The sequence below is a fragment of the Amycolatopsis thermalba genome (assembly GCF_003385215.1).
Taxonomy (GTDB): domain Bacteria; phylum Actinomycetota; class Actinomycetes; order Mycobacteriales; family Pseudonocardiaceae; genus Amycolatopsis_E; species Amycolatopsis_E thermalba.
The window spans coordinates 1-53,106 of the sequence record NZ_PQHW01000019.1 but is presented as its reverse complement, the minus strand read 5'-3'; the positions used below and the strand labels follow the sequence as shown (position 1 = coordinate 53,106).

General features: G+C 72.8%; 66 protein-coding genes and 2 pseudogenes (1 of these 68 only partly in view). 34 read left to right on the top strand and 34 right to left on the bottom strand.

Features of this window, described 5'->3' with window-relative positions; genetic code table 11:
• The 3 genes in view from D0D15_RS10995 to D0D15_RS10985 are tightly spaced (at most 54 nt apart) and all read left to right on the top strand, a layout consistent with a single transcriptional unit that may run on beyond the window.
• Positions 1-69 carry the 3' end of a helix-turn-helix transcriptional regulator gene (locus D0D15_RS10995; protein WP_198958104.1) on the top strand. It extends 330 nt beyond the left edge of the window, so the window shows 69 of its 399 coding nt (coding positions 331-399); its start codon lies beyond the left edge, outside the window; the stop codon is at positions 67-69.
• A gap of 10 nt (positions 70-79) precedes the next feature.
• Positions 80-487 carry a VOC family protein gene (locus D0D15_RS10990; protein ID WP_094003130.1) on the top strand — a complete coding sequence of 136 codons (408 nt, stop codon included), beginning with the start codon at positions 80-82 and terminating at the stop codon, positions 485-487.
• Between the two features lie 54 nt (positions 488-541).
• The gene (locus tag D0D15_RS10985; RefSeq protein WP_094002963.1) at positions 542-2,932 is read left to right on the top strand and encodes an ATP-binding cassette domain-containing protein; all 2,391 of its coding nucleotides are present in this window, start codon (positions 542-544) and stop codon (positions 2,930-2,932) included.
• 21 nt (positions 2,933-2,953) lie between these two features.
• Here the strand turns inward: D0D15_RS10985 and D0D15_RS10980 are convergent, their stop codons facing one another.
• Positions 2,954-3,730, bottom strand: coding sequence for a GNAT family N-acetyltransferase (locus D0D15_RS10980; RefSeq protein ID WP_094003131.1), 777 nt, complete (start codon positions 3,728-3,730; stop codon positions 2,954-2,956).
• A 376-nt stretch (positions 3,731-4,106) separates the two neighbouring features.
• Positions 4,107-5,216: an epoxide hydrolase family protein gene (locus D0D15_RS10975; RefSeq protein WP_094002964.1), complete on the bottom strand. Its 1,110-nt coding sequence runs from the start codon at positions 5,214-5,216 to the stop codon at positions 4,107-4,109.
• A 53-nt stretch (positions 5,217-5,269) separates the two neighbouring features.
• Here D0D15_RS10975 and D0D15_RS10970 point away from each other — a divergent pair, with 53 nt between their 5' ends.
• Positions 5,270-5,797, top strand: coding sequence for a CGNR zinc finger domain-containing protein (locus tag D0D15_RS10970; protein WP_233157007.1), 528 nt, complete (start codon positions 5,270-5,272; stop codon positions 5,795-5,797).
• Positions 5,798-6,105: 308 nt separating this feature from the next.
• Positions 6,106-6,285 carry a hypothetical protein gene (locus tag D0D15_RS35900; protein WP_162830543.1) on the top strand — a complete coding sequence of 60 codons (180 nt, stop codon included), beginning with the start codon at positions 6,106-6,108 and terminating at the stop codon, positions 6,283-6,285.
• Between the two features lie 170 nt (positions 6,286-6,455).
• Here the strand turns inward: D0D15_RS35900 and D0D15_RS10955 are convergent, their stop codons facing one another.
• A complete protein-coding gene (locus D0D15_RS10955; RefSeq protein ID WP_115944405.1) occupies positions 6,456-7,196 on the bottom strand; it encodes a DUF6196 family protein in 741 nt (246 codons plus the stop codon).
• A gap of 62 nt (positions 7,197-7,258) precedes the next feature.
• Here D0D15_RS10955 and D0D15_RS10950 point away from each other — a divergent pair, with 62 nt between their 5' ends.
• Both D0D15_RS10950 and D0D15_RS10945 read left to right on the top strand, forming a co-directional pair.
• Complete coding sequence (locus tag D0D15_RS10950; RefSeq protein ID WP_094002967.1) at positions 7,259-7,771, top strand: CGNR zinc finger domain-containing protein; 513 nt, start codon at positions 7,259-7,261, stop codon at positions 7,769-7,771.
• Positions 7,772-7,794: 23 nt separating this feature from the next.
• Entirely contained in the window at positions 7,795-8,370 is a 576-nt protein-coding gene (locus D0D15_RS10945; protein WP_167481491.1) for an AAA family ATPase, read from the top strand.
• Here D0D15_RS10945 and D0D15_RS10940 read toward each other — a convergent pair.
• A complete protein-coding gene (locus tag D0D15_RS10940; RefSeq protein WP_094002969.1) occupies positions 8,336-8,725 on the bottom strand; it encodes a VOC family protein in 390 nt (129 codons plus the stop codon). The two genes, D0D15_RS10945 and D0D15_RS10940, sit on opposite strands and share 35 nt — an antisense overlap.
• A 183-nt stretch (positions 8,726-8,908) precedes the next feature.
• Here D0D15_RS10940 and D0D15_RS10935 point away from each other — a divergent pair, with 183 nt between their 5' ends.
• Positions 8,909-9,241, top strand: coding sequence for a hypothetical protein (locus D0D15_RS10935; RefSeq protein ID WP_094002970.1), 333 nt, complete (start codon positions 8,909-8,911; stop codon positions 9,239-9,241).
• An 86-nt stretch (positions 9,242-9,327) separates the two neighbouring features.
• Positions 9,328-10,008, top strand: coding sequence for a FadR/GntR family transcriptional regulator (locus D0D15_RS10930; RefSeq protein WP_094002971.1), 681 nt, complete (start codon positions 9,328-9,330; stop codon positions 10,006-10,008).
• Here D0D15_RS10930 and D0D15_RS10925 read toward each other — a convergent pair.
• On the bottom strand, positions 9,994-10,779 hold the full coding sequence (locus D0D15_RS10925) for a putative protein N(5)-glutamine methyltransferase (RefSeq protein WP_115944404.1): 786 nt from the start codon (positions 10,777-10,779) through the stop codon (positions 9,994-9,996). The genes D0D15_RS10930 and D0D15_RS10925 overlap by 15 nt on opposite strands.
• 203 nt (positions 10,780-10,982) lie before the next feature.
• Here D0D15_RS10925 and D0D15_RS10920 point away from each other — a divergent pair, with 203 nt between their 5' ends.
• On the top strand, positions 10,983-11,909 hold the full coding sequence (locus D0D15_RS10920; RefSeq protein WP_094002973.1) for a hypothetical protein: 927 nt from the start codon (positions 10,983-10,985) through the stop codon (positions 11,907-11,909).
• A 48-nt stretch (positions 11,910-11,957) separates the two neighbouring features.
• On the opposite strand, the gene D0D15_RS10915 is transcribed toward D0D15_RS10920, so the two are convergent.
• Complete coding sequence (locus D0D15_RS10915) at positions 11,958-12,314, bottom strand: YybH family protein (RefSeq protein ID WP_094002974.1); 357 nt, start codon at positions 12,312-12,314, stop codon at positions 11,958-11,960.
• A gap of 88 nt (positions 12,315-12,402) precedes the next feature.
• Between D0D15_RS10915 and D0D15_RS10910 the strand changes: the two genes are divergently transcribed.
• The 3 genes from D0D15_RS10910 to D0D15_RS10900 are packed head-to-tail and all read left to right on the top strand — an operon-like array spanning position 12,403 to position 14,908.
• Positions 12,403-13,281, top strand: a complete 879-nt coding sequence (locus D0D15_RS10910; protein ID WP_115944403.1) for a LysR family transcriptional regulator — start codon at positions 12,403-12,405, stop codon at positions 13,279-13,281.
• Positions 13,282-13,334: 53 nt separating this feature from the next.
• Positions 13,335-14,045 carry a class I SAM-dependent methyltransferase gene (locus D0D15_RS10905; RefSeq protein WP_094002976.1) on the top strand — a complete coding sequence of 237 codons (711 nt, stop codon included), beginning with the start codon at positions 13,335-13,337 and terminating at the stop codon, positions 14,043-14,045.
• A gap of 11 nt (positions 14,046-14,056) precedes the next feature.
• Positions 14,057-14,908 carry a dihydrodipicolinate synthase family protein gene (locus tag D0D15_RS10900; protein WP_094002977.1) on the top strand — a complete coding sequence of 284 codons (852 nt, stop codon included), beginning with the start codon at positions 14,057-14,059 and terminating at the stop codon, positions 14,906-14,908.
• Here D0D15_RS10900 and D0D15_RS10895 read toward each other — a convergent pair.
• Positions 14,898-15,467 (bottom strand): class I SAM-dependent methyltransferase, encoded by a 570-nt coding sequence (locus D0D15_RS10895; protein WP_094003132.1) that lies wholly within the window; start codon positions 15,465-15,467, stop codon positions 14,898-14,900. The two genes, D0D15_RS10900 and D0D15_RS10895, sit on opposite strands and share 11 nt — an antisense overlap.
• Positions 15,468-15,546: 79 nt before the next feature.
• Here D0D15_RS10895 and D0D15_RS10890 point away from each other — a divergent pair, with 79 nt between their 5' ends.
• The gene (locus tag D0D15_RS10890) at positions 15,547-16,131 is read left to right on the top strand and encodes an XRE family transcriptional regulator (RefSeq protein ID WP_094002978.1); all 585 of its coding nucleotides are present in this window, start codon (positions 15,547-15,549) and stop codon (positions 16,129-16,131) included.
• Here D0D15_RS10890 and D0D15_RS10885 read toward each other — a convergent pair.
• The 4 genes and pseudogenes from D0D15_RS10885 to D0D15_RS37765 all read right to left on the bottom strand — a co-directional run.
• Positions 16,116-16,832 (bottom strand): trimeric intracellular cation channel family protein, encoded by a 717-nt coding sequence (locus D0D15_RS10885; protein WP_094002979.1) that lies wholly within the window; start codon positions 16,830-16,832, stop codon positions 16,116-16,118. The two genes, D0D15_RS10890 and D0D15_RS10885, sit on opposite strands and share 16 nt — an antisense overlap.
• A gap of 32 nt (positions 16,833-16,864) precedes the next feature.
• Positions 16,865-17,095, bottom strand: a complete 231-nt coding sequence (locus D0D15_RS10880) for a hypothetical protein (RefSeq protein WP_094002980.1) — start codon at positions 17,093-17,095, stop codon at positions 16,865-16,867.
• A gap of 74 nt (positions 17,096-17,169) precedes the next feature.
• Positions 17,170-18,120, bottom strand: coding sequence for an MFS transporter (locus D0D15_RS10875; RefSeq protein ID WP_279630555.1), 951 nt, complete (start codon positions 18,118-18,120; stop codon positions 17,170-17,172).
• 103 nt (positions 18,121-18,223) lie between these two features.
• Positions 18,224-18,364 (bottom strand): annotated as a pseudogene (locus D0D15_RS37765) (MFS transporter); the annotation flags it as partial.
• Positions 18,365-18,396: 32 nt separating this feature from the next.
• On the opposite strand from D0D15_RS37765, the gene D0D15_RS10870 reads away from it, so the two are divergent.
• Positions 18,397-18,882 carry a winged helix-turn-helix transcriptional regulator gene (locus D0D15_RS10870; RefSeq protein ID WP_094002981.1) on the top strand — a complete coding sequence of 162 codons (486 nt, stop codon included), beginning with the start codon at positions 18,397-18,399 and terminating at the stop codon, positions 18,880-18,882.
• 19 nt (positions 18,883-18,901) lie between these two features.
• Here D0D15_RS10870 and D0D15_RS10865 read toward each other — a convergent pair whose 3' ends face one another.
• Positions 18,902-19,543, bottom strand: coding sequence for a GntR family transcriptional regulator (locus tag D0D15_RS10865; protein WP_158224376.1), 642 nt, complete (start codon positions 19,541-19,543; stop codon positions 18,902-18,904).
• A 148-nt stretch (positions 19,544-19,691) separates the two neighbouring features.
• Between D0D15_RS10865 and D0D15_RS10860 the strand changes: the two genes are divergently transcribed.
• The 5 genes from D0D15_RS10860 to D0D15_RS10840 all read left to right on the top strand — a co-directional run bounded on the left by D0D15_RS10860 (position 19,692) and on the right by D0D15_RS10840 (position 25,078).
• Positions 19,692-21,209 (top strand): aldehyde dehydrogenase, encoded by a 1,518-nt coding sequence (locus D0D15_RS10860; RefSeq protein ID WP_094002983.1) that lies wholly within the window; start codon positions 19,692-19,694, stop codon positions 21,207-21,209.
• Positions 21,210-21,290: 81 nt separating this feature from the next.
• Positions 21,291-21,680 (top strand): FAD-binding protein, encoded by a 390-nt coding sequence (locus D0D15_RS10855; protein WP_094002984.1) that lies wholly within the window; start codon positions 21,291-21,293, stop codon positions 21,678-21,680.
• A 19-nt stretch (positions 21,681-21,699) separates the two neighbouring features.
• Positions 21,700-22,995, top strand: coding sequence for an MFS transporter (locus D0D15_RS10850; protein ID WP_094002985.1), 1,296 nt, complete (start codon positions 21,700-21,702; stop codon positions 22,993-22,995).
• Complete coding sequence (locus tag D0D15_RS10845) at positions 22,992-24,140, top strand: pyridoxal phosphate-dependent aminotransferase (RefSeq protein ID WP_094002986.1); 1,149 nt, start codon at positions 22,992-22,994, stop codon at positions 24,138-24,140. Before D0D15_RS10850 ends, D0D15_RS10845 begins: the two co-directional genes overlap by 4 nt.
• A 26-nt stretch (positions 24,141-24,166) precedes the next feature.
• Positions 24,167-25,078: an MBL fold metallo-hydrolase gene (locus D0D15_RS10840; protein WP_233157010.1), complete on the top strand. Its 912-nt coding sequence runs from the start codon at positions 24,167-24,169 to the stop codon at positions 25,076-25,078.
• A 339-nt stretch (positions 25,079-25,417) separates the two neighbouring features.
• Here the strand turns inward: D0D15_RS10840 and D0D15_RS10835 are convergent, their stop codons facing one another.
• The gene (locus tag D0D15_RS10835) at positions 25,418-26,551 is read right to left on the bottom strand and encodes a hypothetical protein (protein WP_233157011.1); all 1,134 of its coding nucleotides are present in this window, start codon (positions 26,549-26,551) and stop codon (positions 25,418-25,420) included.
• 280 nt (positions 26,552-26,831) lie between these two features.
• Here D0D15_RS10835 and D0D15_RS10830 point away from each other — a divergent pair, with 280 nt between their 5' ends.
• From D0D15_RS10830 to D0D15_RS10810, 5 genes are all read left to right on the top strand, one after another.
• Positions 26,832-28,241 (top strand): FAD-binding oxidoreductase, encoded by a 1,410-nt coding sequence (locus D0D15_RS10830; protein ID WP_094003134.1) that lies wholly within the window; start codon positions 26,832-26,834, stop codon positions 28,239-28,241.
• Between the two features lie 14 nt (positions 28,242-28,255).
• Positions 28,256-29,356: a tyrosine-type recombinase/integrase gene (locus D0D15_RS10825; RefSeq protein WP_115944402.1), complete on the top strand. Its 1,101-nt coding sequence runs from the start codon at positions 28,256-28,258 to the stop codon at positions 29,354-29,356.
• A gap of 71 nt (positions 29,357-29,427) precedes the next feature.
• Positions 29,428-30,297 (top strand): helix-turn-helix transcriptional regulator, encoded by an 870-nt coding sequence (locus D0D15_RS10820; protein ID WP_094002989.1) that lies wholly within the window; start codon positions 29,428-29,430, stop codon positions 30,295-30,297.
• A gap of 87 nt (positions 30,298-30,384) precedes the next feature.
• On the top strand, positions 30,385-31,239 hold the full coding sequence (locus tag D0D15_RS10815; RefSeq protein WP_094002990.1) for an oxidoreductase: 855 nt from the start codon (positions 30,385-30,387) through the stop codon (positions 31,237-31,239).
• A gap of 47 nt (positions 31,240-31,286) precedes the next feature.
• Complete coding sequence (locus tag D0D15_RS10810) at positions 31,287-32,171, top strand: SMP-30/gluconolactonase/LRE family protein (protein ID WP_094002991.1); 885 nt, start codon at positions 31,287-31,289, stop codon at positions 32,169-32,171.
• Positions 32,172-32,199: 28 nt separating this feature from the next.
• Here the strand turns inward: D0D15_RS10810 and D0D15_RS10805 are convergent, their stop codons facing one another.
• Together D0D15_RS10805 and D0D15_RS10800 are read right to left on the bottom strand one after the other, a co-directional pair.
• Positions 32,200-33,036 (bottom strand): patatin-like phospholipase family protein, encoded by an 837-nt coding sequence (locus D0D15_RS10805; protein ID WP_094002992.1) that lies wholly within the window; start codon positions 33,034-33,036, stop codon positions 32,200-32,202.
• Complete coding sequence (locus D0D15_RS10800) at positions 33,033-33,212, bottom strand: hypothetical protein (RefSeq protein ID WP_094002993.1); 180 nt, start codon at positions 33,210-33,212, stop codon at positions 33,033-33,035. The genes D0D15_RS10805 and D0D15_RS10800 overlap by 4 nt, the downstream gene beginning before the upstream one ends.
• A gap of 25 nt (positions 33,213-33,237) precedes the next feature.
• Between D0D15_RS10800 and D0D15_RS10795 the strand changes: the two genes are divergently transcribed.
• The 5 genes from D0D15_RS10795 (at position 33,238) to D0D15_RS10775 (ending at position 38,145) form a co-directional block, all read left to right on the top strand.
• Positions 33,238-33,750 (top strand): CGNR zinc finger domain-containing protein, encoded by a 513-nt coding sequence (locus tag D0D15_RS10795; RefSeq protein WP_094002994.1) that lies wholly within the window; start codon positions 33,238-33,240, stop codon positions 33,748-33,750.
• Between the two features lie 87 nt (positions 33,751-33,837).
• Positions 33,838-35,010 (top strand): NAD(P)/FAD-dependent oxidoreductase, encoded by a 1,173-nt coding sequence (locus D0D15_RS10790; protein WP_094002995.1) that lies wholly within the window; start codon positions 33,838-33,840, stop codon positions 35,008-35,010.
• Entirely contained in the window at positions 35,007-35,909 is a 903-nt protein-coding gene (locus D0D15_RS10785) for an RNA polymerase sigma-70 factor (RefSeq protein WP_094002996.1), read from the top strand. Before D0D15_RS10790 ends, D0D15_RS10785 begins: the two co-directional genes overlap by 4 nt.
• Before the next feature lie 10 nt (positions 35,910-35,919).
• Positions 35,920-36,678 (top strand): SGNH/GDSL hydrolase family protein, encoded by a 759-nt coding sequence (locus tag D0D15_RS10780; protein WP_094003135.1) that lies wholly within the window; start codon positions 35,920-35,922, stop codon positions 36,676-36,678.
• Between the two features lie 123 nt (positions 36,679-36,801).
• Positions 36,802-38,145 carry an MFS transporter gene (locus D0D15_RS10775; RefSeq protein WP_198958095.1) on the top strand — a complete coding sequence of 448 codons (1,344 nt, stop codon included), beginning with the start codon at positions 36,802-36,804 and terminating at the stop codon, positions 38,143-38,145.
• On the opposite strand, the gene D0D15_RS10770 is transcribed toward D0D15_RS10775, so the two are convergent.
• From D0D15_RS10770 to D0D15_RS10765, 3 genes are read right to left on the bottom strand one after another with little or no spacing between them, the layout of a single operon-like run.
• A complete protein-coding gene (locus tag D0D15_RS10770; RefSeq protein ID WP_094002997.1) occupies positions 38,117-38,329 on the bottom strand; it encodes a hypothetical protein in 213 nt (70 codons plus the stop codon). The genes D0D15_RS10775 and D0D15_RS10770 overlap by 29 nt on opposite strands.
• Positions 38,330-38,366: 37 nt before the next feature.
• A complete protein-coding gene (locus tag D0D15_RS35895; protein ID WP_158224377.1) occupies positions 38,367-38,522 on the bottom strand; it encodes a hypothetical protein in 156 nt (51 codons plus the stop codon).
• Positions 38,519-39,730: an MFS transporter gene (locus tag D0D15_RS10765; RefSeq protein ID WP_115944401.1), complete on the bottom strand. Its 1,212-nt coding sequence runs from the start codon at positions 39,728-39,730 to the stop codon at positions 38,519-38,521. Before D0D15_RS10765 ends, D0D15_RS35895 begins: the two co-directional genes overlap by 4 nt.
• 71 nt (positions 39,731-39,801) lie before the next feature.
• On the opposite strand from D0D15_RS10765, the gene D0D15_RS10760 reads away from it, so the two are divergent.
• A complete protein-coding gene (locus tag D0D15_RS10760) occupies positions 39,802-40,767 on the top strand; it encodes a helix-turn-helix domain-containing protein (protein WP_094002999.1) in 966 nt (321 codons plus the stop codon).
• Between the two features lie 97 nt (positions 40,768-40,864).
• Here the strand turns inward: D0D15_RS10760 and D0D15_RS35890 are convergent, their stop codons facing one another.
• Positions 40,865-41,122, bottom strand: coding sequence for a hypothetical protein (locus D0D15_RS35890; RefSeq protein ID WP_158224378.1), 258 nt, complete (start codon positions 41,120-41,122; stop codon positions 40,865-40,867).
• Positions 41,123-41,160: 38 nt separating this feature from the next.
• Between D0D15_RS35890 and D0D15_RS10750 the strand changes: the two genes are divergently transcribed.
• Entirely contained in the window at positions 41,161-41,727 is a 567-nt protein-coding gene (locus D0D15_RS10750) for a helix-turn-helix domain-containing protein (protein ID WP_233157012.1), read from the top strand.
• On the opposite strand, the gene D0D15_RS10745 is transcribed toward D0D15_RS10750, so the two are convergent.
• The 4 genes from D0D15_RS10745 to D0D15_RS10730 all read right to left on the bottom strand — a co-directional run bounded on the left by D0D15_RS10745 (position 41,661) and on the right by D0D15_RS10730 (position 45,823).
• Positions 41,661-43,034, bottom strand: coding sequence for an SPFH domain-containing protein (locus D0D15_RS10745; RefSeq protein WP_094003001.1), 1,374 nt, complete (start codon positions 43,032-43,034; stop codon positions 41,661-41,663). The two genes, D0D15_RS10750 and D0D15_RS10745, sit on opposite strands and share 67 nt — an antisense overlap.
• A 28-nt stretch (positions 43,035-43,062) precedes the next feature.
• Positions 43,063-43,494, bottom strand: a complete 432-nt coding sequence (locus D0D15_RS10740; protein ID WP_094003002.1) for an NfeD family protein — start codon at positions 43,492-43,494, stop codon at positions 43,063-43,065.
• Between the two features lie 75 nt (positions 43,495-43,569).
• Positions 43,570-44,379 (bottom strand): DUF3097 domain-containing protein, encoded by an 810-nt coding sequence (locus tag D0D15_RS10735; RefSeq protein ID WP_094003003.1) that lies wholly within the window; start codon positions 44,377-44,379, stop codon positions 43,570-43,572.
• Entirely contained in the window at positions 44,360-45,823 is a 1,464-nt protein-coding gene (locus D0D15_RS10730) for a DHA2 family efflux MFS transporter permease subunit (protein WP_094003138.1), read from the bottom strand. The genes D0D15_RS10735 and D0D15_RS10730 overlap by 20 nt, the downstream gene beginning before the upstream one ends.
• 199 nt (positions 45,824-46,022) lie before the next feature.
• On the opposite strand from D0D15_RS10730, the gene D0D15_RS10725 reads away from it, so the two are divergent.
• Positions 46,023-46,403 (top strand): winged helix-turn-helix transcriptional regulator, encoded by a 381-nt coding sequence (locus D0D15_RS10725; RefSeq protein ID WP_094003004.1) that lies wholly within the window; start codon positions 46,023-46,025, stop codon positions 46,401-46,403.
• Here the strand turns inward: D0D15_RS10725 and D0D15_RS10720 are convergent.
• The 11 genes from D0D15_RS10720 to D0D15_RS10675 form a co-directional block, all read right to left on the bottom strand.
• A complete protein-coding gene (locus D0D15_RS10720; protein ID WP_094003005.1) occupies positions 46,400-46,972 on the bottom strand; it encodes an alkaline shock response membrane anchor protein AmaP in 573 nt (190 codons plus the stop codon). The genes D0D15_RS10725 and D0D15_RS10720 overlap by 4 nt on opposite strands.
• On the bottom strand, positions 46,969-47,499 hold the full coding sequence (locus D0D15_RS10715) for a DUF6286 domain-containing protein (protein ID WP_094003006.1): 531 nt from the start codon (positions 47,497-47,499) through the stop codon (positions 46,969-46,971). The genes D0D15_RS10720 and D0D15_RS10715 overlap by 4 nt, the downstream gene beginning before the upstream one ends.
• On the bottom strand, positions 47,496-47,867 hold the full coding sequence (locus tag D0D15_RS10710) for an Asp23/Gls24 family envelope stress response protein (RefSeq protein ID WP_094003007.1): 372 nt from the start codon (positions 47,865-47,867) through the stop codon (positions 47,496-47,498). Before D0D15_RS10710 ends, D0D15_RS10715 begins: the two co-directional genes overlap by 4 nt.
• 4 nt (positions 47,868-47,871) lie before the next feature.
• A complete protein-coding gene (locus D0D15_RS36280) occupies positions 47,872-48,048 on the bottom strand; it encodes a hypothetical protein (RefSeq protein WP_094003008.1) in 177 nt (58 codons plus the stop codon).
• Between the two features lies 1 nt (position 48,049).
• Positions 48,050-48,502, bottom strand: a complete 453-nt coding sequence (locus D0D15_RS10705; protein ID WP_094003009.1) for an Asp23/Gls24 family envelope stress response protein — start codon at positions 48,500-48,502, stop codon at positions 48,050-48,052.
• A 58-nt stretch (positions 48,503-48,560) separates the two neighbouring features.
• Positions 48,561-48,857 carry a hypothetical protein gene (locus D0D15_RS10700; RefSeq protein ID WP_094003010.1) on the bottom strand — a complete coding sequence of 99 codons (297 nt, stop codon included), beginning with the start codon at positions 48,855-48,857 and terminating at the stop codon, positions 48,561-48,563.
• Complete coding sequence (locus tag D0D15_RS10695; RefSeq protein ID WP_094003011.1) at positions 48,854-49,207, bottom strand: Asp23/Gls24 family envelope stress response protein; 354 nt, start codon at positions 49,205-49,207, stop codon at positions 48,854-48,856. The genes D0D15_RS10700 and D0D15_RS10695 overlap by 4 nt, the downstream gene beginning before the upstream one ends.
• Before the next feature lie 12 nt (positions 49,208-49,219).
• A complete protein-coding gene (locus D0D15_RS10690) occupies positions 49,220-49,774 on the bottom strand; it encodes a hypothetical protein (RefSeq protein ID WP_094003012.1) in 555 nt (184 codons plus the stop codon).
• Positions 49,765-50,328, bottom strand: coding sequence for an RNA polymerase sigma factor (locus D0D15_RS10685; protein WP_094003013.1), 564 nt, complete (start codon positions 50,326-50,328; stop codon positions 49,765-49,767). The genes D0D15_RS10690 and D0D15_RS10685 overlap by 10 nt, the downstream gene beginning before the upstream one ends.
• A gap of 132 nt (positions 50,329-50,460) precedes the next feature.
• Positions 50,461-51,264, bottom strand: coding sequence for an SCO1664 family protein (locus D0D15_RS10680; RefSeq protein ID WP_338024585.1), 804 nt, complete (start codon positions 51,262-51,264; stop codon positions 50,461-50,463).
• Between the two features lie 2 nt (positions 51,265-51,266).
• Positions 51,267-51,845, bottom strand: coding sequence for a DUF3090 domain-containing protein (locus tag D0D15_RS10675; protein WP_020417938.1), 579 nt, complete (start codon positions 51,843-51,845; stop codon positions 51,267-51,269).
• Positions 51,846-51,921: 76 nt separating this feature from the next.
• Here D0D15_RS10675 and D0D15_RS10670 point away from each other — a divergent pair.
• Positions 51,922-53,106 (top strand): annotated as a pseudogene (locus D0D15_RS10670) (S9 family peptidase); the annotation flags it as partial.

Genomic DNA, 53,106 nt, shown 5'->3' with positions numbered 1-53,106 from the left:
GCGTGCATCGCCAAGCAGGTCACCAGACCGATCAGGAATCGAGAAGCGCCGCCGGCGGCCCGGAAATAGTGTGGCCGCCATGGACATCAGCATTCACGCCACCTACCTCCCGCACAACGACCGGGACGCCGCCATCGCCTTCTACCGCGACGTCCTCGGCTTCGAGGTCCGCAACGACGTCGGCTTCAACGGCATGCACTGGATCACCGTGGGCCCGCCCGGCCAGGACGTCTCCATCGTGCTGTACCCGCCGGAGGCCACCCCCGGCATCACCGACGACGAGCGCAACGCCATCTCCGAGATGATGGCCAAGGGCACCTTCGCCAGCATCAACCTCGCCACCAAGGACCTCGACGGCGTCTTCGAACGCCTGCAGGCCCGCGACGCCGAGGTCGTCCAGGAGCCGGTCGACCAGCCCTACGGCGTGCGCGACTGCGCCTTCCGCGACCCCGCGGGCAACATGGTCCGCATCCAGCAGCTGAGCTGACCCCACCGCGTGGCCGGCGACCGCCGGCCACGCCCCACCCTCCCAGGAGACCCCATGACCAAGGCCGCCCGGAAGAACACGCAGGGGCCTGCCACGCACGCCGCCGACAGCCACGACCGCATCCGGGTGCACGGCGCGCGCGAGAACAACCTCAAGGACGTCAGCGTCGAGCTGCCCAAGCGCCGGCTGACCGTGTTCACCGGCGTGTCCGGCTCGGGCAAGAGCTCCCTGGTGTTCGGCACGATCGCCGCCGAATCGCAGCGGCTCATCAACGAGACCTACAGCGCCTTCGTGCAGGGCTTCATGCCGACGCTGTCCAGACCCGAGGTCGACGTGCTCGACGGGCTCACCACCGCGATCATCGTCGACCAGGAGCGGATGGGCGCCAACCCGCGCTCCACCGTGGGCACCGCCACCGACGCCAACGCGATGCTGCGCATCCTGTTCAGCCGTCTTGGCAAGCCGCACATCGGCTCGCCCCAGGCGTTCTCCTTCAACGTCGCCTCGATCAGCGGCGCGGGCGCGGTCACCGTGGAACGCGCCGGGCGGACCGTGAAGGAGCGCCGCAGCTTCAACGTCACCGGCGGCATGTGCCTGCGCTGCGAGGGCATGGGCCGGGTCTCCGACATCGACCTCACCCAGCTCTACGACGACAGCAAGTCCCTCAACGAGGGCGCGCTGACCATCCCCGGCTACAGCATGGACGGCTGGTACGGCCGCATCTTCAGCGGCTGCGGTTTCTTCGACCCGGACAAGCCCATCCGCAAGTACACCAAGCGCGAACTCAACGACCTGCTCTACAAGGAACCGACGAAGATCAAGGTCGACGGCATCAACCTCACCTACGAGGGCCTGATCCCGAAGATCCAGAAGTCGATGCTGTCCAAGGACAAAGAAGCGCTGCAGCCGCACATCCGCGCGTTCGTCGAGCGCGCCGTCACCTTCGCCACCTGCCCGGAGTGCGACGGCACCCGCCTGTCCGCGCAGGCGCGGTCGTCGAAGATCGACGGCATCAGCATCGCCGACGCGTGCGCCATGCAGATCAGCGACCTCGCCGAGTGGGTCAAGGGCCTGGACGAGCCGTCCGTGGCGCCCCTGCTGGAATCCCTGCGGCACACGCTGGACTCGTTCGTCGAGATCGGGCTCGGCTACCTCAGCCTCGACCGGCCCTCCGGCACCCTCTCCGGCGGCGAGGCGCAGCGCACCAAGATGATCCGCCACCTCGGGTCCTCGCTCACCGACGTCACCTACGTCTTCGACGAGCCGACCATCGGGCTGCACCCGCACGACATCCAGCGCATGAACAACCTGCTGCTGCAGCTGCGCGACAAGGGCAACACGGTGCTGGTGGTCGAGCACAAGCCGGAGGCGATCGCGATCGCCGACCACGTCGTCGACCTCGGCCCGCGCGCCGGCACCGAGGGCGGGGAAGTGGTGTTCGAAGGCACCGTCGAGGGGCTGCGGGCCAGCGGCACGCTCACCGGGCGGCACCTGGACGACCGGGCCGCGCTCAAGCCGTCGGTGCGTGAGCCGTCCGGCAAGCTGGAGGTCCGCGGCGCGAACAAGCACAACCTGCGCGACGTGGACGTGGACATCCCGCTCGGTGTGCTGGTCGTCGTCACCGGCGTGGCCGGGTCGGGGAAGAGTTCGCTGATCCATGGCTCGGTGTCCGGCCGGGACGGCGTCGTGACGGTCGACCAGGGCGCGATCAAGGGGTCGCGGCGCAGCAACCCGGCCACCTACACCGGGCTGCTGGAGCCGATCCGCAAGGCGTTCGCCAAGGCCAACGGCGTCAAGCCCGCGCTGTTCAGCGCGAACTCCGAGGGCGCGTGCCCGGCCTGCAACGGTGCCGGCGTGATCTACACCGACCTCGCGATGATGGCCGGCGTGGCCACCACCTGCGAGGAGTGCGAGGGCAAGCGGTTCCAGGCCGAGGTGCTGGAGTACAAGCTGGGCGGGCGCGACATCAGCGAAGTGCTCGCGATGCCGGTGGCCGAGGCGCTCCCGTTCTTCGCGGACGGCGAGTCGAAGGTGCCGGCGGCCCACAAGATCCTCACCCACCTGGCCGACGTCGGGCTCGGGTACCTGACGCTGGGGCAACCGCTGACGACGCTGTCCGGTGGGGAGCGGCAGCGGCTCAAGCTGGCCACCCACATGGGGGAGAAGGGCGGCGTGTACGTCCTCGACGAGCCGACGACGGGCCTGCACCTGGCCGACGTCGAGCAGCTGCTGGCCCTGCTGGACCGGCTCGTGGACGCCGGCAAGTCGGTCATCGTGATCGAACACCACCAGGCGGTGATGGCCCACGCGGACTGGATCATCGACCTGGGCCCCGGCGCGGGCCACGACGGCGGCTCGATCGTGTTCGAGGGCACGCCGGCGGAGCTGGTCAGCAAGCGATCCACGCTGACCGGTGAGCACCTGGCCGAGTACGTGGGTTCCTGAGCGCGGGGGAGCCGGTGCCGGTTACGGCTTGTAGACGTACGGGGTCGTGGTGCCCAGAGCGGTAAAGCCGAGCCGGTGGAGGATCGGCCGGCTCTCGTCGGAGGCGTCCACCTGCACATAGCGGTAGCCGTGCTGGGCGGCGACCTCGACGCGGTGTGCAACCAACGCCCGGTAGATCCCGCGGCCGCGCCAGGCGGGTACGGTGCCACCGCCCCAGAGGCTGGCGAACTCAGTGCCCGGGTGCAGTTCCAGCCGCGCCCCGCCGACCGGCACGTCGCCGGCCATCGCGACGACCATGCTGACGGTCCCCGGGCTCTCGGCCAGCATGTCGAGCAGGCTCGGCCGTAGCCAGTCCGCGGTCGTCTCGAACGCTTCCTCGTGCGCGGACAGCATGAGCTCCACGTCGGCTGGCGTGGTCACCGGATGCAGCCGGACACCCTCGGGCAGTCCGCCGCCATCGGGCAAGTCGGCGATCCGGGCAATCATCAGGGCCTCTCCGGACCCAGCCTCGAACCCGGCCGCCAGCAGCAGCTCGCCGAGATTGTCCGGCTGGTCGTGCGAGTAGTGCTTCCACTCGAATTCGCGGCCAAGCTCAGCGAAGAACTGCACCTGCTCGGCGATCGCCGACCGCGCCGTGGCCGCGTCCAGGCCGGACCAGACGACTGCGCTCCAGCCGCCCTTGGCGCCGACCTGCCGCACCACCTTGCCGACCCGCTCGATCCGGGCGCCGGGTGCGTCCGGGAGGGCATCCCGCCGCATCTGACGGTCGAAGAGAGCGAGTACTTCAGAAGCATCCATCGGGCGCATCCCAGCACGGGCGAGAGGGCTCGCCAAGCGGATTACCACCCACTTGGCGGGGAGCCGCCGCCGCAATGGGACATCACGGTCGAGTCCGGCCGCTTTGCTGCCCGACCTCGCCACCGAACCCGAACCTCACCGCGCTGTGCCCCTCTTTCCGACGTTGTCGCGGTCGCCGATAATGCACATTATGTCAAGTAGCTGCATCAGAGGCGGGCGTCGCCCACACTCACCACCCTCAACACGCTGCGGCGCAGGCGGAATTTGAGTGCTCTGGTGAGTGCTCATCGCGGACGAATCTGGGTGGCAGACCTCTGGCCGGCCGCCCACGACATCCGATGGGAAGCACTCCACGGCTACACCGCTGGATCGGGGTTCAGCGCTGAGCGGCCAGCACTGCCGCGAGACCCTCTCGCAGGTCCTTGACGAAATACCCGGGCATCTCCAGCGATGGGAAGTGTCCCCCGGTTTCGGGTGCCCTCCATCGGACGATCTGGCGGAACCGCTGCTGCTGCGCCCAGGGGCGCGGGTACTTCTCGATGTCGCGGGGATACACCGTGATCGCGGACGGGACGTCGACCCGCAGGTCGGGGTCCAGCGAGTTGTGGCTTTCGTAGTAGATGCGCGCCGATGACGCGCCGGACCACGTCAGCCAATACAGGGTGACGTTGTCGAGCACGCGGTCCCGGGAAATCGTTTCGAACGGGCTGTCTTCGGTGTCCGACCATTCGGCGAACTTGTCCAGGATCCAGGCAAGGAGCCCGACCGGTGAGTCGACGAGCGAGTAGCCGATCGTCTGCGGTCGGGTCGCCTGCTGCTTCGCGTACGCCGCGTGGTGGTGCCAGAAATGGTGGGTTTCCTCGGTCCACGCGCGCTCGACCGCCGTCAGCCCGTCGGCTGTCAGCCCGGGCGGCGCCTGCGCGGTCGTGGTGTGGATGCCGAGAACGTGCTCCGGGAACCGGCCACCGAGGATCGTGGTGATCACGCCTCCCCAGTCGCCGCCGTGGGCCAGGAACTCGCGGTAGCCGAGCCGTCCCATCAGCTCCGCCCAGGCGGCCGCGATCTTTTCGGTGCCCCACCCCGTGGTGGCCGGCTTGTCGCTGTAACCGAACCCCGGCAGCGAGGGCACCACGACGTGGAACGCCGGCGCGTCCGCGTCTTCCGGATCCGCCAGCTCGTCCGCCACGTCGATGAACTCGGCAACGCTGCCCGGCCAGCCGTGCGTCACGATCAGCGGAGTGGCATCCGCCCGCGCGGATCGGCGGTGCAGGAAATGGATTCCCACATCGTCGATCGTCGTGCGGAACTGGCCGATCCGGTTGAGCCGCGCTTCGAACGACCGCCAGTCGTACCCGGTGCGCCAGTAGCCCACGAGCTCGGTGAGGTCGGCGAGCGGAACGCCCTGGTCCCACCGCCGCGGATCGGGCGCGGCCCGGTAGACCGTCTCGGCCTCCGGCAGCCGCGCGGCGGCCAGTCGCGCGCGCAGATCGTCGAGGTCGGCGTCGGGTGCGTGGGTTCCCTGACTTCCGCCTCGGCCCCGTGCTGGCGACCACCTTCACGGGAACTCTGTCGGAGCGGCACGGCAAGCCGGTGGAGCGCATTCCCGTCCCGCAACGACTCATCGATTGGCTGGCGGTGAGCGGCCTCGCCGTGGAGTCCTGCACCACAGCCCAGCTCGAACTCGCCCGGGAACTACGGGAATCGATTCACGCCGCCGCGACAGCGGCCGCGCTCCACGACCCTCTCCCCGCGTCCGCTGTCCGAGTCATCAACGACCGCAGCGCTCAGGGCAGGGCCGCGGCTGTCCTGACGCCCGAGGGCAAGCGGCGATGGCAACTCAGCTCGGCAACCCGCGTGGAAGACGCCCTGGGCGTGATCGCCGCCGACGCGATCAGCATCATCGCCGGCGAACGGGACGGCAGGCTGGCCTTGTGCGCATCGGCGACCTGCAGGGCTGCCTTCTTCGACACCAGCCAGAGCCGCACCCGCAAGTGGTGTGACATGAACACGTGCGGGAATCGCCAGAAGAAGGCGCGCTTCAACGCCGCCCATCGCAAAAGCTCCTAGGCGTACCCGGCGGGCGCAAGCGCGGCCGCCCGTTCTGCCCGGTCCAGGATTCCCAGACGACCGGCCCGGGCGGCTCATGCGCCCGGTTTCGCCCGTGATCGGGTCGCCGTGTGCCCGTCCGTTGATCAGGGGAAATCCGTCTGCTCGGTCCCCTCCCCCGGCCAACCTGCTCGACGAGATGGCGCGGCTCCGGGCGCGGGCCCGGGCGGACCGGCACGCCTACGTCCCGCCGCTGATCCTGTTCGCCGTGCTCGTGCTGCTCGCGCCGCTGGGGACCGCCGCCCGCCCGCCGCTGTTCGTCGTCGCGGGTGTGCGGTTCGGCGAACCTCGCAGTCGGCGGAGCCCTGTCGCTCCGCTCGAAGCTCGATAGCCGGACCGCGCGCGGCGTCACCACCGCCGCCGCGATGGTCTTCGGCCTCGTCGCGGGGCTGGTCCTGCTGCTGGGCGGCGCGGTCGCGGCGTGGCACGAGCGGCGGGCGCGCGCGTGAGCGAGCACCCCGCGGCGGGCCTGGACGAGACCGTGCACCAGCGGCACCGGCTCGGCATCCTCACGATCGCCGCCGAGGCCGGGCAGGTGGACTTCGGATACCTGCGCCGGACCCTCGCCAGGTGCCGGGAACCTGTCCCGGCACCTGGCGATCCTCGAGGAGGCCGGGGGCTACTCCTCGAGCCGGTTGGTTCCCCCACCTTCGCGGGTCGCCCAGGTGAAGTGCTCGGTGAGGCGCCACCGTCCGTCGGGCAACCGGGTCACCTCGCCCTCCGAGTGGCCGCTGTCGACGGTCCCGTCGGTCTGGATCTGCAGGTAGTGGAAGCGGGCCCGGGCGCCGTCGAGGGTGCCGGCCAGCCAGCCGTCGGCGATCCCGCCGCCGCCGTAGCGCGCGGTGATCGCCTCGCCGTTCTGGTCGAAGCAGAAGACGGTCCCGGGGCCGAGCGCCGAGCTCTCCGCCGTCGCGACGGTGCGCAGCACGACGCCGTCCAGGAAACCGGTGCCGGACAGGCGGTCGAGCAGGTCCCGGACGGGCCCGGCCGCGGCCTCGGGAACCCCGTAGTAGTCGAAGATCCCGCCGCGCTCGCTGTTCTGCCCGCAGATCACGAACAAGCCGCTCCCGGTCGAGGCCTTGACGCGAGAGGACAGCCAGCCCACGAACCCGCTGTCGTCGGCGCCCTTCGGGAGCACGACGCGGAACACCGCGAACCGCTCACCAGCTCCGGCGGCCGGGCACAGGGCGCTGGGGCGGCCTTCGTCGCGGACGAGCGCGATCGCGTCCGCACGGCGAACGGCATCCGCACCTTCGACGAAGGACCACGCCCCAGGCAGCCAGTCGATCGCGCTCGTACGAAACACCCGGCGCAGCCGGGCTTCGGTCTGGGCGCCCGTTTCCCGGGAGATCGTCACCATGACCAGAGGCTCGCACGAGCCGAACTAATGAGTCAACCCATTAGTTTGGTACGGTGTCGTCGATGACCGAACCCCTGGCACTGGCCTTCGCCAACACCCGGTCCTCGCCCGGGCGGGACCGGATCGCGACCGTCGAGCGGTTCCGGGCGTGGGCCCGGCCCTGGCCCGCCCTGGCCGCGTGCGTGACCGCCACGCCGCCGGGCGCGCTGCCGGAGGTTCTCGCGCGACGGGACGCCACACAGGTCGTTCTGCACCACCTCGCGGCCGGCGAAGCACCGCCGGCCGGAGAACTGGCGTTCGCCACCGCACCCGGGCTCGCCCGCGCGGAGTTCCGCGTGCGGCCCGCGGCCGGCGGTGTCGCGGTGGACGACGCCGGACCGGAGGCCGTCCCGCAGGTGCTCGGCCGCGCGGTGGTGGACTTCCTGCTCGGCCCGCAGATCGCGCACCTGCGGCGATGCCAGGGCGGTGGCTGTCACAAGGTCTTCGTCTCCGCCCGCGCCGACCGCCGCTGGTGCGACAGCAAAGTCTGCGGCAACCGCGCCCGCGTCGCCGCCCACGCACGCCGCAGCCGTTGAGCTGCCCTGTTCCGGAGGTTCTCGTGTCCCTGCCGTCCGAGCCGGCGATCGTCCTGCTCACCGGGATCCAGGCGGCCGGCAAGTCCACCGTCGCGCAGATGCTCGCCGAGCGGCTTCCCCGGTCGGTGCACGTGCGTGGTGACGGGTTCCGCCGGATGATCGTCAACGGGCGCGCCGACATGAGCCCGGACCCCTCCGCCGAAGCGGCGGTCCGGCAGCTCCGCCTGCGTCACCGCCTCACCGCGGCCACCTGCGACGCCTACTTCGACGCCGGGTTCACGGTCGTCGCGCAGGACGTCGTTCTCGGGGAACACCTCGGCGAGATGGTCGAGCTGATCCGGCGGCGGCCCCTGCTGGTGGTCGTGCTCGCGCCGCGGCCCGAAGCCATCGCCGCCCGCGAGGAGGGGCGCGGCAAGACCGCCTACGACGACTGGGCGATCACCCAGCTCGACGCGGTGCTCCGGCGTGACACGCCCCGCCTCGGACTGTGGCTCGACTCCTCGGACCAGTCCCCCGCCGGCGCGGGCGAGGAAATCCTCGCCCGCGCCTGGACCGAGGCGCGCGTCAGCTCTGCGGCAGGTTCTCCCACAGGCCGATGACGTTGCCCTCGGTGTCGGTGAAGTACGCGTAGCACCCCATGCCCGGGATCTCGGTGCGGCCCACCAGTTTGGCGCCGCCGAGCTGCTCGACCTTCCCCAGCGTCTCGTCGATGCTCGCCACGTCGATGGTGATCACCGGGCTCTTCGGGGCCGACTCCTCGCGCGCGAACATGCCGCCGTTGATGAAGCCGGGTTCGCTCGGCATGCCCTGCTCGGAGGTCGGGCCGGTGGCCACGCTGGTGTAGTTCATGTCCGGCATCTCGGTGACGTTCCAGCCGAACGCCTCGCGGTAGAAGCCGCGCGCGCGTTCGCCGTCGTCGAACGGGATTTCGAAGTGGACGATCCTGCCGCTCATCGCCGTCTCCTGCCATGGCTCGATGGGTCACCGACGCTAGGCCCGGCCACGGGGACGCGGCCAGAGGATTTGGTCCCGCTGTCACCCGGTCAGGTCGTTCTGGTGGCCCGGTCGTGTGTCAACGCCGCCGTGGGCTTCGCGGCGGCCGAGCATGGGAGGCCGGAGCGACGAAAGGACCGTGCGATGGCGACCAAGCTGCAGAGCCGCTGGCGGCGGCTCCTCGACCAGCACCCGGCCTGGGAGGACGCGGACGACCTGGACAACCTCGCGTTCGACCCGCCCCGCGAGTCCCTCACCGACCACAGCGACTGCCCCATCGCGCCCACCTGCGACGGCTGCGGCTCGACGGAGGACCTGCGGGTGGCCACGTCGGTGTTCAGCCGCCCCGACGGCTACGACGTGGCCTGCGCGACCGTGTGCGCGCGCTGCGCCGGGCGGCCGTTCCTGTTCCTGCTGACCGAACGGCAACTGCGCTGCGCGTTCGACGCGCACAGCACGCATCTCCCCCGGCCCTGACCTGCCGGATCTGCCGTGGCCGCAGGAGGACCGGGCTGCTGCTCCGCACGTGAGTCCTCAGACGTCTGCAGTGCTACCGTGCGCCCATGACGGAGCTGCGCCGTGGACCGGTCGTGCCCCAGGTCGCGAGCCTGCTGCGGCAGCGGCTCCGGCGCGGTGACTGGCGGCCCGGCGACCGGCTGCCCAACGAGGTCCAGCTCGCCGCGGAGTTCGGGGTCGGGCGCTCGTCGGTGCGGGAGGCGGTTCGCCTGCTGGTCCAGGACGGGCTCCTGGACGTCCGGCACGGCTCCGGCACGTTCGTCGCCGCCGGGACGGCCGACACCGGCGACGTGCGGCGGCTGGTGCGGCGCGCGCGGGTGCTCGAGGTGTACGAGGTCCGCCGTGCGCTCGAGGTCGAGGCGGCGCGGCTCGCCGCACGGCGGGTCCGGCCCGAGGACGTCGATCGTCTGCGCGCCGGCCTGCGGAAACGGCAGGACGAGCGTGGCGCGGACCCGGCGGTGTTCGTCGACGCCGATCTCGCCTTCCACCGCGGCGTGGTGGAGCTGTCCGGCAACGCGCTGTTGCTCAGCCTGTTCACGGCCGCGGAGCCGGTGCTGCGCGAGATCCTGACCGACCTGGTTCGCCACGAGACGCAGCTGCCGGACTCCTCCGCCGCCCACGCCGACCTCCTGGACGCCCTCGAACGCGGCGACGCGGACGCAGCGGTCGCCGCCACGGTCGCCAACCTCGAACCCGTGCTCCGCGGCCTCCGCTCAGCTCCCGCCTAGCCCCCGCCCCCGGCGGGCCACGAGCGCCGTGGCGTCCAGCTCGTCGGAGGTCGCCACACGCGGGACCAGTCCGGCGCCGGTGGCGGCGCGGACCAGTGCCGGCGCCTGGCGTTCGCTCGTTTCGATCAGGAGGTGCCCGCCCGGCGCGAGCCAGGCCGGGGCACCGGCTATGACGCGGCGGGCGATGTCCAGGCCGTCGGCGCCGCCGTCGAGTGCCAGCTGGGGTTCGTGCAGGCGTGCTTCCGGCGGCATCAGCGCGACAGCTTCGGTGGGTACGTACGGCACGTTCACGACCAGCAGGTCCACCCGCACGCGCAGCCCGTCCGGCAGCGCGGCGTACAGGTCGCCTTCGAAGACCTCACCGGGAACGTTGCGGCGCGCGCAGCGCACCGCGGCGGGGTCGAGGTCCGCGGCGTACAGCTCGGCGAGGTCGAGTTCGGCGGCCAGCGCGGCGCCCACCGCGCCGGAGCCGCAGCACAGGTCCACCGCCACCGGACGCGGCGGGGCCAGCCGGACCGCCTCCTCGACCAGCAGCTCGGTGCGCCGCCGGGGCACGAACACGCCCGGTTCGACGTGGATGCGCAGGCCGCGGAACCCGGCCCAGCCGAGGACCTGTTCGAGGGGTTCGCCGGCGACCCGCCGAGCGGTCAGGGCCTCCAGCTCGGCCGGGGTGGCCGCGGCGGCCAGCAGCAGCCGGGCCTCGTCTTCGGCGAAGACGCAGCCGGCGGCGCGCAGGCGGCCGACGAGGACGGTTTCGGAATCGACGGACAAGAAAGAGCGCCTTTCACGGGGGAAACGGGCGCTCGCGGCTCACTCGTCGCCGGAGGCGAGCACCCGGGTTGGCGGAACGGAAACGGGTCTCACCTCCTCGGTCGGTCGTGGTGATCACCCTAGCGGAGGCGGCGGGGTACAGCACCGCGGCCGCTCTCGCGCCGGCACGGAACGGTCGGCGCGTCTGAGTAAGATCATCGCGCGTGGACGAGAATGCGCGCCTGAACGTCGTCGTTTTCCAGGTGAACGGCGACGAGGACGATCTGTTGCGGGCAGCGGCGCCGGCCCAGGCCGAGGACGCCATCCGGCAGGCCTGGCGCCAAGTCCAGCGGGAGCGGCAGGTCCAGCCGCCCGACATCACCCGCGTGCACAGCGTCTGGCAGCCCTCGCGGGTGGACCGGATCTTCCTCGCCGCGACGTTTCGCGGTGCCGAGATCACGCACGACTTCGACCGCCCCGCCGACGGCGACTGGGACACAGCCTTCGAAGCCGCCCGCGAGGAGAACACGAAGGTGCAGCTCGAGAGCCTGCGCGACGCGTTCGTGCGGGCCGAATCCGAGGGGGAATGGCTGCCCATCCTCCACACCTACGACGGTCCGCTGAAGCTCTACTACTCGCTGCCGCTGGTGGACGACCGGCTGCACCTCGGCTTCGCCAGGGCGACCGCCACGCCCGAGGGCCGGGTCGGCATGTCCCACCTGCTGAGGAACCAAGCCGATGCCTTGAGCGAGGACGAGTTCCACGAACTGATCGACGAAGCGGTCGGCAACCTCCGGCGCGGGCTCATCGTCAAGGTCGCCCCGGACCCGGACAAGGGCCCCCTGGTCATCCTGGAGCGCGGCGACAACAGCCTGTGCGCCGCGTCCGCGGTCGTGATGGACGACTTCGCCGAGACTATCGGCGCGCACGTCGGCGAGGACCAGCTGCTGGCGGCGCTGGTCAGCCCGGACCACATCTACGTCGCCGGTGTGAGCTCCGGCTGGGCTGCGGAGCTCACCGAGTGGGTGCGCACCTCGCCCGACACGAGCGGCGACCTGGTGCCCACCCTCCTGCGGGTGGACAGCCACGGCATCCGGGAGATCATCGCCGAGCGGCCGACCGGCCGGGTCCCCGCGAGCACTTCCGTGTGATCCGGCGGGTGAGCCTGCCAGCCGGCCGAGGCCGCGGTGCGGACGACCTCACGCCGGGCGGCGGATCTCCGGCCGGTCGATGATCCGCAGCCAGGTGCCGTCCGGCTGCCGCCGCGCGACCTGCACCCGTCCCCCGGTGTCGTCGGCCGGCTTGGTCGAGCACAGCGCCAGGTCGCCGTAGTAGACGGTCGGCATCGGTTCCTCGACCTGGAACTCACCGCCCTGCTCCACCAGGCGCTCCAGCACCTCCCGGATCGCGTCGCGGCCGACCGTCTGCGAGCCGGGCGGGAACGCCAGCACCGCGTCCTCGGCGTACAGCTCGGCCAGCGCCTTCGCGTCCCGCGCGTTGGCGCGCTCCACGAACATCACGGCCAGATCCTCCGGCCTCCGGGCCTTGTCGATCATGTTTCGCTCCCTTCCTCTCCACCCAGCCTCTCGCCGCACGAGCCAGAAGTCCAAGAGCTGGTAGGTCTCGCTACTAGAATCAGCGGTTATGGAACTGCGGCAGCTCGAGTACTTCGTGACGGTCGCCGAGGAGGGCAACTTCACCCGCGCCGCCGAACGCGTGCACGTGGCCCAGCCCGGCGTGTCGGCGCAGGTCCGGCGCCTGGAACGGGAGCTGGGGCACGAACTGCTGGACCGCTCCGGCCGCCCCGTCCGGCTCACCGAGGTCGGCGCCGCCGTGCTGCCCTACGCCCGCGCGGCGCTGGCCGCCGTCGCCGGGGCGCGGCTGGTCGCCGACGAGTTCCGCGGCCTGGTCCGGGGCAAGATCGCCTTCGGGATGGTCACCTCGCACAGCTTCGACGTGCCCGGCCTGCTCGCCGCCTGGCACGACGACCACCCGGGCGTGGAGATCACGCTCGTCGAAGGCCGCTCCGAGCAGCTGTCCGAGGACATCCGCGGCGGACGCCTGGACGCGGCGATCGTCAGCCTCGCCACCGACGAACGACCACCCGGCCTGGACGTCCTGGTCCTCACCGAGCAGGCCATCACCGCGGCGGTCGGCCTGGACGACGAGTGGGCCGGCCGAGCCGAGGTCCCGCTGGCGCACCTGCGGGACCGGCCGCTGATCAGCCTGCCCGCCGGCACCGGCCTGCGCGCCCGCCTCGACGAGGCCTGCGCCGCGCGGGGCCTCACCCCGCGGATCGGGTTCGAGGCCAGGCACCCCGCGGTGCTGGCCGACCTCGCCGCGCGCGGGCTGGGCGTGGCGATCCTGCCGGAGTCGGTGGCCACGACCCGGCCCGACCTGCACGCGATCACGATCACCGATCCCCCGCTGCGCGGCTGCCTGGCCCTCGCCTGGCGGGCGGCGGGCCCGGTGAGCCCGGCGGCGCGGGTGTTCCTCGACCGCGCCCGCGCCGCACTGCGCTGAGGACCCGCCCGATGCCGGAAAAGGATTCGCCCGGGCTGGCTAGGGTGAGGACCATGCCCGCCGAGCAGCCCGCCGCCTGGCAGCCGAGCGACACCGAGCTCTTCACCACCCACGGCGACGCGTTCGTGCCGCACCGGCGCGAGCAGATCGCGGTCGTCTGCGACCTCCTCGCCGGCATCCCGGAACCGCGCGTGCTCGACCTGTGCTGCGGTGAGGGCCTGCTCTCCGCGGAGTACTTGCGCCGCGACACCCGGGCCCGCGTCACCCTGCTCGACGGCTCACCCGAGATGCTGGACAAGGCGGCTGCCCGCCTCGCGCCGTTCGCGGGCCGGTGGGAACGGGTGCGGGCGGACATCCACGACCGGGACTGGCGGCGCGGCGCGTTCGGTGGCGTGATGACCTCGCTCGCCGTGCACCACCTCGACGGCGCCGGCACGCGCGAGCTCTACCGCGACCTGCACGGCATGCTCGTGCCCGGCGGGGTGTTCGTCATGGCCGACCTGGTCGAACCCGCGGGCGCCCGGGCCCGCGCGGTGGCCGCCGAGCACTGGGACCGCGCCGTGCGCGACGCGGGCGGCGACGAAGCCGCCCGGGCGTTCGAGCGCGCGGAGTGGAACTACTACCGCCTGCCCGGCCCCGACCCGCTCGACACGCCCTCCTCGGTCGCCGAGCACCTGACCTGGCTCGCCGACGCCGGGTTCGCCGACGCCGACGTGGTCTGGCTGCACGCCGGCCACGCGATCTTCACCGCCACCCGCCCCTGAGAGGAACCTCCATGTTCACCGGCCTGTCCGCCTTCCCGCTCACCCCGATCACCGGCACCGGCCTCGACACCGCCGCCTACGCCCGGCTGGTCGAGCGCCTCGCCGCGGCCGGGGTCGACTCGATCGGCGCGCTCGGCTCCACCGGCTCCTACGCCTACCTGACCCGCGACCAGCGCGCCGAGGCGGCCAAGATCGCCGTCGGCGCGGCGGCGGGCACCCCGGTGATGGTCGGCATCGGCGCGCTGACCACGAGCGAGGTCCTCGCGCTGGCCGAGGACGCCCAGAACGCCGGCGCGGCCGCGGTGCTGCTCGCCCCGGTCAGCTACCAGCCCCTCACCGACGACGAGGTGTTCGGCCTCTACGAAGACGTCACCCGCGAACTGTCGGTCCCGCTGTGCGTCTACGACAACCCGCGCACCACGCACTTCCAGTTCAGCGACGAGCTGCACGGCCGCATCGCCGGACTGCCCGGCGTGGGCTCCATCAAGATCCCCGGCGTGCCCGCCGGCGCCAAGGCCCGGGTGGACGCCCTGCGCGCCCGCATCCCGGACACCGTCACGATCGGGATCAGCGGCGACCCGTTCGCCGCCGCCGGACTCGCCGCCGGCTGCGACGCCTGGTACTCGGCCCTCGCCGGCACGTTCCCGGACGCCGCCCAGGCGATCATGCGCGATCCCGCCGAGTCGGAGCGCCTGCGACCGCTGTGGGACCTGTTCGCCCGCCACGGCGGCATCCGCGTCCTCGCCGCCGCGGCCACCCACCTCGGCCTGACCGGCGATCGCGTCCTGCCCCGCCCGCTGCGCGAACTCGACGGCCCGGCGCGGGAGGAGGTCATCGCCACGCTGGCGGCGCTCAGCCTGTAGCCCGCCGCGCCCGCAGGACGGTGTCCCGCGTGTACCGGCCGGGTGTGGCGCGCGGCCGGATCTCGTCGACCAGCACGGTCCACTCCGCGGCGAGCAGCGCGGCGATGTCGGCCGGGTGGTAGTAGTCGGCCGGGTCGAACCCCTCGCGCGCGGTCAGCTCGGCGGGATCGTGACTGGTCACCAGCAACGTGCCCCCGGGCGCGACCGCGGCGAGCAGTCCGCGCAGCACGCCGGGGTCGGCCTTGGGCAGCGGGACGTAGTGCGCCGACACCAGGTCGAAGCAGCCCGCGGGTGGCGCCATGGCCGTCAGGTCGGCGTGCATCCACGCCACGCGCCCGGTGTCGTCCGCCGCGGCCGCCCGTTCCAGCGCGACGCGGGAGGCGTCGACCGCGGTGACGTGCCAGCCCCGCCGCGCCAGCCACAACGCGTCGGCCCCTTCCCCGCAGCCCGCGTCCAGCGCCTGCCCCGGCGCCAGTCCGGCGGCTTCGGCGACCAGCACCTCGTTGGGTTCGCCGCTGAACACCCGCTCGCGGCTGCGGTACATCTCGTCCCAGTCCATGACCACCACGGTGCCCCGCACGCCCGCCGGCTGACAAAGTTCTTTGCGGAATCGGCAAAGCCGCGGGCACAGTGGAGAGATGAGCGAGGAGTTCGACGCCGTGCTCGGCGCCGTCGGCCCGCGGCTGCGTGAGCTGCGCCGGCGCCGCGGCACCACCCTGACCGCCCTGTCGGAGGCCACCGGCATCCCGGTCAGCACCCTGTCCCGCCTGGAATCCGGGCAGCGCGCCCCGAGCCTGAAACTGCTGCTGCCGCTGGCCAAGGCCCACCAGGTGCCGCTCGACGACCTCGTCGGCGCGCCCGCCACCGGCGACCCGCGCGTCTACCCGCGGCCCCGGACCCACCACGGCATGACCGTCATCCCGCTCACCCGCAAACCCGGCGGGCTGCAGGCCTTCAAACAGATCCTCCCGGCCGGGCCGTCCGGGCTCGACCCCGATCCGCGCTCGCACGAGGGCTACCACTGGCTCTACGTCCTCGACGGACGGCTCCGGCTCGTCCTCGGCGACCAGGACCTCGTCCTGTCCGCCGGCGAGGTCGCCGAGTTCGACACCCACCTGCCGCACTGGTTCGGCAACGCCGACACCGGCCCGGTCGAGTTCCTGAGCATCCTCGGCCCGCAGGGCGAACGCTTCCACATCCGGGCCCGCTACCGGCCCTCCTGACCCTCCGGCGGGTTGCGCCGCACCCGGCGGCTGCGCCACTTGCTCGCCAGGCGGGAGTGCGGCTGCCACTCCAGCCCGTTGGGCAGGTTCCACCCGAACTTCACCGCCGCCAGCCGGAACGACAACGCCCCGACCACCCCGGCCACGACACCCACCAGCGGGGCGCCCAGGTAGTGGCAGATGACCATCGTGGCCGCGACGGCCGCGGCGACCGTGCCGTAGAGCGCGTTGCCGCCGAACACCGCGGGCACGCGCCGCAGCATGATGTCCCGCAGCGCGCCGCCCCCGACCGCGGTGGCCGTGCCCAGCAGGATCGCCGGCAGCCAGCCCAGCCCGGCGGCCAGCGTCTTCTGCGCCCCGGTGACCGCCCAGAACCCGATCACCGCCGCGTCCAGGGCCGTGAACAGCTTGTCCCACGCGCTCTCGCTGATCGAGATCACGAACGACAGCAGCGCACCGGCCAGCGCGGTCGGCAGGTAGGCGTAGTCGGTCAGCGCGACCGGCGTGCCGTGCTGCAGCAGCGTGTCCCGGATGACCCCGCCGCCGAGCCCGGACACGCTGCCCACCACCAGGAACCCGAACAGGTCCAGCCGCTCGCTCCGCGCGATCGCGCCGCCGAGGATCGCGCAGGCGAACACGCCGGCCAGATCGAGGTAACGCGTGACGTGGTTGATCGCCTCGACCGCCGTTCCACCCGCCATACCGGGCACCCTAGTCCGCAGTGGACGGACGATCAGGACACGGCGAGGCACTCCGCGCAGCGCGGCACCCGCTCGCCTCCGGGCACGTGCTCGATCGCCGTCCAGATGCGCCGCCGCTCCCCGCACCGCGCGATCCGGTAGCCGAGGTAGGGCTGCTCGTCGGCGAACAGGTGGGCCCGCCGCTCGTCGGCGAACGGGGCCGGCACGTCCGGCACGAACCACGGGAGCGCCTCGAACAGGCTGAGCTGGTCCTTCGCCTTCACCGTGGCTCCTCCACGCGTCGTGCTCCTGCGTGGACGGTACCCGCGGGGTCCGACGAGGATGCGCAGCCGGCCCCTCACTTCCCGGCGGATGCGCGGGGCGTGAGACCGAGCTCGGCGACCAGGACGGCCACCCCGAGCACGTACCCGAGCTGGCGGCCGGTGTTGACCACGGCGCTGCCGGTCGCCGCCCGGGCGGGTGGGAGGCCCGCGGTCGCGGCGGCGAGCATGCTGGGCAGCGCGAGCCCGATGCCGATGCCGGTCACGATCCAGCCGGGCAGGATGTCCGTCCCGAACCGCGCCTGCGCCGAGGCGTTGCACGCCAGCATCACCGCGCCCACGCAGAACACCAGGTTGCCCACGGCCACGAGCCGGCCCACCGACAGGTACCGGACCAGCCGCTGGCCGACGACGGCGAAGATCGGGAGCATCAGCGGCCCCGGCAGGATCGCGACACCGGTGGCGATGGCGCTGTACCCGGCGACGTTCTCCAGCCACAGCACGACGCTGGGGAACAGCGCCCCGAACGCCGTGCAGAACACCAGCACCGTGACGTTCGCCCAGGCGAAGGCCGGCACCCGGAACAGGGCCGGATCCACGACCGGTGCCGGATGCCGCAGCACGCGCGCGACCAGGAACGCGATGCCGAGCACCCCGGCGCCGAACGCGGCCAGCGTCGCCGCCCCGGCCCAGCCCCACTCGTCGCCCTTCACCAGCCCGAGCGCCACCGCGAGCACGACGGCGCCGAGCGGGTCGGGCAGCCGGGTGATCGAGTCGTCGCGGGACTCGGGCACCAGCCGCAGCGCCCCGGCGAAGGCCACCACACCGACCGGCAGGTTGATCAGGAACACCCAGTGCCAGGACAGCTCGACCAGCGCCCCGCCGGCGACCGGGCCGAGCGCGGCGGCGAACGAGCTGGTGGTCGCCCAGATCTTCACCGCGCCCGCACGCCGCTCGGCGGGCAGGGCGGTGAGCAGGAGCCCGAGGCTGGTCGGCGTCAGCACCGTGGCCCCGGGGGCCTGCAGCACCCGGAACGCGACCAGCCACCAGAGCCCGGGCGCAGCCCACGCTGGCGAGGGTGAAGACGGTGAGCCCGACGAGGAAACCCGCCTTGCGGCCGTGCCGGTCCGCCAGCCGCCCGGCCGGGATCAGCAGCGCCGCGTAGACGATCGTGTAGCCGTTGAGCACCCAGCTCAGGTCCGCCGGCGACGAGCCGTCGAAGCTCGCGCCGATGTCGGTGAAGGCCACGTTGACCACGAAGACGTCGAGCATGGCCGTGAACGCGGCCGAGCGAGCCCGCCGTGATGGAAGGTCCGCTCGCGGATCTCAGTTCGTGGAAGACCGACCACTGCTCGCTGGTCAAGGCCCTGGAGATCGTCGGCACGAAGTCGGCGCTGCTGATCCTGCGCGAGGCGTTCTACGGCACCACCCGGTTCAGTGCCTTCGCCTCCCGGGTCGGGATCACCGAGACGGCCCGGGCCCGGCAGCTGCGGCACCTCACCGGGGCCGGCCTGCTCGACAAGCAGCCCTACCGGGACGTTGGCGGCCGCACACGCGACGAATACGTGCTCACCGACATGGGCCGCGACCTGCTCCCGGTCGTGCTCGGCCTGATGCAGTGGGCGGACAAGTACCTCCAGGACGGCGGGCCCCCGCTGCTCTACGTCGACCACGACACCGGGGCCCCGGCCCGGGTCGGCCTGCGCACCGACGAGGGGCACCCGGTCGAGCTGGACCAACTGGGCGTCCGGCTCAACCCCGCCTGGCGGCGGCCCCGGCCGGGCGGCTGATCCGCCGGCTCGGCGCCGGCTAGGACAACGCCGTCGCCGCCGCGTTGCGGATGTGGTCACGCCACAGGGCGCTCGCCCCATCGGCGTCCCGCGCCGCGATGCGCTCCACGACCTCTTCGATCTCGGCGATGCTGGACCGCGGACGCCCCTGGTGGGCCAGGGACCGCGCACGCAGCTGCGCCAGGCGGCCGTGCAGCAGCCGCGCCTGGGCGTGCAGCACGTCATTGCCCGCGCCCGAGTACAGCACGTCGTAGAACTTGTTCTTCGTGCTGAGCATGCGGGTCACCCGGCCGGACTCGTGCGCCGCCTTGACCTTCGCGAACGCCTCACGCAGGCGGGTCATCACGTCGTCGTCGGCCCGTTCCACGAACAGCCGCACGGCGAAGCACTCGAGCGCCTCACGCACCTCGTAGATCGCCCTGGCCTCGTCGTCGCTCAGCTGCGCGACGGTCGGGCCCTTGTGCGGCGGGATGACCAGGAACCCCTCGGCCTCCAGCTGGCGGCAGGCCTCGCGGATGGTGTTGCGCGAGACGTCGAGCCGTTCGCACAGCTCGCGTTCGACCAGCCGCTGCCCGGGTTTGAGCACACCACTGACGATGTCGGCGCGGATGGCCTCGACCGCCTGGGTGCGGACCGGCGCCGCGGCATGGACCACCTTCACGCCCGCCAGCCTAACGATTGCCCGATTGTAGGTCAAACTCTTCCGATCTACTGTGACCAAAGAAGCAGGTCATAGACTTGTATTTGACCGATTGTGGGACAATCATCTAGCATCCTGGTCACCCGAAGACGACCAGAAAGGCGCATCCATGCCCCCGTCATCGCCGGACACCTCCGCCGAAGGTGTCACCCGCTACGGCCTGTTCATCGGCAACCAGCAGATCGCCCCGATCGACGGCGAGTACCTCGACGTCGTCAACCCGGCGACCGGCCGCGTGTGGGCCCAGGTGCCCGACGCCTCGGCCAAGGACGTCGACGCCGCGGTGGACAGCGCGCGCCGCGCCTTCGACGACGGCGACTGGCCCGCCTGGCGCGCGGCCGACCGGGCGAAGTTCCTCATCCGGTTCGGCGAGGCGATCGCGGACAACGCCGAGGAGATCGCCCAGCTGCAGGTCAACGAGAACGGCAAGCTGATCCGCGAGATGGCCGGCCAGGCCAAGCTGATGCCCGAGTACTTCAACTACTACGCCGGCCTGGCGCAGATGCCGACCGGCAGCACCAACCCGCTGCACGTGCGGCAGATGATCAACTACACGGTGCGCGAGCCGCTCGGCGTGGTCGCCGCCATCACGCCGTGGAACTCGCCGTTGCTGCTGCTGGTGTGGAAGCTCGGCCCGGCGCTGGCCGCGGGCAACACCGTGATCGCCAAACCGTCCGAGGTCACCCCGGTGTCGGCCATCCGCTTCGCCGAGCTCGCCGCCGAGGCCGGTCTGCCCCCGGGCGTGTTCAACGTCGTCACCGGCCTGGGGCACCCGTCGGGCACCACGCTGACCGGGCATCCCGGCGTGGACAAGATCGCGTTCACCGGCTCGACCGCCACCGGACAGGCCATCGCGTCCCAGGCCGGCAAGACGCTCAAGCGCGTGTCGCTGGAGCTGGGCGGCAAGTCACCCAACATCGTCTTCGACGACGCCGACCTCGACAGCGCGCTCAACGGCCTGGTCGCCGGGATCTTCGGCGCCAGCGGCCAGACCTGCATGGCGGGATCGCGCATCCTGGCGCAGGACAGCGTCTACGACCGCGTCGCCGAGGAGTTGGCGCGCCGCGCCGAGGCGATCCGGGTGGGCGACCCGCAGGACCCGGCCAGCGAGATGGGCACCATCGCCTCCCGCGCCCAGTACGACAAGGTCCTGTCCTACATCGACGTCGCCAAGGACGACGGCGCCCGGCTCGTGGCCGGCGGCGGCCCGGCGCGGGTCGAGGGCCTTCCCGACGGGTTGTTCCTCCGCCCGACCGTGTTCGCCGACGTCACCAAGGACATGCGGATCGCGCAGGAAGAGGTGTTCGGCCCGATCGCCGCCCTCATCCGGTTCACCGACGAGGACGAGGCCGTGCGCATCGCCAACGACACCCAGTTCGGCCTCGCCGCGGGCGTGTGGACCGGCAACGTGCAGCGCGCGCACCGCGTCGCGGGCCGCCTGCGCGCGGGCACGGTGTGGATCAACAACTACCGCAAGACCTCCTACGCCACCCCGTTCGGCGGCTACAAGCAGAGCGGCCTCGGCCGCGAGAACGGCGCCGACGCGCTGCGCGAGTACACCGAGGAGAAGAGCGTCTGGGTGGACACCGGCCAGGGCGTCAAGGACCCCTTCAACCCGCGCGCCTGACACAGGAGAAGAGCATGACGACATCGGCATCGTCGCCGGACCCGGTGCCGCAAACCGGTCACCGCCGGCGCGCTCGGCGAACTGGCCGCCGCACTGGAACTGCCCGCGGACCGGCTCGCCGAGACCGTCGCCGCGTACAACGCGTCCGTTGTGGACGGTCCCTTCGACTGGCGGCGGCCGGACGGCAAGCACACCGCGGGCCTCACCCCACCCAAGAGCAACTGGGCTCTGACCATCGACGAGGCGCCGCTGCTGGCCTATCCCGTGGCGTGCGCGATCGTGTTCACCTTCGGCGGCCTGGCGACCGACGCGGAGGCCCGCGTCGTCGGCGAGCGGGGCACGCCCATTCCCGGCCTGTACGCGGCGGGCGAATGCACCGGCATCTACCACGACAAATATCCCGGCGGCACATCCGTGCTGCGCGGCATGGTGTTCGGGCGGGTGGCCGGCCGCGCGGCCGCCACGGCCTGACCCGTCCGGAGGAGGACCCATGACGGCTCCCATCTCGGTGCCAGCCACTTCGAAGGCCGGCACCGCACCCGGCACGTTCCGCACCCTGCTCGGCGCCGGCATCGGCAACACGCTCGAGTGGTACGACTGGAGCGTCTACGCCATCTTCGCCCCGTTCTTCGCCAAGCAGTTCTTCGTCGGTGGCGACGCCACGAGCGCACTGCTGTCCACCCTGGCCGTGTTCGCGGTCGGGTTCCTGATGCGCCCGCTCGGCGGATTCCTCTTCGGCTGGCTCGCCGACCGCCGCGGACGGCGGTTTTCGCTGACCACGTCGATGGTCACCATGGCGCTGGGCAGCCTCATCATCGGGATCGCGCCCACCCACGCGGCCATCGGCGTCGGCGCGGCGGTGATCCTGCTGCTCGCCCGGCTGCTGCAGGGCCTGGCCCACGGCGGCGAGATCGCCGCCTCCTACACCTACGTCGCCGAGATCGCGCCCGCCGCGCGCCGCGGACTGTGGTCGACCAGCCTCTACATCTCGGTCACCGCCGGGATCGTGCTCGCCTCGCTCATCGGCGCGGCGGGATCGAGCGTGTTCGGTGAGCAGGCCCTGCGGGACTGGGCCTGGCGCGTGCCGTTCCTCATCGGCGGTGTCCTCGGGTTCGTCGGCCTGTACCTGCGGCGCACCCTCAAGGAAACCGACGCCTACACCGAGGGCGCCACACCACGCAGCACGCGCGAGCTGGTGCGTGCGCTGGCCCGCAACAAGAGGAGCCTGGCCCGGATCCTGGGTCTGACCGCCGGTGTCACCGTCGTCTACTACATCTGGGCAGTCGGTGTGTCGGGGTTCGCCATCAGCGCCAAGGGCGTCGACGCGACGGCGGGACTGTGGGCCACGGTGGCGGCGAACGTGTTCTTCATGATCACGTTGCCGCTGTGGGGATGGCTGTCCGATCGCTTCGGCCGCAAACCGATCTTCATCGCCTACGGTGTCGCGTTCCTGGTGCTGTCGTTTCCGCTGATGACCCTGATCGACGACTCCGCGATCCGGCTCGGCGTCCTCATGGGAGTGGCGCTGTTCTTCCTCGGCGCGTTCGTCGGCATCATGCCGGCCTACTTCGCCGAGCTGTTCCCCACCGAGGTCCGCGCCTCCGGCGTCGGCGTGCCGTACTCGCTGATGGTCGCCGTCTTCGGCGGTACCGCACCCTACGTGCTGACCTGGCTGCACGCGCACCAGCTGGAGTGGGTGTTCTCCGGCTACCTCGTCGTGCTGGTCGCGATCGGACTGATCACCACCCTCCTCACCCCCGAAACCAAGGGCAGGCCCCTGACGTGAAGCCCCTGTCGTCCCGGGCGGACTCGATCCGCCCCTCGCCGACACTCTCGCTCCACGCCCAGCTCACCGCTCGCCGCACCGCCGGGGAGGAGGTGCTCAACCTCTCGGTCGGTGAGCCCGATTTCCCGATGCCCGACCGGGCCCGGGAGTACGCGGCGAAGGCGATCGCCGACGGGCGCAACCGCTACACCGACGTCGCCGGGATCCCCGAACTGCGGGAGCGCATCCGGCGCAAGCTCGCCGAGGACAACGCACTGGAGTACACACCCGACGACGTCGTGGTCGCCAACGGCGCGAAGCACGCCCTGTTCAACGCGTTCCTGGCGCTGTGCGAGGACGGGGACGAGGTCGTGGTGCCCGCGCCGTACTGGGTGACCTACCCGGAGCAGGTCCGGGTCACCGGCGCCCGGCCGGTGATCGTGCCCACCGCGGCCAAGCTGACCGCGGAGCAGCTGGCGGCGGCAGTCACGCCGCGGACGAAAGCGGTGGTGCTCAACAGCCCCGGCAACCCGACCGGCGCGACCTACAGCCGGGCGGAACTGGCGGCCCTCGCCGAGGTGGTCCTGCGGCACGACTTGTTCGTCGTGGAGGACCTGATCTACGAATACTTCCACTACGGGGACGGTGGAGTGCCCAGCATCGCCTCGCTCGGGCCGGAGCTGCAGGCCCGGACGGTGGTGGTGAACGGGGTGTCGAAGAGCTGCGCGATGACCGGCTGGCGCGTCGGTCACACGGCGGCGCCGCCGGAGATCGCCCGGCTCATCCGGCGGTTGCAGGGCCAGGCGACCTCGAACGTGTCCGTGGTCGCGCAGTACGCGGCGCTGGGCGCGATGGACGACGTGCCGTGGGACGCGATCAGGTCCTACCGGTACCGCCGCGACCTCGCCCACCGGAGGCTGACCGCGATCGACGGCGTGCGGTGCCCGTTGCCGACCGGGGCCTTCTACCTGTTCCCGGACGTCTCGGCGCTGCTCGCCGGACGTACGGCGGACGAGTTCTGCAGCGCTCTGCTGACCGAGACCGGGGTCGGCCTGGTGCCGGGCACGGGCTTCGGCGCGCCGGACCACGTGCGCCTCAGCTACGCGGTGGACATCCCCGTGCTGGACGAGGCGCTCGACCGGCTCGCGGCCTTCGCGGCCGCATGATCGTTGTTACTGTTCCGGAGGTGCATGTGAATTCTCTCGCTGATGTCGCCGGCCTCGACCCCCTCCGGCTGCGCACGCCGTCGCGCGTGCGGACCGCCGTGCTGGGGGGCGTCAGGCTCAGCTACGTCGCCGACGGGTGGATCCAGCTCAACCCGCGGGTGTGGTTTGCCGACAGCGGCCCGGATTTCTGGGACCGCCACCGGGAATACCTCGACGACGAGGGCTTCCTGCGGGTGGGCGCGGGCGGTCTGCTCGTCGAACGCGACGGCCGCGCCCTGCTGATCGACACCGGTTTCGGACCGTGCGAGGTGGCCACCGACCCGGCCCAGCCGCAAGTGGGGGCGGCGTCCGGTGGCCGGCTGCTCGCCAGCCTCGCCGCGCTCGGCCGGGCCCCGGCCGATGTCGACACCGTGGCGATCACGCACATGCACCGCGACCACATCGGCTGGGTCGCCGCGCCGGCACCGGACACCGGGGTGCCGCCGTTCGCGCACGCGCGAGCGGTGCTGACGAAGGCCGAATGGGACCACGGCTGTTCGCGGCGGGAGGCGCCGTTCCCGGAGACGGTGGTGGCGCTGGAACCGCGGCTGGACCTGGCCGACGACGGTGACGAGGTGTTCCCCGGCGTCCGGCTCCTCGCCACGCCCGGCCACACACCCGGTCACGCCGCCTACGAGATCACGGCCGGCGAGGAGACGGTGATCGCGTTCGGGGATCTGTTCCACTCGCCGCTGCAAATCGGGCACCCGGAGTGGTCGCCGCCGGTCGACGTGGATCCCGAGACGACCGCCCGCCACCGGCGCGCCCTCGTCGACCGCCTGGCGACGCCTGGAACGTACGGTTTCGGAATCCACTTCGCCGATGTCGCGTTCGGGCGGGTGCGCCAGGACGAGGGCGGCCGGCGCGCCTGGCAACCGGTGGTCACGGAAGCGCGCTGACCTGGTCCTGGCACCCGCGGGCTCGGACGCCCGGATCCCGAGCCGGGTGCGCTCGCTCTGGGCGGGCGCCGGTGGGTTCACCTCTGATGGCCCCACCGGCCACCGGATCGGGTGGAGCTGGTCCTGGCGCCTGCGGGCTTGGAGGCCGGAGCGGCTTGGGCACTCTCGAACAGAGTCGGCTGCCTCGATCTGGAGCGGGCGCCGGTGGGAGTCACCCCTGATGGCCACCGCCCGCCGAGTCCCGCTGAACTGGTCCGAGCGCACGCGGCCTTGAATGCCCGGAGCGGCTTGGGCTCGATCCGGGGCAGGCACGCCGCCGTCCAGCAGGCACCGGTGGGGTCACCCCTCGTGGCCCTCGCCCCCCACGGGCGCCGCGGTGCCGGCGAGCAGTGCGCGGAGCCGGGCAGAAAGATCAGCCGCCGGCTCGGCCAGGGCCGTGAGCACCCCCTCCCGCAGCGCGCCGAGCCGCGCCGCGGCGGCCTCCGAGGTCCGGGCGGTCGTCCGCGCCTCGGTGGCGGCGGCCTCGGCCCGCGCGGCGGTGGTGACCAGCTCGGTGATCCGGTCGCGGGCGGCGGCCAACGCCGTCTCGTGCTGCTCGCGCAGTGCGGTGATCCGCTGATCGTGCTCGTCGCGGGCCTGACGGTGCTTCTCGCGTTCCTCGGCCAGGGCCTGGTCGTGCCGGGCGCGCAACCGCTCGAGGTCCTCGTGGTGCTGAGTCGCCAGGTCGCGCAGGTCGGTTTCCAGCTGCCGGGCGCGGGCGTGTGCGGCCTCGGCCTCGGTGGCGCGGGCGGCGGCCGCGGCGGCGAGTTCCTCGATGCGGGCGGCGGCGGCCTCGGCAGCCTGCCGCTGCTCGGTCTCGACCTGGTCCAGGCGTTCGCGCAGCTGGCGGATCTCGCCCTCGGCGGTGAGCCGGTCGGCGATCGCGCGCTGGGCCTGGGTTCGCTCGCTCGCGGCGCGCTCCTCCGCCTCCCGCGCCCGCGCCTCGGCGGCTTCGGCCCGCTCGGCGGCCTCCGCGGCGACCACCTCCGCGGCCGCCGCGGAGGTCTCGGCCGCTGAAGCGCGCGCCTCCGCATCCGCGGCGGCGGCCTCGGCTTCCGCGACCCGGGCGCGGGCCTCCGCCACCTCCGCGCCGAGCCGCTCGTCCAGCGCGGTCAGGGTCCGCTGCAGCGGCGTGATCTCCGCCAGCGCCCGGCTCACGTCCCGGCCCACCGCCGCCACGTCCAGCCCCGGCATCGCCGGTCCGTAGGCGGCGAACGAGATCTGGTCGGCCTCGTCCAGCCGCGCGCACGTCACCTCGCGGCCGCGCTCGTCGACCGCCCACACCGTCGTGCAGTACTCCCCCGGCCGCCCGCCCCGCGGGCCCGGCTGTTTGCGGGGGTGCCGCCGGCAGTACCGGCACAGCCCCGGATCGGACAGGGGCTCACGACTCCCCGACGCATCCCTGCGTGGCGGTGGTGGGGGTGCTTCTTCCATAACCACAGCGTATCAGTTCGAGTTGCAGAACCTAAACCGGCAGTTAGATTTCATAAATCCGAACAAACAAAAGTCCGCGATAATCACGGTTATCGTGGATGAGAGATCCGGCTGTCCTGGAGGGCGAAAACTGGAGCTCGTCACCGTGACGAAACGACCCGGTACCCCGGGAACCCCGCGACTGCGCGTCCGGAAGGCCTACCGAGCTCACCCGGCCGGTGTAACCCCCCGCAGATCGAGTGCGACTTCACGGAAAGCGTTCCGGACGAAGGTGATGACCATGACCCAGACGGTCGGCGGCGGAGTGGCGGACCTGCGGGCACTGCTCAACGGCCCGGTGTTCGGCCCGGAGGACTCCGGGTACGACGAAGCCCGGAAGGTGTGGAACGCCGCCAACGACCGGAGACCGGCGATGATCGCCCGCTGCGCCTCCGCCGCCGACGTCGCCGCGGCGATCCGGTTCGCCGGTGACCACGACCTGGAGATCGCCGTCCGCGGCGGCGCGCACAGCCCCTCGGGCAACTCCACGGTCGACGACGGCGTGGTCATCGACCTCAGCGCCCTCAACCACGTCACCGTCGACCCGGACGCGAAGCTCGCCCGCGCGGGTGGCGGCGCCCTGCTGGGCGACCTGGACGCCGCCACCCAGGCACACGGCCTCGCGGTGCCCGCCGGCATGGTCAGCCACACCGGCATCGGCGGGCTGGTCCTCGGCGGCGGGATGGGCTGGTTCACCCGCAAGGCCGGGCTCAGCATCGACAACCTGGTCTCCGCCGAGGTCGTCACGGCGGACGGCCGGATCCTGCGCGCCTCGGCGACCGACCACCCGGACCTGTTCTGGGCCCTCCGCGGCGGCGGCGGGAACTTCGGCGTGGTCACCGAGTTCGAGTTCCGGCTGCACGAGGCCGGCCCCCTGGTGCAGTACGCGCTCGTGTTCTGGGAACTCGACCAGGGACCAGAAGTGCTGAGGCTGGCGCGCGAGCTGGTGCCCACGCTGCCGCTCGACCTCAGCGTGGTGATCGGCGCCCTCAACGCGCCGCCCGCTTCGTTCGTCCCCGAGCAGTACCACTTCACACCCGGCTACGCGCTTCTCGTGACGGGGTTCGGCGACCCGGGCACCCACGCCGACGTGCTCGCCAGGATCCGGCAGGCGCTGCCGCCCGCGTTCGAGTTCGTGACCCCGATGCCCTACGTGGAACTGCAGCAGCTCATCGACGAGGCCAACGCCTGGGGCCTGTACTACTACGACAAGAGCCTGTACCTGGAGGAACTGTCCGACGAGGTGATCCAGGCGGTCGTCGAGCAGGTGCCGCGGCGCACCTCGCCGATGTCGATCGTGCTGTTCTACCGGCTCGACGGCGCCTACTCGGCGGTGCCCGACGACGCCACGGCCTTCAGCGGCGGCCGCTCACCCCGGTACTGCGCCTTCATGATCGCGGCGACGCAGACCCTGGAGACGTTGCCGGCCGAGACGGCCTGGGTGCGCTCGTGCGCGGAGGCGCTGCGCCCGTACGCCCCGCACGTCGGCACCTACGTCAACGCGATGGACGACACCGGGCAGGACCGGGTCCAGGCGGCCTACGGGCCCGCGAAGTACCAGCGGCTCCGCGACATCAAGCTGCGGTACGACCCGCGCAACGTCTTCCACCGCAACGTCAACATCCCACCGGCCGACGGCGCGCCGTCGTGACATGATCGGCGGTGATGACCGTCGACCACGCCCCGTACGAGCCCCGGCCGATGCCCGCTCGCGCCCCCGACAAGCCCGCCCTGCGGCGCCTGGTCGAGGACGCGGTGGCCGGGCTCCCGGCCTTGCCGGACGACCCCGCCGGCGCCCGGGGCCCGCGCGGGGTCACCCGCTCGTGGCTGCTGGAGATGAAGAGCCACCAGACCCGCCGCTCCTACTGGCGCGGTCTGGGCCTGTGGCTGTCCTATTGCGACTGGCACCGCGTCGACCCGCTGGCCGCGCGCCTGGCCGACGTCAAGGACTGGATCGCCCTGCTCGACCCCGGCAGCCCGGTCACCCACAACGCCCGCCTGGCCGCCGTCAGCTCCTGGTACACCGAGCTGATCAACAACCGCGTCCACGACGACAACCCGGCGCGCCTGGTCCCTCGCCACAAGCGCGACCAGGAATCCCAGACCCGCGCCCTCACCCACGGCGAACTCCTGGCCCTGCTCGGCCACGCCCGCGGCCGCGCCGAGACCGCCGGCACCGAGGCCGCGCTGCGCAACCTCGCCATCCTGGAGATCATGGCCACCACCGCCGTGCGGTCCGGCGCGATCCTGCACGCCCGCTGCGGCCCGGACGGCGACCTCGGCGTCGACCGCGGCCACCGGATCCTGCGTTACGTCAACAAGGGCGGCCACCGCAAGACCGCCGACATCCTCGGCCTGGCCGACGTCGCCCTGGGCAACTACCTCGCCGCCCGCGCCGCCCGCGAAGGCAAGCCCGTCGCCGAGCTGTCCGGCTGGTTGTTCGCCACCCGCACCGGCACGCCCCTGACCTCCCGCGACCTCGGCAACCTCCTGCGCGACGCGGCCCGCGGCGACGGCCTGGACCAGCCCGACGACGTCGTCCCGCATTCCCTGCGGCACACCGTCCTGACCCTCGGCTACGAACAGGGCGTCTCCGTGGAGGACCTGGCCGACCTCGCCGGCCACGAAAGCGTCGCCACCACCCTGATCTACGTCCGCCGCAGCCGCCGCCGCCAGACCACCCAGATGCTGGCCGACCTCACCAGCGGCACCACTCCGGAAACCCGGGACGAGCCGCGCCACCTGCGGCTGGTCCGCGACGCCTGACACCCCTGGGTGGCCCTCGCAGGGCCACCTATCCGGTTGGCGGGCGACCACGGCGAGTTCAGACTGGAGGCATGGTCAACAAGGAACTCGGCGACTTCCTCCGCGCCCGCCGCGCCGGGCTCACGCCGGAGGAGATCGGGCTCCCGGTCGAGCCCGGCCGCCGGGTCACCGGCCTGCGGCGCGGCGAGGTCGCCCGGTTGGCCGGGGTGAGCGCCGAGTACTACACCCGGCTCGAACAGGGCCGCGCCGGACAGCCCTCCGAGCAGGTGCTGCACGCCCTGTCCGGCGCCCTGCGGCTGGACGACGTCGAGCGGCGGCACCTGTTCACCCTCGCCGGCACCGCGGCCCGGAAGCCGGACCGCGGCGAGCGCTCGACGCGAGTGCGGCCGGCGATGCGCCAGGTGCTGGAGTCGATGCACCTGTGCCCGGCCTACGTCCGCGACGACAACCTCGAGATCGTCGCCGGGAACGCGCTGTGGGCACTGGTTTTCCCCGACATCGCCGCACTGCCGCGCCGGGAACGCAACATGGTCCGCTGGACGCTGCTGGACCCGCGGGCGCGCGCGGTGTGGCGCGACTGGGAGCAGGTGGCCCGCGACTACGTCCACGTGCTGCGGCTGGCCGCCGCGGCCCAGCCCCGCAACCAGCGGATCACCAACCTGATCGGCGAGCTGATGGTGCGGTCACCGGAGTTCCCGGGCTGGTGGTCCGAGCACCGCGTCCACGAACGCAGCGCCGGCCGGAAACGGATCCACCACCACCTGGTCGGTGACCTCGAACTGCACTTCGAGATCTTCACCCCGGTGGCCGACCCGGCCCTGTCGATGCTGGTCTACTCCGCCCCGCCCGGCTCCCCCAGTGAGGAGCGCCTGCGGCTGCTCGCCAGCTGGGGAAGCGAGTCTGCGGCCGCGGCTCCCCACAGCGCCGACGCCGGCTCCTGACCGGCGCGGAGCCGACATCGCCCGCGCGCACCCGCGCGCGGCGCTCGATCACGGCCTCGACGGCCGTCACGGAAAGGAAAACCCCTGATGAGCAAGACGTTCCTGGTCACCGGTGTCAGCACCGGGCTCGGACTGGCGATCGCCCGGCGGGCGCTGGCGGCCGGGCACCGGGTGGCCGGCACGGTGCGCACCGAGCAGGACGCGGCGGCCTTCCAAGCCCTGGACGCCGACCGCGCCCGCGCCTTCATCCTCGACCTGACCGACGCGGACCGGATCGAACCGACCGTGCGTGCCGCCGAGGACGCGCTGGGGCCGATCGAGGTGCTCGTGGCCAACGCCGGCTACGGCGTCGAGGGCACCTTCGAGGAGTCCTCGATGGCCGATCTGCGCCGCCAGTTCGAGGTCAACGTGTTCGGCACGGTGGCGACCATGAAGGCGGTGCTGCCCGGGATGCGCCAGCGGCGGGGCGGTCACATCTTCGTGATCACCTCGATGGGCGGGATGACCACGTTCCCCGGCCTGTCGTTCTACGAGGGCAGCAAGCACGCGATGGAAGGCATCACCGAGGGACTCGCGCAAGAGGTCGCGCAGTTCGGGGTGCGGGTGACCGCGGTGGCCCCCGGCGCGTTCGCGACCGACTGGGCGGGCCGGTCACTGGTCCGCGCGCCCCGCAGCATCCCCGACTACGACGAGCTGTTCGATCCGATCCGCGCCCGCCGGCAGACGCTGGCCGGCCAGGGGATCGGCGATCCCGACCGCGCCGGGCAGGCCATCCTCACCGTGCTCGACTCCGACACGCCACCCGTGCACCTGCTGCTCGGCTCGGACGCGCTGCGCCTGGTCACGGCCGGGCGCAAGCGGGTCCAGGAGGACATCGACACCTGGCAGGAGCTCACCCTGTCCACCGATCGCCCCGATGGCGGAGTCACCGTCTCCTCCTGACGGACCCGCCTTGACACCGCCGGGCGCGGCGTGCCTGACTGTCCACTGTGACCAATGAAGTTCCGGACGGCTTCTCCTACCTCGAATGCCCGCGCTGGCACGAGGGACGCATCTGGTTCGCAGATTTCTACACCCACCGCGTGTACTCCAGCCTGGAGGACGGCGGTGACCTGCGGGTCGAGGCCGAGGTTCCGCAGCAGCCCTCCGGCTTGGGCTGGCTGCCCGACGGCCGCCTGCTCGTGGTGTCGATGCGCGACGCGCGGCTGCTGCGCCGGGAACCCGACGGCAGTCTTGTCACCCACACCGACCTGTCCGCGTACGTCACGGGGCATCCCAACGACCTGGTCGTCGACGCCCAGGGACGGGCCTACGTCGGCAACTTCGGGTTCGACCTGATGAACGGCGCCGTGGTGGCTCCGGCGAACCTGCTGCGCGTCGACCCGGACGGCACCGTGACGGTCGTGGCGGAGGACCTGTGGTTCCCCAACGGCAGCGTCATCACCGACGACGGCGTGCTGCTGGTCGACGAGACCTTCGGCAACCGGGTCACCGCGTTCGACATCGCCGCCGACGGGTCGCTCACCAACCGGCGCGTGTGGGCGCAGTTCGGGGAGCCGCTCACCGAGCGGGAGCTGGAGAAAGCGCTTCCCGAGATCGCCGTCGCGCCGGACGGGTGCTGCCTGGACGCCGAAGGCGCCCTGTGGGTGGCCGACGGCATCGGCGGCCGGTTGCTGCGGGTCCGCGAGGGCGGGGAGATCAACGACGAGATCCAGCCGGGAACCGGGGTGTTCGCCTGCATGCTCGGCGGCGCCGATGGCCGGACGCTGTTCGCGTGCGCGGCGCCGGACTTCAACGAGCACGCCCGCAAGGACGCCCGCGAGGCGAGCCTGCTCGCCTTCCGGGTCGGCGTGCCGCGCGCCGGCCGCCCCTGAGCGCTGCCGCCGGGGCCGCGGAACTCCGCTACCCCCAGAGAGCCGCGACCTCGGCGGCCGCGCGCACGGCCTGGTCGTACCCGGCGCGTGCGGCCGCCTCGCGGACCGACGGGTCCAGCAGGTTGGGGCCGATCGCCTCGATCGCCGTCGCGTCGGGGGCGATGACCAGCACCTCGGCGCCGTCCCGTCGCAGTGCGGCGACCTGGTCGTCGAGGTCGGTGTTGCCCGGCACCTCGGTGACCCGCAGCACCAGCACCCGGTCGCAGCCCGCGGCCAGGTCGGCGTTCTCCATCGAGCGCACCCCGCCGTCGATGTAGCGGCGGCCGCCGATCGTCACCGGCGGCCAGGTGCCCGGCACCGCACAGCTGGCCGCGACCGCGTCCACGAGCGACACCCCGGACTCCACGGTGAACACCCGCTCGTCGCCGGTCGTGGCCTCCACCGCGACGATCCGCAGCGGCACCGCGGGCCACTCGTGCACGGGCAGGCGCGCCTCGATCACCTTCAGCCGCTCGGACTCCGGCACGGTCTGCGTCGCCAGCGCCAGCTCGCCGATCCGCCGCCGCGCGTCCCGGGCGTCGGTCGCCGCGCTCACCGCCGCGCCGAACATCTCCGCGATGGCCTCGGCGTCGACGTTCGCGGCGATCTCCGGCGTCTGCAGCGCCGGATCGACCTGCCGCCGGAACAGCTCCGCCAGTGCGGTGCCGCTCGTGATCTGGGCCGCCACCGTCGAACCCGCGGAGGTGCCGATGAACCGGTCCGCGCCCAGGATGTCCACTCCGGACTCCGACAAACCGTGCAACAGCCCGGTTTCCCAGGCAATTCCGGCCACCCCGCCACCGCCGAGTACGAGCGCACGCGTCATGCCTCGATCCTAGGCCCCCGCGTGGCGCCGGCGAGTGCGCCGTTGACGAGCAGCAGCCAGGTCCCGCACACGCAGCGGCGGTAGTCGAGGCGGCCATCCGAGACGGGATGGCTCGACCCGCCGCGAAGCAGCTCGGACAGCGGCCACTGGCAGCGGGGACAACGTTCGTCGGTCATGGCCCCAGCGTGCTGTAATGGGTCAGTGCACTTCAACCCTTACGGCGGCCCGGCCGCGCAGGTCGCCGCCGGCCTGGTGAACATGCCCGGCGCCACGGCCGCCGAGCTGCTGCGGATGATGCGCGCCGCGGGCATGTCGCTGACCCGGCTCACCGCCGCCGAAGCCGCCGCGGCGCAGGCGTGGGGCCGGCGGCTGCGGGCGGTGTTCGCCGAACCGGACCCGGACCGGCGGATCGACCTGGTCAACGAGCTGCTCGCGGAGACCGCGTGCCGCCCGTTCATCTCCCGCCACGACGGCCTGCCCGCCCACTTGCACTACGCCGCCGAGGACGACACCCTGACCCGCCGGATCCGGGCCTTCACCGCGGGCGGGCTGGCCCACCTGCTGGTCGAGGACGCCGGGCGCATCGGCACCTGCGCGCGCGCCGGCTGCGAGATCGTCTTCGTGGACACCTCGCGCAACGGCCGCCGCCGGTTCTGCTCCACCCGCTGCGCGACCCGGGTGCACGTCGCCGAACACCGAGCCCGCGCCACGTAGGTGCCGCGCGTCACACCGCGCCATGTCACGAACGGGCCGGCTCCTCCCATCTCGTGGTCGTCAACAGCCGATGAGGAGGCGACAACGATGACCACCCACAAGGTTCTGGTGCTGGGCGCGGGGTACGCGGGCACGGCCGCGGCGATCCAGCTCGCGGCACGCACGAAGGGCCGCGACGACGTCGAGGTGACGCTGGTGAACGCGCACGAGATGTTCACCGAGCGGCTGCGGCTGCACCTGACCGCGACCGGGCAGCCGGTCGCCGAGCTGAGCATCCCCCGGCTCCTGGACGGCACGGGCGCGCGGTTCGTGCGGGGCTGGGTCACCCCGCTCGACCCGGACACCAGGACCGTGCGCGTCGACGACGACCGGGTGCTGCATTACGACACGCTGGTGTACGCCCTCGGCAGCGTGGCCGACACCGTCACGGTGCCCGGCGTCGAGGAGCACGCGCACACCCTGAACAGCCCGGAGGACGCCGAGGTGCTGGCCGGCCGGCTGGCGCGCCTGGAACAGGGCACGGTCGTAGTGGCGGGCAACGGGCTCACCGGCGTCGAGTCGGCCGCGGAGATCGCCGAGCAGTACCCCGCGCTGCGGGTCGTGCTGCTGGGCCGGGGCGAGCCGGGCGCGGCACTGAACACCCGGGCCAGGGCACACCTCCGGGCCGCGCTCGAGCGGCTGGGCGTCGAGGCGCGCAGCGGCGCCGAGGTGGCCAAGGTGCTCCCGGACGCGGTCGAACTGGCCGGCGGCGAGACCGTCCCCGCGGACGTGGTCCTGTGGACCAGCGGCACCCGCGCCGCACCACTCGCGGCCGCCGCCGGGCTGACCGTCGACGACCGCGGCCGCGTCGTCACGGACCCCATGCTGCGCTCGGTCTCGCACCCCGATGTCTACGCGGTGGGCGACGCGGCCGCGATCCGGCAAGGCCACGGCGTCCTGCACGGCACCTGCCAGAGCGGCATGCCGACCGGCGTGCACGCCGCGGTGTCGATCGTCCGCGCGCGCAACGGCAAGGAGCCCAAGCCGTTCCGCTTCGGCTACTACCACACGCCGGTCAGCCTGGGCCGCCACGACGCGGTCGTGCAGTTCACCCACCCCGACGACAGCCCGCGGCGGATCTGCCTGACCGGCCGCCTGGCCACCCGGTACAAAGAGACGGTGACCGCCTCGCCCTGGCTGACCTACCTGCGCATGAAGAAGATGCCCGCCTCGGGCGCGTTCTGGCCGCGCGGCGGCCGCTTCACCCGGATCGCCCGGTGACCGGGCCCGAGGCGTTCCAGCAGCACCGCAAGCTGCTGTTCGCGGTGGCCTACCGGATCCTCGGCAGCGCCGCCGACGCCGAGGACGCGGTGCAGGACGCGTGGCTGAAGTGGTCCGCCGCCGACCGTTCCCAGGTGGCCGACCCGAAGGCCTACCTGGCGCGGATCGTGTCCAACCTGGCGCTGGAACGGCTGCGGTCGGCCCGGCACCAGCGGGAGACCTACGTGGGTCCGTGGCTGCCGGAACCGATTCTCGCCACCGGCGACGGCGCGGATGCCGTCACGGGCGCGGAATCGGTGTCCATGGCGATGCTGGTGGTGCTGGAGACGCTGAGTCCGCTGGAGCGCGCGGTGTTCGTGCTCAAGGACGTCTTCGGGTTCAGCCACGCCGAGATCGCCGAAGCCGTGGACCGCACGGAAGCGGCGGTGCGGCAGGCCGCGCACCGGGCCCGCGAGCACGTGCGGGCCCGCAGGCCGAGGTTCCCGGCCGATCGCGGGAAGCAGCGGGAGGTCACCGAGCGGTTCCTCGCCGCCGCGACCGGGGGTGACGTCAACACCCTGATGGACCTGCTGTCCCCGGACGTCACGCTGTGGACGGACGGCGGCGGCAAGGTCCGCCAGGCTCTGCGCCCGGTGGCCGGCGCCGAGACGGTGGCTGCCTGGTTCGCCGCCATCGGGACCGTCACCTACCAGGGCGTCGCGCCCGCGGACATGGTCGCGGAGCTGACCGGGATCAACGGCGGCCCGGGACTGGTCTTCCGCGGCCCGGACCGGGTGATCGCCACCGTCACCTTCGACTTCGACGCCGACGGCCGCATCACCAGCCTGCACAACGTGGCCAACCCGGACAAACTCGGCGCCGTCGCGCGTGCTCTCGGGGTGCCCGGACCGGTCGCCTAAAGTGCTGAGCATGTACAAGCGTTTCGTGGCCCTCGGCGACTCCTTCACCGAGGGCGTCGGCGACGAAGACCCCGCCCGCCCGAACGGCGTGCGGGGCTGGGCCGACCGGGTGGCCGAGCAGCTGGCGGCCGCCGACCCCGAGTTCCGCTACGCCAACCTCGCGATCCGGGGGCGGCTGCTCGACCAGGTCCTCGCCGAGCAGCTCGAACCGGCCCTCGCGCTGCGGCCCGACCTGGTCTCGATCTACGCCGGCGGCAACGACCTGCTGCGTCCCAAGGCCGGCATCGACGCGCTGGCCGCGCGGTTCGAGAACGCCGTCGAGCAGCTCGCCAAGACCGGCGCGACCGTGCTGCTGTTCACCGGGGTCGACGGCGCCGAGGACCCGGTGTTCCGCAAGCTGCGCGGCCGCACCGCGATCTACAACGAGCACACCCGCGTGATCGCCGCCCGGCACGGCGCGCTCGTGGTGGACATGTGGGGCATGCGGCAGCTGCGGGACCGGCGCCTGTGGTCGGCCGACCGGCTGCACCTCAACGCGCTCGGCCACGCCGAGGTCGCGATCGCCGTGCTGGACGTGCTCGGCCGCCCGCACGGGCTCTCCCCCGCCGCGCTCGGGCCGCGCGAGCTGGTCGACCGGCGGCGGCAGCGCGCGGAGAACCTGCGCTGGGGCCGCGAGCACGTGCTGCCGTGGATCGGGCGCCGCCTGCGGGGCGAGTCCTCCGGCGACACCCTCTCCGCGAAACGGCCGGTGCTGCTGCCCGTGGAGTGAGCCGCGGGGAACCCTGCCGGAACCGGACAACGGGTGGTGATTCGCCCTCCGGATCTGGACATCGTCACTCCTGTGAGGGATCGTTCACCGGGAAGTGAAGCCGATCACAGGAGGCTCGGCGGCATGGTTCTCGGACGCGACGAAGCGGACACCGTTCTCCAGGCGCAGACCAGCCAGAAGTCCACCCAGGTGCGGCGCGCGGCCTTCGCCAGCGCGATCGGCACCACCATCGAGTGGTACGACTTCTTCCTCTACAACACGGCCGCGGCGCTGATCTTCCCGCAGCTGTTCTTCCCCGCTTCGTCGAGTTACGCCGGGGCGATGCAGTCCTTCGCCACCTACGCGGTCGGCTTCGCGGCACGGCCGATCGGCGCGGCGATCTTCGGGTACTGGGGCGACCGGATCGGCCGCAAGACCACGCTCGTGGTCACGCTGCTGATGATGGGCATCGCCTCCGGGGTGGTCGGCGTGCTGCCCGGCGCGGCGACCATCGGGATCGCGGCGCCGCTGATCCTGGTGACGCTGCGGCTGATCCAGGGCATCGCGATCGGCGGCGAGTGGAGCGGCTCGGTGCTGCTCGCCATGGAATGGGGCGACCAGCGCAAACGCGGGCTGCTGGGCAGTTTCGCGCAGATCGGGGTGCCGGTCGGGCTCGTGCTCGGCACCGGCGGCATGACCCTGCTGTCCGCGGTGCTGTCGGAGGAGGCGTTCGACTCGTGGGGCTGGCGGCTGCCGTTCCTGGCCAGCCTGCTGCTCGTCGCCGTCGGGCTGCTGATCCGGCTGCGCATCCTGGAGACCCCGATGTTCGCCCAGGTCGTGGCGCAGCGGCGGACCTCCCGCAGCCCGGTGGCCGACGCGGTGAAACACCACTGGCGGGAGATCCTGCTCTCGGCCGGGCTGCGGTTCTCCGAGCAGATGCCGTTCTACCTCTACACCAGCTACGTCCTGGTGTACGTGGTCGCCGAGCACGGCTACTCGAAGACGTTCGTGCTCAACGCCGTCCTGCTCGGCGCGGCGATGGAGCTGGCGCTGATCCTGTGGTTCTCCCAGCTGTCGGACCGGTTCGGCCGCAAACGGGTGTACCTGACCGGGGCGGTGCTGACCGGGGTGCTGGCGTTCCCGTACTTCGCGGTGCTGAAGAACGGCGGCGAGGTACTGATCTTCGTCGCGATCGTGGTGTCGATGATCCCGCACGCCATGCAGTACGGTCCGCAGGCCGCGCTGATCGGCGAGAGCTTCCCGACGCACCTGCGCTACGGCGGGGCCGGGCTGGGCTACCAGCTGGCGTCGGTGTTCGCGGGCGGCCCGGCGCCGCTGCTGGCGACCTGGCTGCTGCACGCCACCGGCACGCCGTACTCGATCGCGGCCTACGTCGTGCTCTCGGCGGTGGTCACGATCGTCTGCGTGGCGCTGCTGAAGGACCGCTCCCGGGCCGACATCACCGACGACGCGGTCTACCGCCGCTGAGCCACTGGTACCAGCCGATCGCGGCCAGCACCGCGAGGGCGATCCCGTAGGGCAGCCAGTTCGACCGCGCCCCCAGCGCGCCGATCAGACCGGGCACGAGGATCGCCAGTGCCACGACGGTCGCCAGCACGGAACCCCACAAGAGGCGGCGCCGCTGCGTGGCGGGCCCGGGCTCTTCGTTCATGGGTCCAGGGTCGCATCCGCCCGCCGCGCCGTCGTCATCAGCAGCTGGGTGCAGCGGAAATGGGCGACCGGGCGCCGGCGCCGCCGGCCGTGACGGTCGCGTCCCACACCTGGGTGGTGCGGCCGGCGGAGGCGCCGACGAGTTCGATCCCCAGGTGCGTGGGCAGCCCCTCGGCGGGTGGCGGCGGGGTCATCGGGGCTCCGTGCGGGTGATCGCCCCGGTCCAGAGCGCCGTCAACGCCGCGAGCACGGCCAGGGCGATCAGGATGTGCGGCAGCGCGACGACCCGGGCCAGCAGCGCGATGAAGAACGGGCTGAGGTACCCCACGTAGGTCGCCGCCTGGTAGATCGCGACGGTGCGGCCGAGGTGCTCGGCCTCGGCGAGCCGCTGGATCTCGGTCAGGCCGCTGACCATCAGCGCGCCGTAGGCGGCGCCGAGCACCAGCGCGCCGGCCACGACGAGCGCGATCGACGACGTGCCCACGGCGGCCGCGCCGATCAGCAGACCGGCCACCACCACGGCGAGCGAGGAGAGGGTCAGCAGGCGCGACCGGTCGTGCAGACGGCGGGCGAGCGACTGGACCAGCACACCGGCCAGCGCGGGCAACGGCGTGACCAGCCCGCTGAAGAGCATGACGTGATCGCCCAGCAGGTCGCCGACGCTGCCGGGCAGCGTGGCCAGCGCGACCGCGGCCGTGAGGAACACCCACGGCGCCACCGGCAGGACGACCAGCAGGAACCGGCGGTGCCGCCACGCGGGCGTGCCGCGCCGCGCGCCCGCCGCGCCGGCAGCCGCGGGGACGCCCGGCGGAGTCCGCCAGGCCAGGACCAACGCGGCCACCGCGAGCAGGATGTGCGGCACGTACACCGCCACCAGCGGCGCCGGCGCGTACTGGGCGAGCAGCCCGGCGGCCAGCGGCCCGAGACCGAACCCCGCGGTCATCGCGACCGCGGCGCGGCGGGGAACCCGCCCGGCGGCGCCCGCGCTGAGCTCACCGAGCCAGGCGGTGCCGCAGCTGAACGCCGCGCCACTGGCCACCCCGGCGATCAGCCGGCCCGGGTACAGCACCGCGGTGGACCAGGCGCCGGCCGCGAGCACGACGCTGGCGGCCGCCGACAGCGCCAGTGCCCAGAGCATCATGTGCCGCCGCCCGCGCCGGTCCGACAGCGGCCCGCCGAACAGCAGGCCCGGCACCAGCCCGACCGCGTAGAGCACGAACATGCCCTGCGCCTGGGCGGTGCTGACCCCGCCGCGGGTCTCGTAGAGCGACAGCAGCGGCGCGAACTGGTTGGCGCCCCAGCCGACGGCCGTCATCGCGAAGGCGGCCACCAGCCACGCCCGGCCGCCCGCGCGGGGAGCGGCGGTGGAACGCGGGGTCGCCGCGGTGGTGGATTTCGTCATGCCGGTGATCGTTTCCGAGCCGCCGTCCGCGCACGAGCGTCCCGAACGACACGTGCCGTACAGTTTGGGACATGACCAGGGTGGGCGTCGTGGTCGTCGAGGGCACCTCGCTGTTCGAGCTGGGGGCGCCGTGTTCGGTCTTCGGCACGCCGCGACCGGAGGTGCACGATCCGTGGTACGAGTTCGTGGTGTGCGCCGAGTCCGGGGCGCACGTCGGTGACGGCTGGCTCCAGGTCAGCGGGTCCGGCACCGCCCCGCTGGAGGGCCTGGTGGATCTCGACACCGTGATCGTGCCGCCGCTGCAGGACTCCTCCGCCCCGTCGTCGCCCGCGCTGGCGTCGCTGCTGCGGGAGGCGCACCGCAACGGCGCGCGGATCGCGTCGATCTGCACGGGGGCGTTCACGCTCGCCGAGGCCGGCCTGCTCGACGGGCTGCGGGCCACCACGCACTGGTTGCACGCCGGGCGCCTGGCGCGCGAGTTTCCCGCGGTCGAGGTCGTGGCCGACGTGCTCTACGTCGACAACGGGCAGATCCTGACGTCGGCGGGCAAGGCCGCCGGGCTCGACCTGTGCCTGCACATGCTGCGCTGCGACCTCGGGTCCGAGGTGGCCAACGCGGTCGCGCGGCGGCTGGTCGCTCCCCCGCACCGGCAGGGCGGCCAGGCCCAGTACATCGAGACGCCGGTGCCCGCCGCGGACGGGCACGGCCTGGGCACGCTGCTGGACTGGGCGCGCGCGAACCTCCACCAGCCGATCACGGTGGCGACCCTCGCCGCGCGGTTCCACGTCAGCCCCCGCCACCTGACGCGGCTGTTCCGCGCGACGACCGGCCTGACGCCGCTGCACTGGCTGCACCTGGAACGGATCCGGCAGGCGCAACGCCTCCTGGAGGACACCGACGCGCCGCTGGAGCACATCGCCGCGCGGGTCGGCACGGGCACCGCGGCCACCCTGCGACGCCACTTCACGCGCACGATCGGCACGACGCCCAGCGCCTACCGGGAGGCGTTCCGCACGCCGTCGGCCGCAGCCGGGTAGGCGGATCAGGCGGTGCGGACCTCGACCTCGCCGAAGGCGCCGCGGTCGAGGTGGGCGAGCGCGGACGGGAGATCGGACAGGGCGTACTCGGCCGCGATCACGGGGCGGAGCGCGAGGTGATCGGCCGCGCGGACGAGGCCCTCCAGCGCCCGCCGATACCCGGCCTGCAGGCCGTCGATGCGCAGCTTCTTGCGCCCCAGGTGGGCGACGGGCCGGAGATCTCGTAGCCGTCCAGGATGGCGATCAGGGAAATGTGCCCGCCGACCGCGGCTGCCTCGATCGAGCGGGCGAGGTGGTGGCAGCCGACGGTCTCCAGGATGTGGTCGGCTCCGCGATCCCGGGTGAGTTCGTACACGGCCTCCACCCAGTCCCCCGGATGATTCGGTTGACCCCGTGGGTGGGGCCCAGGTCCTCGGCGCGGGCGAGCTTGGCGTCGTCGCCGGAGACGACGATGACCTCGGCACCGTGCGCCGCGGCGATCTGCAGGCCGAAGAGCGCGACCCCGCCGGTCCCACAGACGTCGGGATCGCCTCGTACGGGGCGCGGCGCGTTCCCGGGCTCCGCCGGGAGGAACTGGCCCAGCTCGCGGGCGTGAGCGTCACCTGCTACACGCGACTGGAACAAGGGCAGAGCCACCAGGCGTCGGAGGCGGTCCTCGAGCCGCTGGCCAGGGCGCTGGAACTGACCGACGACCAGCGGGACTACCTGCACAACCTCGCCCGGCCCGCCCCGGCTCGCCCGCGCACGGCGGCACCCGCGCGGGCCTGCCACAGCACCCGCCAGCTCATCGGTTCCCTGTCCGTGCCCGCCGTCCTGGTGGGGATGCGCACCCCGGCCGCGACCGAGAAGCAAAAGGGGCCGCACCGGATCCGGTGCGGCCCCTCGGAAAGCGCCTACTGCTGCGGCGCCGCGGGTGGCGGCTGCTGCGGCGGGTACGGGGGCCGTGGCGGGGTGCCGTAGTGCTGGCCCGGGCTGCGGGTCGGCAGCTGGCCCTGCTGTCCGCCGGCCGCGGGGAACTGCGGCGTCGTCGGCGGGGACAGCGCGGGCGGTTCCGGCTGGACGGGCGGTTCGGCCGCCGGGGCCTCCTGCGCCTCCTCGGTCACCGGGGTGCCGCGCAGCGCGCTGGTCGCCTGCGGAGCCGGCGGCTGCGGCTGGTGCGACAGCGGCCCGGGCACCTCCTGGCGCGCCACCGCCTCGGCCTCGCGCACCGCCTCGGCGATCCGCGGGTCCGTGGAGGTGTCGAACCAGCTGGCGACCTCCTCGTCGTCCAGGGTGGGCGGCTCGGCGCCGTCGGTCTCGGCCGGCTCGTACCGGAACACGCCGTCGGCGTCCTGCTTGGCGAACGCGCGGGCGAACTGCTGCAGCGCGTTGCCGTAGTCGCTGGGCACCAGCCACACCTTGTTCGCGTCGCCCTGCGCCATCTGCGGCAGCGTCTGCAGGTACTGGTAAGCCAGCACCTCCGGCGTCGGCTTGCCCGCCTTCACCGCCGCGAACACCTTCTCGATCGCCTTGGCCTGGCCCTGCGCCTGCAGGTACCGGGCCGCGCGTTCACCCTGCGCCCGCAGGATCCGCGACTGCCGCTCCGCCTCGGCCGCCATGATCGTGGCCTGCTTGGCGCCCTCCGCCGCGAGGATCTGCGACTGCTTCTGCCCCTCCGCGGTCTTGATCTGCGCTTCCCGCTGACCTTCGGCGTTGAGGATCATCGCGCGCTTCTCCCGGTCGGCGCGCATCTGCTTCTCCATCGAGTCCTGGATGGACGGCGGCGGGTCGATCGCCTTCAGCTCGACCCGCGCCACCCGGATGCCCCACCGGCCGGTGGCGTCGTCGAGCACGCCACGCAGCTGGTTGTTGATCTGGTCGCGGGAGGTCAGCGCCTGCTCCAGCGTCATGCCGCCGACCACGTTGCGCAGCGTCGTGGTGGTCAGCTGCTCGACACCGACGATGTAGTTGGAGATCTCGTACACCGCGGCGCGCGCGTCGGTCACCTGGAAGTAGACGACCGTGTCGATCGACACCGTCAGGTTGTCCTCGGTGATCACCGGCTGCGGCGGGAACGACACGACCTGCTCGCGCAGGTCGATGCGGGCCCGCACCTTGTCCAGGAACGGCACCAGGAAGTTCAGGCCGGGCGAGGCGACCGACTTGAATCTGCCCAGCCGCTCGATCACCGCGGCCTGGGCCTGCGGGACCACCATGATCGCCTTCGCGATCGTCACGATCACGAACAGGGCGATGACCGCGACAACAATGATCGCTGCGGTTCCCAAGATCGCTCTCCCGGTATGTGGGTTGTGGTTACGGCTCGGGCGCCACCACGGCCGTGGCGCCCGCTATCTCTACCACGGTCACGGTCGTGCCGGGTTCGATTCGCTGACCGTCGGCGACGGACCGTGCGGACCACACGTCGCCGGCCAGCTTGACACGCCCGGAGTCGCCGTCCACAACGGACACGACCACGGCCCTGGCGCCGATCAGGGCCTCGGTGTTGGTGCGGTGACCCGTCCCGGTCAGGAACCGGCGCTTGAGCGCGGGCCGGGCCAGGAGGATCAGCGCCCCGGACGCGACCGCGAACACGACCGCGTCGATGACGATGTTGCCGGTGATCAGGGCCGCGCCGGCCCCGAACAACGCGCCGAGGCCGAGCATCAGCAGGAAGAAGTCGCCGGACAGCACTTCGGCGGCCATCAGGACGATGGCGACGATCAGCCAGACGAGCGCCGGTGTCATGCGCCCATCGTGGCAGAAAGTGACCGCTCGCGACCAGCGGACGACCCGAAGTGATCTCGGTGTGACCTGCCGGATTCAGCCTTCCGGGTCGGTCACGAAGTCGATCAGCCGCTCGACGGCGCCGATCAGCGGCGTCTCCAGGTCGCGGTAGCTGCTCACCGCGGCCAGCACGCGCTGCCAGCCCTCGTAGGTCTCGCCCCAGCCCAGCGCCGCGCACACGCCCTCCTTCCACGGCGTGCCGCGCGGCACCGAGGGCCACTGGCGGATGCCGACCGCGGACGGCTTCACCGCCTGCCACACGTCGACGTAGGGGTGGCCGGTGACCAGCACGTGCTGGTCGCGGATCGCGTTCACCAGGCGGGATTCCTTGCTGCCCGGCACCAGGTGGTCGACCAGGACACCCAGCCGCCGCCCGGGACCGGTGCCGAACTCCTCGATCGCTTCGGCCAGCACGTCCACGCCGTCCAGCGGCTCCACGACGACGCCCTCGACGCGCAGGTCGTGCCCCCACACGCGTTCCACGAGTTCGGCGTCGTGCTTGCCCTCGACCCAGATGCGCGAGTCGCGCGCGGTGCGGGCCCGCAGCCCCCGCACCTTCACCGACCCCGACGCCGAACGCGCCGAAGCCGGTGACGGCGGCGCGGCCTTCGGCCGTACCAGCGTCACCGGCTTGCCTTCGAGCAGGAACCCGGCGGGTGCCAGGGGGAACACGCGGTGGCGGCCGTGGCGGTCCTCCAGCACCACGTTCCCGTGCTCGAACCGGACCACCGCGCCGCAGAAACCGCTTCCCGGTTCCTCGACCACCAGCCCGCGCTCCGCCACGACCTCGGGGATCTTGCGTCTGCGCGGGCCGGCGAGGATGTCGTCATAGCTGTGGGAGCGCACGATCCGCGACGGTAGCGCCGGATTCACCGGTTCGTCGCGCCGCCACGCCGGGGCGCAGCATCAGCGCGGCCGCGGCGAAGGCGGCCGCCACGAGACCGGTGCCCACCCAGAAGGCGAGGTGGTAGCCGGAGGTGAGCGCCTCCTCCGGGCGCACCCCGGTCAGCGACTCGGTGCGGGTCGCGGCGAGCACCGCCAGCACCGACAGCCCCAGCGCGCCCGCCACCTGCTGTGTGGTGTTGAACAGGCCGGAGGCCAGGCCGGTGTCCTCGGCGGCGGCGTCGCGCATGCCCAGTCCCATCAGCGCGGGCATGGCCAGGCCGAACCCGACGCCCATCGCCACGGTCGGCCCGAGCACGTCGGTGGCGTAGCCGCCGTCGGCGGGCACCCGGGCCAGCCAGGCGAGCCCGGCGCCGATCAGCGCCAGCCCGGCCAGCAGCACCTTGTAGTCGCCGAAGCGGGTGGACAGCCGCGGCGAGACCACCAGCGACACCACCGCGATCGATCCCGCGATCGGGACCATCGCCAGCCCGGTCGCCTGCGCGCTCAGGCCCAGCACCTGCCGCATGTAGAGCACGACCAGGAACTGGAACCCGAACATCGCCGACACCAGCAGCGCCATCGTCAGGTTCGCGCCGGACAGGCCACGCGAGGCGAAGATCCGCAGCGGCAGCAGCGGGTCCCGGGTGCGGGCCTGGCGGACGCCGAACGCGGCCAGCAGCACCAGCGACAGGGCGCCGAAGCCGAGCGTGTGCGCCGAGGCCCAGCCGTGGGACTCCACCTCGACGATGGTGTAGACGCCGAGCATCAGCGCGGCGGTCACCAGCGCGGCGCCCAGCCAGTCGGCGCCGGCGCGCAGCCCGAGGCCGCGGTCGTTCTCCAGTACCCGCACCGCGACCGCACCGGCGACCAGGCCGATCGGCAGGTTGATCAGGAAGATCCAGTGCCAGCTCAGCGCCTGGGTGAGCACACCGCCGGCGATGCTGCCGATCGAGCCGCCCGCGGCCTGCACGAAGCTGAACGTGCCCAGCGCCTTCGCGCGTTCCGCCGGTTCCGGGAACAGCCGGACGACCATGCCCAGCGCGACCGCGGTCGAGGCGGCGCCGCCGGCGCCCTGCAGGAACCGCGCGGCCATCAGGGTTTCCGGGTTCCAGGCGAGCCCGGCCAGCAGCGAGGCCAGCGTGAACACGACCATCCCGGCGAGGAAGACGCGGCGGCGGCCGGCCAGGTCACCGAGGCGCCCGGCGAGCAGCAGCAGCCCGCCGAAGGGGATCAGGTAGGCGTTGATGACCCAGGACAGGTTCGACGGCGTGAAGCCGAGGTCGTCGCGGATGGCGGGCAGGGCGACGTTCACGATCGTCTGGTCGAGCACGATCATCAGCGTCTGCGCGGACAGCACGGCGAGCGCGAGCCACCGCGACCGTCCTGCGGGCTGATCGAGGGACATGGCCTTGACCTCCAAAGGGGCACGATTTGTTACTGGGGCCATCATGTGAGCCCGTAACCGTGGCCGGAAGAAGGCAGTTCCCTGTGCCAGAGGAACACCGATGTACCACTCCTGGTCCCGCCGGTGGTGCTGTGATGCGGGTCACGATCCCCATGGAGAACGGGTGGTAACCGAGGGGCGGACGTGGAACCATCGGGGTATGGCTGCTGACACCGCTTCCCCGGTCACCGAGGCGTGCCCGATCGTCGAGGTCCTCGATCACGTCGCCGGCAAGTGGGCGATCGGCATCCTGGTCACCGCCGCGCACGGCCCGGTCCGCTTCACCGAGCTGGAGCGCGAGGTGGAGGGCATCAGCCGCCGCATGCTGACGCTGACGCTGCGCAAGCTGGAGCGCGACGGGCTGCTGGTGCGCACCGTGTACCCCACGGTGCCGCCGCGCGTGGAGTACACGCTCACCGACATGGCGCGCGAGCTGCATCAGACGCTGCTCGGCCTGACGTCGTGGGCGGAGAAGTACCGGGTCGAGATCGCCGCGGCCCGCCACGCCTACGACGCCCAGCAACCCGCGGCGATCGCCTAGATCACCCGCGCGGCCGCCTCGGCGGCGATGCGGAACTCGATCACCGTCGGCAGCTCCGTCAGGTCCAGCGCCTGCCGCAACCGCGCCACGCCGTCGGTGACGATGTGCTCCCGCAGTGCCGTCAGGTCCGTGCCCGGCTCGGCGGTCACCGTCACCAGCAGCGTGGGCCGGTCCGGCGCGCCGGACAGCGTCGCGTCCGCCGAGCGCACCTGCGGGTACGCCGCGATCTCCGACTCGAACGGCGCGACCGCCGCGTCCGCCGCCAGCTTCGTGACGCCACGGGCCGGATCGTCCTCCAGCCGCCAGGTCTGCGTCTTCGGGCGGCGCATCACCTGCGCGGCCAGCCACCGCAGGAACAGCAGCCCCAGCACCACCGCGACGACCACGGTCACGTACAGCACCCACGTCGCGGGCCGGTCGTCGCCCGGCACCAGCGGCTGGTCGCGGCCGAGCAGCCGCAGCCAGCCGAGCGAGGTGGCCAGGGCGAACCCGCCCGCGGCGAGCAGGACGAGCCCGGTCAGCGCGAGCAGGGCCCGGTTGAGCCGGGCGGGACGGTTCAGGCTGGTCATGCCGTGCTCCTCACGCGCACCTTCACCCGCGGCCGCCGGGCCGGGGCGATGCGGTCCAGCTGGTCCTCCATCGCCCGCCGCACCTGGGTGGCCACGTCGTCCGCGGCCAGCCGGCTGCCACGCACCTTCGCGGTGACGCTGCGCCACCTCAGCCGCACCTTCGCCGCCTCCACCCCGTCGGCCGACTCGGCCGCCGAGCGCAGGCTGCCGGTGATGCTGCGGCGGCTCGCGCCGGCCTTGACGGGCGCGCTGCCTCCCCCCGACAGGGGCAGCACGAGCGCGCGGCCGGGCAGCACCGCCGCCAGCAGCACCACCAGTCCCACCGCGGCCAGCACGCCCCCGCCGATCGCCACGGGAAGCGCTTCCCAGCGGGTGGCGTGCAGCCGGGCGGCGACGGCGTCGTAGTCCAGCACCGGCCGCTCACCCAGCAGGAGCTGCACCGCGCTGGTCGCCACCAGCGCACACGCGATCAGCCCGGCCAGTGCCACCAGCGTGGCCGCGAGGCTGCGCCGGGACCGGCGGATCATGCCACGCTCCTCTCCCGCGACCGGTCGCTGTGCAGGGCGGTCACCGTGATGTCCACCCGCTCCACGACCAGCCCGGTCAGCTCGCCGACCTTCCGGACCAGCCGTTCCCGCGCCGCCCGCGTGGTGCGGGCGATCGGGGCCGGGTAGCCGACCGAGAGTTCCACGGCCAGGCTGACCCGGCCGTCCCGCACCCGCGCGGTGACGTTGGCCGGCTGCTCCGGATCGCCGGTGCCCAGGGCGACCCCGAGCACCCGGCGGGCGGACCCGCCCACGCCCTCCAGCCCGCTGATCACCTGCTCGGCGATGCGCTGCACCGCCCGGTCGGCCACGACCGTGGTGCCGCGCCGCTCCGGCGCTTCGACGGTCACCGGCTCACCTCCGCTCGCGGCCGGTCAACTGGGACAGGTCGAGCTTGCCGTCCAGCACCCGGCCCGCCAGCAGGCCCAGCCCGCCCAGCACGGCGACGATCAGGAACGCGCCGAACCCGCCGAACGCGGCCGCCAGGCCGAGCACGAGCCCGGTCAGCAGACCGGCGATCGTGGCGTTCATGTCACTGCACCCGCGCGGCCGCGCCGTCGCCGGGCTCGTCGTCGCCGGGCAGGTGGACGTCGTTGACGGTGATGTTGACCTCGACGACCTCCAGGCCGGTCATCTGCTCGATCGCGCCGATCGCGTTGGCCCGCACCGCCTGCGCCAGGTCGGCGATGGGCACCCCGTACTCGACCACGATCTGCAGGTCCACCGCGGCCTGCTTCTCCCCGACCTCGACCGACACGCCCTGGCCGACGCTGCCGCTGGCGCCCGGGATGCGCTCGCGCAGCGCGTTGAACGCCCGCGCCGCGCCGCCGCCCAGGTCGTACACGCCCGGGATCTCCCGCGCCGCCAGCCCGGCGATCTTCTGCACCACCGTGCTCGCGATCGTGGTGGTGCCCTGGCTGGTCACCAGCGAGCTCTCCGGCGCCTTGCGCACCGCGGTGGCCTTCTCCTCGGTTCCACTGCTCATCGTTCGTCCCCTTTCCGGTTGGTGTTCCCACTTCTCCGACACCGCTGCCGCGGCAACGTCACGCGCCGAACGCGGATCCGTCCACATCGGTCACCACGAGCCGGATGTCCGCGTCCGCGTAAGCACTTCCCACCAGGGCCTTCGCCACCGCGTCCCCGGCCAGCCGCAGCCGCGGCGGCAGCGGCAGCGCGGTGGCGACCAGGCGCACCCGCACGAGTTCCGGGGTCAGGTCGACCGCCAGCGCGGCCGGGTTCCACGACGCCACCGGCCGCACCGCCGGCGCGGCCGGGCGCAGGCCGTCCACTTCGGACAACGCGGTCAGGATCGCCTCGACCCGCTCGGCGCGCGGGGTCATCGTTCGATGTCCAGCACGGTCACCGACACCTGACCGGGCCGCACCCCGGTGTCCCTGGTCAGCCGGGCGCGCACCTCGCGCTGCACCGCCCTGGCGACCGCGGCCGCCTGCGCCCCGGCGCGGGTGGCGATGCCCACCCACACCTCGACGTCGTCCCCGGCGCGCCGGACGCTCACCCCGTCCGCGGGCGCCGGCGTGAGCCCCTTGACCTGCTGCCACCGGGTGCGGCCCCAGCCGCGCACCAGCCCCGCCACACCCGGCTCCAGCCGGGCCACGCCCGGCACCGACCGCGCGGCGTGCGCGGCCACCGACGCCACCACAGCGTCCTCGACGATCCACTCGACGTGCACCAGTTCCCCCTCTCACCGGTCGTAGAAGTCGTCGACCGTCAGATCCAGCCGCACCAGCCGCACCCCGATCCCGGACGAGCACGCGGCGCCGACCCGGTCCCGCAGCCGCGTCAGCACGTCGGCGAGGTCGTCGCGGTAGGCGGTGGCGATCGTCAGCTCGGCCTCGATCCGCGTCCGCCCGTCGGCGTCCAGCCCGGCGGTGGTGACCCGGCAGCGGCGGGCGCGGACGCCGTCCATCTCGTCGGCGGCGAACCGCAGCACGGCCGCGACCGCCTGCTCGCTCACCTCGAGCGTGCCGGGCTCCGGCGCGGACAGCGGCACCATGCCGCGGTGGCGCCGCACGTCGGCGCGGACCGCGGACATGATCCGCTCGGTCAGGTCCCGCGAGGGCTCGGTCTCCTCCGCCGCCAGCTCGCGGGTCGCCTCCCGCAGGGCGAGCAGGCTGCCGCGCGCGGTCGAGCAGTGCGGGCAGGTCAGGTCGTGGTCGGTGACCGCGTCGAGGCGGTCCCACACGTCCTCCAGCGACCGGCCGCAGGGCAGGTCGTGGGTGGTCTGGTCTAGCGCCATGGCTGCATCACCTCCGCCAGTTGCGCACGGGCTCGCGCGATGCGCCCGCGGACCGCGGTGGGCGAGGTCGACACGGCCTCCGCGATCTCCTCGTAGGACCGGCCGTGCACCTCGCGCAGCAGCCAGCAGGCCCGCTGCTCCGGCGTCAGCCCGGCCAGCGCGGTGGTCAGGGCGGCCATCTGGGCGCTCACCTCGGCGGCGCGCTCGGGCCGGGCGTCGCCGCGGCGGGTCTCGGTGTCGTCCGGGTCGACGTCGGTGACCGGACGGCGGGCGCGGATGACGTTGAGGCACCGGTTCGTGACCGACCGGTAGAGCCAGCCGACGAACGCCCGGTCGTCGGCGAGCTGCTCCAGCCGCCGCCACACGGTCAGGAACACCTCCTGCACCACGTCCTCGGCGTCCCCGGCGCTGCCCAGCATCCGCAGCGCCAGCCGGTACATGCGGCCCTGGTAGCGGCGCACCAGCTCCTCGTAGGCGCGCACGTCACCGTCGCGCGCCCGCGCGACCAGCGTCGGGTCGTCCAGGACCTCGCCGAGGTGGGTCCCGGCCGTCACCGCGTCCCGCCCATGCACAGCCTCCCCGGGTTCACACTCGCTTCAGTAGCCCAGACACCGGGCAGGGCGGAAGCTCACGCACCGGCCCGTCACGAATTCGGGTGAGGGCGGTCACCGGATTGGTGGCTGCGGTCAGAACAGCGGCCAGGGGATGGCGCGCCAGTCGTCGCCGGGTTCGGGGAACACGCCGGTCGCCACGAGCATCTCGGCGCGTTCGGCGATCGCGCTGATCTCCAGCTTCGTCAGGTGCGGCGCGAGCTGCTCGCCCAGGTCGCCGCGGATCTTCTCCGGGAGGGCGCGCAGCTTGTCCAGGGTCTCGCCGGGCAGCGGGTCGCCCACCCAGCCCCACAGCACCGTGCGCAGCTTGGGCTCGGCGTGCAGGCAGATGCCGTGGTCGACGCCGTACACGGTGCCGTCCGTGCCGACCAGGACGTGGCCGCCCTTGCGGTCGGTGTTGTTGGCGATGATGTCCAGCACCGCCAGGTCCCGCATGCCCGGGTGGTCGGCGTGCGCGAGCACCGCGGGCTCCCCGGACCGGTCGTGGGCGTGCAGCACGATGCGCCAGTCGTCCGGCACGTCCTTCGGGGACCGGACGTCGATCAGCTCCTCGTCGCCGGTCTCCACCCACAGCTGCACCATGCCCTCGCCGAACGGCCCGTCGCGCAGCACGGTCGGCGGCACCCTGCCCAGCCCGGCCGCCTCGGACAGCAGGGCGGTGGCGACCTCGCGGCCGGCCAGCGTGCCGTCCGGGAAGTCCCACAGCGGCCGCTCCCCGGACACCGGCTTGTACACCGCCTGCGCGGCGAGGCCGTCCAGCTCCACCGAGCAGAACAGGGTGACGTTGGAGGCGTCGACCAGGCGGCCTTCGACGGTCAGGCGGCCGCGGGTCAGCAACTCCCTGGCGTGAGGATCGGCGGGGCCGACCGGTGGGGCCACGTCTAGCTCTCGTCGGCCAGGTCGGTGTTGCGCCGGTAGCCGTTCTGCCGCGGGCAGATGTGGCCCTCCGGGTCCAGCGGCTCGCCGCACAGCGGGCACGGCTTGCGTCCGGCCCGCACCACCCGGTCGGCGCGCTCGGCGAACGCCCGCGCCGCGGCCGGGCTGAGGAACACGCGCACCGCGTCCGGGCCCTCCTCGGTGTCGTCGAGCACGACGGTCTCGTCGACCTCGCCCTCCGTCATCGCGAGCAGCTCGATCACGACCGCGCTGGTTTCGGCGTCCCAGCCCAGGCCCATCGTGCCGACCCGGAACTCCTCCTCGACCGGCACCTCGAGCGGATCGACGTCGACGAGGTCGTCGGGCACGGTCTCGGGCACCTCGGCGCCGAAGCGCGCGACGATCTCCTCCAGCAGCGAGGACAGGCGTTCGGCGAGCACCTGCACCTGCTGCTTCTCGATCGTCACGCTCACCGTGCGGACGTCCTCGGTGGCCTGCAGGTAGAAAGTGCGGTCGCCCGGTTCCCCGACGGTCCCTGCGACGAACCGGTCGGGCTGGCGGAAGACGTGGATTACACGAGCCATGGCACCCCCGACCCTATGCCACTGTTTCATGATCGGCATCCGCCGCCCCCGCTTGCATCTTAGTTAGAGTGCGGCGGTGGCTGAAACCGCGCCGTACGGCACCTGGACCTCCCCCATCTCCGCCGCCGACGTCGCCGCCGCGGGCGGTGGCGCGCAGTGGCTCGACGTCGTCGGCGGCACCGTCTGGTGGGCCGAGGCCCGCCCCGCCGAGAGCGGCAGGCTGACGCTGGTCCGCGCTGGTCAGGACGGCGCGGAGGAGATGCTGCCCGCGCCGTGGAACGCGCGGAACCGGGTGCACGAGTACGGCGGGCGGCCGTGGCTGGTGATCGGCCGGACGCTGTTCTTCACCCACTGGGACGACCAGCGGGTCCACGCGCGCGACCTGGACAGCGGCGAGGTGGTTCCGGTCACACCGGAGCCGCACGTGCCGCAGGGTGTCCGGTTCGGCGATCTGCGTCCCGGCCCGGACGGTGCGGTGTGGGCGGTGCGGGAGACGAGCACCGGGCCGCGGCGCACCGACATCCGCCGCGATCTGGTGTCGCTGTCCGGCGGCGAGGTCGTGTCACTAGGGGCCAGCCACCACTTCCTGACCGCGCCGCAGCTGTCCCCGGACGGGCGGCACGCGGTGTGGCTGGGCTGGGACCACCCGGACATGCCGTGGGACTCCACGCAGCTGTGCGTCGCCGAGGTGCGGCCCGGCGGGTTCGGCCCGCACCGGGTCCTCGCCGGCGGGCCGGGCGTGTCGGTCTGTCAGGTGGAGTGGGCGGACGCGGGCACGCTGCTCGCGCTGATGGACCCGGACGGCTGGTGGAACCTGCACCGGATCGGGCTCGACGGCACGACGGTGGCGCTCGCCCCGGGCGAGCGCGAGCTGGGCGGGCCGCTGTGGAAGATCGGGGCGAACTGGTTCGTGCCGCTGGGCGGCGGCCGTCACGCGGTGCTCGACTCGGGGCGGCTGGCCGTGCTCGACGAGCACGCCGGGACGGTCACGCCGGTCGCGGAGCACCTGACCAGCTGGGCGGCCACGCTGGCCCGGCACGGGAACGGGGTCGCGGGCATCGCCGCCGGACCGCGCCACGAGAGCGCCGTCGTGCACGTGGACCTGGACAGCGGCGCGGTGACCGAGCTGACCGCGCCCACCCACCCGCTGCCGCCGGCGGAGTACGTGCCGGTGCCGCGGGAGCGGACGTTCCTGGGCCCGGACGGTGTGCCGATCCAGGCCTACGTCTACCCTGTCGCTTATAAACATCTGAAGCTGCCG

Coding starts and splice junctions, on each gene's coding strand:
- D0D15_RS10990 (WP_094003130.1), top strand. CDS start 80: ATGGACATCAGCATTCACGCCACCTACCTCCCGCACAACGACCGGGAC.
- D0D15_RS10985 (WP_094002963.1), top strand. CDS start 542: ATGACCAAGGCCGCCCGGAAGAACACGCAGGGGCCTGCCACGCACGCC.
- D0D15_RS10980 (WP_094003131.1), bottom strand. CDS start 3,730: ATGGATGCTTCTGAAGTACTCGCTCTCTTCGACCGTCAGATGCGGCGG.
- D0D15_RS10955 (WP_115944405.1), bottom strand. CDS start 7,196: ATGGTGACGATCTCCCGGGAAACGGGCGCCCAGACCGAAGCCCGGCTG.
- D0D15_RS10950 (WP_094002967.1), top strand. CDS start 7,259: ATGACCGAACCCCTGGCACTGGCCTTCGCCAACACCCGGTCCTCGCCC.
- D0D15_RS10940 (WP_094002969.1), bottom strand. CDS start 8,725: ATGAGCGGCAGGATCGTCCACTTCGAAATCCCGTTCGACGACGGCGAA.
- D0D15_RS10935 (WP_094002970.1), top strand. CDS start 8,909: ATGGCGACCAAGCTGCAGAGCCGCTGGCGGCGGCTCCTCGACCAGCAC.
- D0D15_RS10930 (WP_094002971.1), top strand. CDS start 9,328: ATGACGGAGCTGCGCCGTGGACCGGTCGTGCCCCAGGTCGCGAGCCTG.
- D0D15_RS10915 (WP_094002974.1), bottom strand. CDS start 12,314: ATGATCGACAAGGCCCGGAGGCCGGAGGATCTGGCCGTGATGTTCGTG.
- D0D15_RS10910 (WP_115944403.1), top strand. CDS start 12,403: ATGGAACTGCGGCAGCTCGAGTACTTCGTGACGGTCGCCGAGGAGGGC.
- D0D15_RS10905 (WP_094002976.1), top strand. CDS start 13,335: ATGCCCGCCGAGCAGCCCGCCGCCTGGCAGCCGAGCGACACCGAGCTC.
- D0D15_RS10900 (WP_094002977.1), top strand. CDS start 14,057: ATGTTCACCGGCCTGTCCGCCTTCCCGCTCACCCCGATCACCGGCACC.
- D0D15_RS10895 (WP_094003132.1), bottom strand. CDS start 15,467: ATGGACTGGGACGAGATGTACCGCAGCCGCGAGCGGGTGTTCAGCGGC.
- D0D15_RS10890 (WP_094002978.1), top strand. CDS start 15,547: ATGAGCGAGGAGTTCGACGCCGTGCTCGGCGCCGTCGGCCCGCGGCTG.
- D0D15_RS10885 (WP_094002979.1), bottom strand. CDS start 16,832: ATGGCGGGTGGAACGGCGGTCGAGGCGATCAACCACGTCACGCGTTAC.
- D0D15_RS10870 (WP_094002981.1), top strand. CDS start 18,397: ATGGAAGGTCCGCTCGCGGATCTCAGTTCGTGGAAGACCGACCACTGC.
- D0D15_RS10860 (WP_094002983.1), top strand. CDS start 19,692: ATGCCCCCGTCATCGCCGGACACCTCCGCCGAAGGTGTCACCCGCTAC.
- D0D15_RS10850 (WP_094002985.1), top strand. CDS start 21,700: ATGACGGCTCCCATCTCGGTGCCAGCCACTTCGAAGGCCGGCACCGCA.
- D0D15_RS10835 (WP_233157011.1), bottom strand. CDS start 26,551: ATGGAAGAAGCACCCCCACCACCGCCACGCAGGGATGCGTCGGGGAGT.
- D0D15_RS10830 (WP_094003134.1), top strand. CDS start 26,832: ATGACCCAGACGGTCGGCGGCGGAGTGGCGGACCTGCGGGCACTGCTC.
- D0D15_RS10825 (WP_115944402.1), top strand. CDS start 28,256: ATGACCGTCGACCACGCCCCGTACGAGCCCCGGCCGATGCCCGCTCGC.
- D0D15_RS10820 (WP_094002989.1), top strand. CDS start 29,428: ATGGTCAACAAGGAACTCGGCGACTTCCTCCGCGCCCGCCGCGCCGGG.
- D0D15_RS10815 (WP_094002990.1), top strand. CDS start 30,385: ATGAGCAAGACGTTCCTGGTCACCGGTGTCAGCACCGGGCTCGGACTG.
- D0D15_RS10805 (WP_094002992.1), bottom strand. CDS start 33,036: ATGACGCGTGCGCTCGTACTCGGCGGTGGCGGGGTGGCCGGAATTGCC.
- D0D15_RS10800 (WP_094002993.1), bottom strand. CDS start 33,212: ATGACCGACGAACGTTGTCCCCGCTGCCAGTGGCCGCTGTCCGAGCTG.
- D0D15_RS10790 (WP_094002995.1), top strand. CDS start 33,838: ATGACCACCCACAAGGTTCTGGTGCTGGGCGCGGGGTACGCGGGCACG.
- D0D15_RS10780 (WP_094003135.1), top strand. CDS start 35,920: ATGTACAAGCGTTTCGTGGCCCTCGGCGACTCCTTCACCGAGGGCGTC.
- D0D15_RS10775 (WP_198958095.1), top strand. CDS start 36,802: ATGGTTCTCGGACGCGACGAAGCGGACACCGTTCTCCAGGCGCAGACC.
- D0D15_RS10770 (WP_094002997.1), bottom strand. CDS start 38,329: ATGAACGAAGAGCCCGGGCCCGCCACGCAGCGGCGCCGCCTCTTGTGG.
- D0D15_RS35895 (WP_158224377.1), bottom strand. CDS start 38,522: ATGACCCCGCCGCCACCCGCCGAGGGGCTGCCCACGCACCTGGGGATC.
- D0D15_RS10765 (WP_115944401.1), bottom strand. CDS start 39,730: ATGACGAAATCCACCACCGCGGCGACCCCGCGTTCCACCGCCGCTCCC.
- D0D15_RS10760 (WP_094002999.1), top strand. CDS start 39,802: ATGACCAGGGTGGGCGTCGTGGTCGTCGAGGGCACCTCGCTGTTCGAG.
- D0D15_RS10740 (WP_094003002.1), bottom strand. CDS start 43,494: ATGACACCGGCGCTCGTCTGGCTGATCGTCGCCATCGTCCTGATGGCC.
- D0D15_RS10730 (WP_094003138.1), bottom strand. CDS start 45,823: ATGTCCCTCGATCAGCCCGCAGGACGGTCGCGGTGGCTCGCGCTCGCC.
- D0D15_RS10725 (WP_094003004.1), top strand. CDS start 46,023: ATGGCTGCTGACACCGCTTCCCCGGTCACCGAGGCGTGCCCGATCGTC.
- D0D15_RS10720 (WP_094003005.1), bottom strand. CDS start 46,972: ATGACCAGCCTGAACCGTCCCGCCCGGCTCAACCGGGCCCTGCTCGCG.
- D0D15_RS10715 (WP_094003006.1), bottom strand. CDS start 47,499: ATGATCCGCCGGTCCCGGCGCAGCCTCGCGGCCACGCTGGTGGCACTG.
- D0D15_RS36280 (WP_094003008.1), bottom strand. CDS start 48,048: ATGAACGCCACGATCGCCGGTCTGCTGACCGGGCTCGTGCTCGGCCTG.
- D0D15_RS10705 (WP_094003009.1), bottom strand. CDS start 48,502: ATGAGCAGTGGAACCGAGGAGAAGGCCACCGCGGTGCGCAAGGCGCCG.
- D0D15_RS10700 (WP_094003010.1), bottom strand. CDS start 48,857: ATGACCCCGCGCGCCGAGCGGGTCGAGGCGATCCTGACCGCGTTGTCC.
- D0D15_RS10690 (WP_094003012.1), bottom strand. CDS start 49,774: ATGGCGCTAGACCAGACCACCCACGACCTGCCCTGCGGCCGGTCGCTG.
- D0D15_RS10675 (WP_020417938.1), bottom strand. CDS start 51,845: ATGGCTCGTGTAATCCACGTCTTCCGCCAGCCCGACCGGTTCGTCGCA.